Consider the following 54,636-nt stretch of genomic DNA (forward strand, 5'->3'; position numbering starts at 1 on the left):
CTCGCCCAGCTCGGCCTCGGCCCGCTCGACCTCGGTGCGGACGGCCGGCGCGGCGGCCCCGACTGTCCGATCGCCGACCGGCACGTTGATCAACACCTGGGGCAGCTTGGTGACCACGGCGGCCAGCTCGGCCAGGGAGGTGCCGGTGGCGGCCATCCGGGCCATCAGGTGCAGGCCGGTGAGCACGCCGTCGCCGGTGGTGGCGAACGCGGGCAGCACGATGTGGCCGCTCTGCTCGCCGCCCAGCGCCAGGCCGGAGGCGCGCAGCTCCTCCAGCACGTACCGGTCGCCGACCTTGGTCTCGACCAGCCGGATGCCGTGCGCGGACATGGCCAGCCGCAGGCCGAGGTTGCTCATCACGGTGGCGACGAGGGTGTCCTGGGTCAGCTCACCGGCGTCCCGCATGGCCAGCGCGAGGATCGCCATGACCTGGTCGCCGTCGACCTCCTCGCCGTCGGCGCTGACCGCGACGCACCGGTCGGCGTCGCCGTCGTGGGCGAGACCGAGGTGCGCGCCGTGCTCGACCACCGCGGCGCGCAGCGCGTCGATGTGGTTGGAGCCGCACCCGTCGTTGATGTTGAGCCCGTCCGGCTCGGCGTGGATGGCGATCACCTCGGCGCCGGCCTCCCGGTAGGCGACCGGGGCCACGTCGGCCGCCGCGCCGTTGGCGCAGTCGACCACCACCTTGATCCCGTCGAGCCGGTGCGGCACGGTGCCGACCAGGTGCTGGACGTAGTGGTCGGCGCCGTCGAGCAGGTCGTTCACCCGGCCGACACCGGCACCGACCGGCCGGTCCCAGGCGGTGGTGGCGTTCGCCTCGACGGCCGCCTCGATCCGCATCTCGATCTCGTCGGGCAGCTTGTGCCCGCCGGCGGCGAAGAGCTTGATGCCGTTGTCCGGCATCGGGTTGTGCGAGGCGGAGAGCATCACACCCAGGTCGGCCTTGATCTCGGCGGTGAGGAACGCCACCGCCGGGGTGGGCAGCACGCCGACCCGCACCACGTTGGCGCCGGCGCTGGTCAGGCCGGCGACCACGGCCGCCTCCAGCATCTCGCCGCTGGCCCGGGTGTCCCGGCCCACCACCGCGAGCGGCGGATGGCTCCGGTCGGTCTCGGCCAGTGTGTGGGCCGCGGCCACCGCGACCGCGAGCGCCAACTCCGGGGTGAGATCCGCGTTCGCCCGCCCGCGTACGCCGTCCGTGCCGAACAACCGGCCCATACCCGCCAACCTCCGTGGAACTGCCGTTGAGGAGAGAAACGCGGAACGGCCGGGCCGCCTCCCGCAGAGGGGAGGCGGACCCGGCCGTCCGTCAGAAGTACAAGACGCTGTTGGTGATCAGCGCTTCGAGTACTGGGGAGCCTTACGGGCCTTCTTGAGGCCGTACTTCTTGCTCTCCTTGACCCGGGCGTCACGGGTCAGGAAGCCGGCCTTCTTCAGGGCCGGGCGGTCGTCGGGCTCGCTGACGATCAGCGCCCGGGCGATGGCGAGCCGCAGCGCGCCGGCCTGGCCGGTGGTGCCGCCGCCCCGCAGGTTGGCGATCACGTCGAACGCCTCGGGCTTCTCGGCGGTGACCAGCGGGTCCTTGATGAGCTGCTGGTGCACCTTGCTCGGGAAGTAGGCCTCGAGGTCACGGCCGTTGCAGGTGATCTTGCCGCTGCCCGGGACGATCCGGACCCGCACGATGGCTTCCTTGCGACGGCCCACGGTCTGGATCGGGCGGTCACCGCGGGGCGCGCGCGCGACGGGCGCCGGCGCCTCGGTGGCCTCGGGGGCGACCTCGGTCTCGGTGATGTCGGTCATGCTGCTTCCTTCGCCCGCGCTCACTGCGCGATCTGCTTGATCTCGAACGGAGCCGGCTGCTGCGCGGCGTGCGGGTGCTCGGCACCGGCGTAGACCTTCAGCTTCTTGAGAATCTGACGGCCCAGCTTGTTGTGCGGGAGCATGCCCTTCACGGCCAGCTCGATGGCCCGCTCGGGGCGCTTGGTGAGCAGCTCGTCGTAGCCGACCCGCTTCAGGCCACCCGGGTAACCGGAGTGGCGGTAAGCGACCTTGGTCTGGCGCTTGTTGCCGGTCAGCGCGACCTTGCCCGCGTTCACGATGACGACGAAGTCGCCCGTGTCGACGTGCGGCGCGAAAGTCGGCTTGTGCTTGCCACGCAGTAGCGTGGCGGCGTGGGTCGCCAGGCGGCCCAGCACGACATCAGAGGCGTCGATGACGTGCCACTGACGCTCGATCTCACCCGGCTTCGGGCTGTACGTACGCACAGGTCTACCTTGTCTCGTCGTCGGTCTGGGGTCGCGCGCCGAGGTAACCGGGGCTTCCCAGTCGAACCAGCGCGCACGAACGACCAAGCGTACCTGATGCGGCACGCCTAAGAATGTCGTACAACAGCAGGCAACGATACCCGGCCGCCCGGCGGCAGGTCAAAACGGGGTCGCGCCGTGCGTGACCTGCGCGTTTTCCATGGCGCCCGTCACACGCCGGCCAGCGTACGCGGTCCCGGCCGCGGTGGTGGCGGTGAGGTCGTCACAGCTCCTGGAGGATCCGCAGCGCCCGGCCGACCCGCTGCATGGTCTCGGTGTCCGCCACGTCCACGCACTCGGTGAACCACTTCTTCATCGGCGCGGAGAGCCGGTCGGGCATCACCACGAAGCCGCCCATCCGCACCGCGAGCGGCGAGTCGCGCAGCAGCGACTCCTCGACCACCTCGGCCACGATCACGATCGGCACCTCGGTGGCGTTGTAGACGTCGGAGCTGATGACCAGGCCGTACCGTTCCCGGGCGCCGGAGATGCGCCAGACCTCGCCCCTACGCAGCACGCGGACGCCCGCCGCCGAACAGGGCGTCGTCGACCATCGCGGCCTCCTCGGCGTCGGCCAGGGCGGCGGATTCCAGGTCCAGCCCGGCCCGCGCGACGGCGGCGGCGTGCGCGGTGAAGACCTCGCGCAGCGCCTTCTCCCGGGCGGCCTGGTCCATCCAGGCGGAGAGGGAGAGCCCTTCCCGCTTGGCGTACCGGCGCGCCTCCTCGATCGTCTCGTCGGAGAACGACAGTGTCACCTTGGCGGTCATGCCGAGGAGACTACCCATCGGTATGACCATCAGTCATCCCCGCTCGCGCGGATCAGAAATTTCGACACGTCGGTGCGTGACGGCTCCCGGATGATGTGCACTTCTCCGCGATATACCTCAGGGTCATAAATATGACTCTGAGGTATATCGCTCTCGGGGCTCCTTCTTCTCTTGCGCGACACGCCCGCCGAAGACGGCGAAGCGCCACTCCTTGAAGAAGCAGTCCACGTCCGCCAGACCGGCCTCGCCGAGCCAGCGGCACTGGTCGGCCACCGTGGCCGGCCGGTCGTACCGCATCCGTTCCCGGGAGGCGGCGATCTCCTCGGCGTCCGAGCCCAGCTCGGTGATCCGCGCCGTCCACACCTCGTCGTAGCGCCGGTCGAGCGCCGGGGTGGGGCCGGCCACCTGCTCGGCGTTGACGAACACGCCGCCGGGCGCGAGCGCGTCCGCCGCCCGGCGGTAGAGCGCCCGCTTGCCGTCGTCGTCGAGGTGGTGGATGGCCAGCGCGGAGACCACCGCGTCGTAGCGGCCGGCGGGCAGCGGGTCGGCCAGGTCGGCGTGGACCGTGCGGTGCGGCACCCCGCGGGCGGCCAGGTGGTCGGTGGCGACCGCGAGCATGCCGGGTGCGCCGTCCACAAGCGTCAGCCGGACGCCGGGGACCGCCGCGGACAGCAGCAGGGAGAGCAGGCCGGTGCCCGCGCCCAGGTCCAGCACCTCGGGGGTACGCCCGGCGGCCAGCGCGGCCCGCAGCGGCGGCGCGGCCACCTCGATCGCCGCGCCGTAGAACGCGTCGAAGCAGGGCACCAGCCGGCGTCGAGCCTGGTCGTAGTGGCCGGCCACGGCGTCGAACGCCTCCGTCACGCTCACCTTTGCCTCCCGTAGTTTGGGACAAGTTTCTCACATTCTAGACCGAACGATCCGTTCCGTCAGCCCCGTGCGGTGTGAGGCGCTCTTGACAGGACCGAAACAGAAGGGACCCGGGCCGGAAACCGCCCGGCGGCACGCTTTTCCGACATGACAGACGGTGCACGCGTGGCGACACGATCGGGGGAGCACCCCCGGGAGACGGCGTGCGGCGCGTACGTGATGTCGCGGGGCCTGGTGGGCAGCCGGGGCGGCCTGTTCGGGGTGCGGCTGCGGCAGGAGGAGTGAATGCGTGACGAACTGGCGGGCTTCACCATCGGGGTCACCGCGGACCGGCGGCGCGACGAACTGGCCGCCCTGTTCCAGCGGCGCGGCGCCCGGGTGGTGCTCGCCCCGGCGCTGCGGATCGTGCCGCTGGCCGACGACAGCGACCTGCGCGAGGCGACCCGGGCCTGCCTGGCGCACCCGCCGGACGTGCTGATGGCCAACACCGGCATCGGGATGCGGGGCTGGCTGGAGGCGGCCGAGGGCTGGGGGCTGGCCGAACCGCTGCGGGACACGCTCACCCGCGCGTACGTGGTGTCGCGCGGGCCGAAGGCGACCGCGGCGATCCGCGCGGCCGGGCTGCGCGAGCACTGGTCCCCGGCCTCGGAGAGCTGCGACGAGGTGGTCGAGCACCTGGTCCGGCGCGGCGTGGCCGGCCAGGTGGTGGCGCTGCAACTGCACGGCGACCGGCAGCCGGAGTGCACCGAGGCGCTGGTCGCGGCCGGGGCCACGGTGATCGAGGTGCCGGTCTACCGGTGGGCGCCGCCGGCCGACCCGGCGCCGCTGCACCGGCTCATCGACCTGGTCGCCGGCCGGCTGGTGGACGCGGTCACGTTCACCTCCGCCCCGGCGGCCGAGGCGCTGCTGCGGGCCGCCGGGGACCGGACCGAGACGGTGCTGGCGGCGTTGCGCGGCGACGTGCTGGCCGGGTGCGTGGGCACGGTCACCGCCGAACCGCTGGTGCGGCGCGGGGTGCCGGTGAGCGCGCCGAGCCGGGCCCGGCTCGGCGCGCTGGTCCGGACGATCGTCGAGGAGCTGCCCCGCCGCACGGTCTCGGTGAAGGCAGCCGGGCACGTGCTCACGTTGCGCGGTCACGCCGCGGTGGTGGACGGGGAGCTGCGCCAGTTGGCGCCGGCCCCGATGGCCGTGCTGCGGGCGCTGGCGGCGTCGCCCGGGAAGGTGTTCTCCCGCACCGCGCTGCTGCGGACGCTGCCGCGCGGTGCGGACGAGCACGCGGTCGAGATGGCGGTGGCCCGGCTGCGGGTGGGGCTGCGGACGCCCCGCGTGGTGCAGACCGTGGTGAAGCGCGGTTACCGCCTCCGGGTGGACTGAGCCGGCTCAGCTCCGGCGGGCGTCGCGTTCCCCGCCCGAGCCGCCGAGTTCCAGGTCGACCAGGGCGAGCAGGAACGCCGACGCGTGCCCGGCCTCGTCGTGGGCGATCTCGGCGAACAGGTCGGCCGCCCCGTCCTCACCGACCGAGGCCGCCTGCCGGGAGAAGGACGGGTACATGGTGGTCGCCTCGTAGATCTCGCCGTCGATCGACTTGCGGAGGTTCTCCGCGTCGCTGCGGACCAGCCCGGCGAGCGTGGCCGCCTCGCTGAAGTGCTCGCCGAGTTCCTGACCGGCGGTGTTCTCCCAGAGCTGGGCCAGGCGCAGCCGGCCACCGTCGCGGGCGTGCCGGGCGTAGAGCGTGTACGACGCGTACGCGAACGCCTCGCCGTGGATCGTCGCCTCCAGGTTGGCCTGCGTCTCGCCCGAGCAGACCGGCTCGCCGGCGGTGATCGGCACCGGCGGGACGACCTCGCCGACCGGGACCCGCGCCCCGGAGCCCGGATGGGTGATCGCGAACAGGGCGAGGCGGAACTGCGAGGCGTGCCGCGCCTCGTCGGCCGCCAGCTCGTCGAAGAGCCGGGCGGCCCGAGGGCAGCGGTCGCGGCGGGCCTGCCGCGCGTACCCCGGGTAGACGACGGTGGCCTCGTGCCACTCGCCGGCGATCGACGTGCGCAGGTTGGCCGCGTTGGAGCCGACGAAGCCGATCAGCGCCGCCTCCTCGGTGAAGTGCTCGTTCAGCTCGGTGGCGGCGGTGTCGGTGAACAGCTCGGCGATGTCGCCGTGGCCGTTGCGGGCCGCCTCCGCCCCGTACGCCCGGTAGCTGGCGTACGCGAACGCCTCTCCCCGCATCGCCGTCAGCGTGTTGGCGCGGGTCGTGTCGTTCGTCACCGCCGCCTGGGCGGGCGTTGCCACCAGGCCGACGCCGAGCACGGCGCCGGCGGCCAACGCGGTGATGCCTCTGACTGTGCGCATCCGGATCCCCTCTCGTCTGCACACACTGTGAAAGATTCTTCACACTGCGTGAGAATGCTTGAGAGGATCCTAAGTTTTCCCAGCTCAGCGGCGCAGTAGCCGAGGGTCGACGCGCCGGGTCAGCCCACCGAGGCCGGATAGCCGTGCTCGGCCTGGAGCCGGAGCATGGCGTGCTCGACCACGGTCACCAGCACCTGCTTGACCGAGTCCCGCCGCCGCGCGTCGCACATCACCAGCGGCACGTCCGGCGAGATGGCCAGCGCCTCCCGGATCTCCTCCAGTTCGTAGTGCGGCGCGTCGTCGAACCGGTTCAGCGCCACCACGTACGGCAGCTTGCGGTTCTCGAAGTAGTCCAGCGGCGCGAACGCGTCGGTGATGCGGCGCGTGTCCACCAGCACCGCCGCGCCCACCGCGCCCCGGATGATCTCGTCCCACATGAACCAGAAGCGGGTCTGGCCCGGCGTCCCGAAGAGGTAGAGGATCAGGTCCTCGGCCATGGTGATCCGGCCGAAGTCCATGGCGACCGTGGTGGTCTCCTTGCCCGGCACCTTCGACGGGTCGTCGATGCCCACGCCGGCCGCGGTCATCAACGCCTCGGTGGTCAGCGGCTGGATCTCGGAGATCGCCCCGACCAGGGTGGTCTTGCCCACCCCGAAGCCACCCGCGATCACGATCTTCGCGGAGATGATCTCCCGGCCGCGGCTCGCCCCGTCGGGGTCATAGTTCGCGAAGTCCACTTAGCACCCTTCCAAGCAGGTTCATCCGCGCCGCGAACCCCGTCGCGGGAGCGGCACTGTGTAGCGTCAGCAGGCCCTCGGCCACCATGTCGGCGACCAGCACCCGGGTGACGCCCAGCGGCATCCGGGTGTAAGCGGCGATTTCCGCCAGCGACTGTGCCCGGCCTTCACAGACCGAGGAGATGCGGTACTTGTCGTGCCCGGCGAACCGCGCCTCGGCGGACTGGGTGGCCGTGCTCGACAGGACCGCCTCGAGCGCGATGTTCTGCAACGGCTCGGTGCGGCCGCGGGTGACCGCGTACGGTCGCACCAACGCGCCACGCGGATCACGTCGCGGTTCCATCTCGCGATCACCTCCCCTCGTACGGAGCCGGACCGGCTCTCAGTTCACCAGGTCACCACCGCCGGTCAGGACCGCACGGCATCCCTCGGCAGCGGCACCAGCGCCTGGCCGACGCGCTCCACCAGCAACGCCATCTCGTAGCCGACCTGACCGACGTCGCAGCTACGCGCCGCGAGCACGGCCATCGACGAGCCGTCGCTGATGGACATCAGGAAGAGGTAGCCGCTGTCCATCTCGATCACGGTCTGCAACACCCCGCCGGCGCTGAACATCCGCGCCGCGCCCTCGGTGAGGCTGACCACGCCGGAGGTGATCGCGGCGAGCTGATCGGCCCGGTCCTGGGGCAGGTCCCGGGAGGAGGCGAGCAGCAACCCGTCCGCGGACACCGCCACCACGTGGGCGATACCCGCCACGCTGTCGGCGAAGTTGGTGAGCAACCAACCCATGTCCTGCATGGCCGCCGGCCTGTTCATCGGTTCGTCTCCTTGGTCGAGGTGCTGTTCAGGTCGGTGCCGGCCGTGCGGCCCCGCTGGACGCCACGGTGGTACGCGGAGAGCAGACCCCGTACCTCGTCCGGCGTGCGCCGGCTGCGGTCCCGGCCGCTCTTCGGTTCGATCCCGCCCGGCACGAGCTGCGCCTGCGGCACCCGCTTGGGCAGGCCGGAGCGGGTCGTGCCGCCGGTGGTGGGCTCCGCGGCCTGGCTGGCCCGGGACCACCCGTCGTCGGCCGCCGTACGCCAGGCCTCCGGGTCGATCGCCGGGGTCGGCGTCGGCTCCGGCGCGGGCGGATCCACCACGGGCGGCGGCGCCGCCTCGGCGGGCGGTGTGGACGGGGCGGGCGGTGTCGGCGGGCTGTACGCGGGCGGCGTGCTCAGCCCCGACGCCTGGGCGCCCGGGGTACGGGTCGGCAGCGGCGGCCGCGTGGCCGCGGCGGGTTGCGCCGGGGCGGCTGGCGGCTCGTCGAACCGGGGTCGGGTGAAGATGGTGGTCTCGTCCTCTCCGTGCGAGCGGAACCAGACCGCCTCCATCTCCCGGAATATCGGCGCCTCGGCCGGCCGGTCCGGTCGGGCCACCACCGGCGCGGCCGGGGTGGTCTCCACCGACGGCGCGGCGGCGAGCGGCTGGTAGGCCGGCGGCGCAGGGGTGGTCGTCGTCGCCGTCTCACCGCCCGGCGTCCGCTTGGGCAGCGGGTCGAGCGCCGGGTACGCGACCGTCGGGCCCCCCGCCGACCAGCCCGTCTCCGGGGCCGGCGCGGCGGCGACCGGGGCGGCGGCGACCGGAGCGGCGGGCACCGGGGGCAGCGCGCCGGGCATCCCGCCGAACTGCACCGCCGGGGCGGTGTCCCGCGCCTCGGCGGGCGCCTGCCACCGCGCGGGCGGCGGGGTGACCGTGCTGCGCCACTGGTCGGCCAGGGTGGCGGTGCCGCCCCGGCCGGCGCCGGCGAACGCGTCGGCGGCACCGACCTGGCTGAGCGGCGACTGCTCGACGGCCAGCGGCTGGCGCGGCCGGGTCAGCGGGGCCTGGCCCCGGTTGGCCGGCAGCACCACCGTCGAGTTCGGCAGCGTGACCTGGGCGACCGTGCCGCCCTCGACGTTGCGGCGCAGCTCGACCCGGATCCCGTGGCGGGAGGCGAGCCGGCTGACCACGGCCAGACCCATCAGCCGGAACGCGGCCACGTCGACCGTCGGCGGCGCGGCCAGCCGCCGGTTGAGCGAGTCGAGCTGGTCGTCGGTGAGACCGAGACCCCGGTCCTCCACCTGGATCAGCACGTAGTCACGGATCCGCCGGCCGTCGGCCACCACCACCGTGTTCGGCGGCGAGAACCGGGTGGCGTTGTCGAGCAGCTCCGCGACCAGGCGGACGACGTCGTTGACGGCGTGCGCGGCCACCGAGATGTCGATGTCGACGGTGCCGAACTCGATCCGGTTGTAGAGCTCCACCTCGGACTGGGCGGCGCGCAGCACGTCGACCAGGAGCGCGTCGTCGCGACGCGGCACGGCCGAGTCGGCACCGGCCAGCACCAGCAGGTTCTCGTCGTTGCGGCGCATCCGGGTGGCCAGGTGGTCCAGCTCGAAGAGCTGGGCGAGCCGCTTCGGGTCCTCCTCGCCGCGCTCGATCGCGTCCAGCTCACCGATCATCCGGTCGACCAGGCTCTGCGACCGGCGGGCCAGGTTGAGGAACATCGCCGAGACGCTGGTCCGCAGTGCGGCCTGCTCGGCCGCCACCCGGACCGCCTCCCGGTGGACCACGTTGAAGGCCACCGCCACCTGGCCGACCTCGTCGCGGTTGGTCAGCTTGATCGGGTCCCGCACCTGCTGGACGATCTCGTCCACGCCGCCGTCACCGATGGCGTTGACGTTCTGCAGCCGGCTCACCGCGTCCGGCAGGTCGTGGTTGGCCACCGAGAGCGCGCCCTCACGCAGCCGGCGCAGCGAGTCGTTGAGCGAGCGGGCCAGCACCACGGCGAGCGTCACGGCGACGGCCAGCGTCAGCAGCACGAGCAGGCTCTCCACGAACGCCTGCCGGATCACGTCGGTGCGGACCGCGTCGGCGTCGGCGAGCAGGTCGTCGAGGAGCTGGATCTCGGCCCACCGCATCAGGTCGTCGACCGCGCCGATGGCGGCGGACGCCTCGTCGCGGGTGACCAGCGCGCGCTTGCCGACGGACCGGGAGAGGTCGGCGGCGACCCGGTCGGCGAGCTGGACGGCGTCGCCGGAGACGGTGCGGTCCACCAGGCCGCGCTGTGCCGGGGCGGCGGCCCGGGAGAACGAGAGCAGCGCCTCCTGCTGGCCGGTCAGCGTGGCCACGAACGAGGAGAACTGCTCCTCGTCGATCCGGTCGCCGACCGCGAGCGCGGTGAACGCGACCGCCTGCTCCTCCGCCACCTCGGCCTTGGCGTGGGCGAACGCGGCCACCGCGCGGCGGGCGTCGGCGAGGCTCTCCGCGCCGGGCTGCTGGGCCAGCGTGTCGCCGTACGCGACCAGGTCGTCGAGGACGATGCCGTAGCGCAGGCTCGCCTCGGCCACCGGCATCTGGAGGCGGTCGAGCACCTCCTGGCGGGTGCCGTTCAGCGTCTCCAGGTGGTCGTCGATCACCTTCAGCTGGTCCCGGACCGCGGCGGGCACGTCACCGAGCGTGCCGCGCTCCTCCCGGTACGCCGCGATGCGCTCGTCGGTGCGGCGGACCCGCAGGTTGTAGTCGTCCGGCTTCTGGTTCGTGTCGGCCAGGAAGGCCGCCGCCGCCATCCGTTCCTTGTGCAGGTCCTGGGTGAGCGCCGAGACGTCGACCGAGACCGCGGTCAGCGCACGGACCTGGTCCGCGTCGTACGCGCCCTGGCCCACCGAAATGAGTCGGATAGTTGCCAGTGCGATGACAGCCGCCACCGGGACGACCAGGATGAGGGCGAGTTTGGAGCGGATCCGCGCGTCACGCAGCCGAGGCAGGCGCCGTCGCCGATTCCGCTGTTCGGCGCTGGGGCTCCCGGGCAGGGTCGTAGGTCCGGTGCTCACGACATCGCCTCCGTCGTTTCTTCCACGCGTGACCCGCTGACCCGTGCCTGGTGCAGCGGCCAGCGCCACGCGCGGCACGGCCGAGATTTCATCAGACGAGATCCTTTTTGGGAAGCCGCGGTGAGGCAGGAAACGGTCGGTGTCGACTCAACCCGTGATCCGGTCACCTAATACCTTCTTTTCTCCAACCCCCTGAACAGGGGATGTCACTCCAGAGTGGCCAAGCGCATCTGCGCAGTTATTGTCAGTTAACGTTTCGTGTCCCCAGCATGTGGGATGACCGTCCCGAAACGGCATCCGGCATCCCCGCTTGACCACAGGGCCCGGCATTGGCATGGTTTTGCAAGCTTCGGCACACCGTACGGCACACCAATCCCGTTCCTCCACTGAGGACGGACAAGCGGCGGTGATCGGGCGCCGGCCCGCGCCGCACCCTGGAGGACTGAGTTGAGCCCCATCCGCTCCGCGAGCATCGCGGTGCTCGCATCGGCCGTGCTGGCCACCACGCTCACCGGCTGCGGGATCGGCGGGGAACCGCAGGACACCAGCCCCATCGTCATCGCCGCCGACCTCGAACTCTCCGGCGCTTCCGCGCCGATCGGCAAGGTGTACCAACGGGCGCTGGAACTGAAGCGGGACCAGCTGAACGCCTCCGGCGCGCTGGGCGGCCGGAAGATCGAGTTGAGGTTCAAGGACAACCGGTCCGACGCGGCCGAATCCTTGCGGAACATCAATGATTTCAGCGGCGACGCACAGGTGAGCGCCGTCATCATGGGCGGCTGCAACGAATGCGCGGTCGGCGCGGCGCGCACGATCAGCGACAAGCGCATTCCGACCATCGCGCTCGCTTCCGCCGGCGCGGTCACCGAGCCGGTGGACCAGCGCCGGTACGTCTTCAAGCTCGCCCCGAATGCGGTCGACAGCGCGGCGGCGCTCACCACCGAGCTGACCCGCCGCCAGATCCGCAAGGTCGCGGTGCTGCACAGCGCCGACGGGTACGGCCAGGAAGGGCTCGCCGCGCTGCGCCGCGAGTTCGGCAAGACCTCGGTGAAGCTGGTCGCCGCCGAGGCCGTGCGGATCACCGACACCGAGGTGAGCACCCAGATCGACGACCTGGTCGAGAAGAAGCCGCAGGCCCTGATCCTCTGGACGCCCCCGGAGCAGGCGTCGCTGGCCGCCACCACCGCCAGGCAGCGCAACTACCGCGGGTCGTTCTTCTTCGACGCCTCGGCCGCCGGCGAGCTGTTCCTCGGCCCGTCGGCCCGCTCCACCGAGCTGGCCACGCTCATCTTCACCCAGACCATGGTGATCGACGACGTCATCGCCACCACCCCGGCCAAGGCCGCCCGGCGGCAGTGGTTCCAGGACTACACCGCCCGGTTCGGCGGCTACAACGGCTTCTCCTCGTTCGCCGCCGACGCGGTCCAGCTCATCGCCGACGCCGAGCAGCGCGCCGGCGGCGAGCGCGGCGAGGTGGACCGGGACGCGCTGCGCGACGTGCTGGAGACCTCGCAGCTCGACGGCCTGTCCGGCCCGATCCGGATGACGCCCGACAACCACTCCGGGCTGATGCCGCAGGCGTTGACGACGTTGGTCGCGCGTGGGGGTCGGTGGCGGCTCGCGGGATAGTCACCGTGGGGTGTGGGCCCCGGCACAACCGGCTCCGGGCGGTCAGGCTTGATCCCTGCGCCGGTTGCGCCGGGGCCCACACCTGTCGTGGTCGGCCGCCGACCGTGGGTTGAGCATGCGTGTCCTCGGTCGAGGGTGGGTTCTCGGTCGACCTGTCAGCGGGCGGAGGTGGTGGCCCGCACCCACGGGAGGGCGAACCGCTCGATCGCGCTCAGGGCCGCGTAGAGCACGATGCTCATCAGCGCCACCAGCATGATGGCCGCCCACGCGGTCGCCGTGTCGCCCACGCCGTTGTACTGGAGGATCTGGTAGCCGAGACCGGGCCGGTCCGAGTAGAACTCCCCGATCACGGCGCCGATCGCGGCCAGCGGCATGGCCACCTTGAGGCCGACGAAGATCTGCGGCAGCGCAGCCGGCAGGCGCACCTTGCGGAACGACTGCCACCAGGAGGCGTTGAGCGACCGGCCCAGCTCCGCCAGGTCGGCCGGGGTGGTGGTCAACCCGGTGGCGGTGGAGAGCACGATCGGGAAGAAGCAGAGCAGGAACACCATGGTCAGGATGGGCTTCTGACCGAAGCCCACGGCCACCACGAGCAGCGGACCGAAGGCGATCTTCGGGACCGCGTTCACGGCCACCAGCAGCGGCGCGAACATCCGCTCCACCCGGCGGGACGCGGCCAACGCCATCCCGATCAGCACGCCGACGACCGACGAGAGCAGGAAGCCCGAGAGCGTCATCCAGGTGGTGATCCCCAGCGCGGGCAGCAGCACGTCCGTGGTCGTGGCGAGCGAGCGGGCCACCGCCTGCGGCGGCGGCAGCGCGACCGGGTGCACCAGGTGCAGCACCGACGTGACCAGCCACCAGGCGGCCACCGCGATGACCAGCCCGAGCACCGGCAGGCCGACCGCCGCCGGGGGTACGCCCCGACCGCGGCGGGCACGCGCCGCCGGGGCCGGCTCCCCCGACGCTCCCGGCCGGGCCTCGGTCAACTGCGTCAACGTGTCCTCCTTCTCCGGCCGGTCGGCTGGACCGGCACGCGAAGGGGGTGCGCCCACCGGGTGTCCCGGCGGGTCGCACCCCCGTGGCCCGAGCCGACCGGTCAGGCCTTCGGCGCGAGGTTGAAGTCGATGATCTGGTCGGGCGTGAGGTTCTGCTTGAGCGCGCCCGCGCCCTGCAGCAGCGCGATGCTCTTGGCCACCCGGCCGCTGTCCAGCGTGCCGATCGCGGTGCCGGAGTTGCTCGACCGGACGTACGCGGCCATCAGCTGAAGCTCGGCGGCGGACGCGGCCGGGTTGGCGGCCGGCACGTTCTTCTTCAGGATCTCGCCCGCCTCGTCCGGGTGCTCCAGCGAGTACTCCAGACCCTTGAGCAGCGCGGCGGTGAACTTCTTCACCATCTCCGGCTTCTCCTTGGCGATCTTGGTGGAGGTGATCAACGCGTTGCCGTAGAGGTCCTGCATCACGTTGCTGTAGGGCAGCACGACCGGCTTCTTCTTGGTCACCACCTCGACGGTGGGCTGGCCGACGACGAACTGGCCGATGCCGTCCACCGAGCCGGAGCCGAGCATGCCGATCAGGCCCTGGGCCTCACCGTTGACCCAGGTCACCTTGCTGTTGTCGATGCCGGCCAGCCGGGCGTACGTGGGGAAGAGGTTGCGCACGACGGAGGTCGGGGTGTCGGCGAGCTTCTTGCCCTCCAGGTCCTTCGGCGTGGCGATGTTCTTGCCCTCGACAGTGACGATGGCGGCCATGGTGCGCTGCTGGATCGCGGCCACCGCGACGAAGTCCTTGGCCTGCCCGTTGCCGAGCTGCAGGATGCCACCGGTCAGGTCGATCGGGCCGAAGTCGGCCTGACCGCCGGTGATTGTCTGGATGACGGAACCGGTGCCCTGACCGGGCTTGATGTCGACGTCGAAGCCGGCCTCCTTGAAGAAGCCCTTGTCCTTCGCCACCCAGGCGTAGGAGTCACGGCCGAAGTTGCCGAACGAGGTGAGGTAGGTCACCTTCTCCAGCGCCCCACCGTTGCCGCCGCTGCCGGCCTCGGACTTGTCCGAGTCGCTGCTGCAGCCGCCCACGAGGGCGAGGGCGGTCGCCAGCGCCGCTGCGGCGACCGTACGGGTCAACCTTCTCATCAGTACACCATGTCCTTTCCGACCAGGACATCTTCGCCGGTCGGGTCGTGGGTCCGACGGGGTCGGCAGGAGGGTCGGCCGACTGGACCGTCGCGAGGGGACTCTTCGCGCGCAACAGCGTACGAGAAGGCTGATGACGCGCCGCAACCGTCCGGGTTGCGGAAAGGAAACGAACTGGGGTGACGGAAAGCGGACTGACGTCCACCCCGGACGGTGCTATAAGCACGAGCCCGTTACGCTAGCCCGGCTCGCGTTCGCGACGATGTGGGAAGGGAGCCGGCAGGAGATGATCCGACTGTCCGGGGTGTCCCGCACCTTCGACGGCCGCTCGGGGCGGGTGGAGGCGCTGCGCGGCATCGACCTCGACGTCGCCGAGGGTGAGTTCGTCGCCGTCCTCGGCCGCTCCGGCTGCGGGAAGTCCACGCTGCTGCGCATGATCGCCGGCCTGCTGCCGGCCACCGCCGGTGAGATCACCGTGGCGGGCACGCCGATCACGAAGCCGCGCCAGGACGTCGCCATGCTGTTCCAGCGGCCGGCGCTGCTGCCCTGGCGCACGGTGCTCGACAACGTGCTGCTGCCGGTGGAGATCTTCGGCTGGAGCCGGGCGAAGCACCGCGACCGCGCCCGTGAGCTGCTGGAGATGGCCGGGCTGGCCGGCTTCGAGAAGCGCCTCCCGCACGAGCTGTCCGGCGGCATGCAGCAGCGCGTCTCGCTCTGCCGGTCGCTGATCGGCTCGCCCCGGGTGATGCTGATGGACGAGCCGTTCTCCGCGCTCGACGCGCTCACCCGGGAGGAACTCTCCGGGGAGCTGCAACGGGTGCACATGGACACGAGGGCGACCATCGTCTTCGTCACCCACTCGATCGACGAGGCGGTGCTGCTGGCCGACCGGGTGGTCGTGCTCAGCCCGCGTCCCGGCCGCATCCGCGAGGTGGTCGAGGTGGCCGTGCCCCGGCCCCGCACCCTGGGCCGGCACGCGCACCTGGCCGACGTCGCACGGATCAGCGCCGAGCTGCACGAACTACTGATGGAGCGGGACGCCCCCGGGGTGCCCGCGACGGGAGGACGGTGAGCATGCGGGTCTCGGTCTTCACCGAACCCCACCGCGGCGCGGACTACGAGGACCAACTCCGGTTCGCCCGGCTGGTCGAGGAGACCGGCTTCGAGGGCTTCTTCCGCGCCGACCACTACCGGTCGATGGGCGACGAACCGGCGCTGCCCGGCCCCACCGACGCCTGGCTGACGCTCGCCGCGCTGGCCCGCGAGACGTCCCGCATCCGGCTCGGCACGCTCGTCACCTCCGCCACCTTCCGGCTCCCCGGCCCGCTGGCCGTGATGGTCGCCCAGGTCGACCGGATGAGTGGCGGCCGGGTCGAGCTGGGCATCGGCGCCGGCTGGTTCGCGCGCGAACACACCGCGTACGGCATCCCGTTCCCGCCGGTCAGCGAGCGGTTCGACCGGCTGGCCGAGCAGTTGGAGATCGTCACCGGGCTGTGGCGCACCCCGGACGGGGAGACCTACAGCTACACCGGTGAGCACTACCGGCTGGTCGACGCGCCCGCGCTGCCCAAGCCGGTGCAGCAGCCCGGCCCGCCGGTGATCGTCGGCGGCAAGGGCCCCAAGCGCACCCCCGAGCTGGCCGCCCGGTACGCCGACGAGTTCAACATGCCGTTCAAGAACGTGGCCGAGACGGCCGCCGCCTACGAGCGGGTCCGCGAGGCGTGCGACCGCACCGGGCGCGAGGCGTCCGGGCGCGCGCCGCTGACACTCTCCGCCGGGATCGTGGTGGCGATCGGGCGGACCGACGCCGAGGCGCAGCGACGGGCCGCGCCGCTGCACGTCACCAGCGCACTCCCGCCGGAGGACCCGGTGGTCGGCTCGCCGGCACAGCTGGTCGACCGGCTCGGCGAGTTCGCCGCGGTCGGGACCACCCGGGTGCACCTGCGGCTGATCGACTTCGACGACCTCGACCACGTGGAGCTGATCGCCGCCGAGGTGCTCCCCCAACTGGACGGACCGCGATGACCGACCCGCACGCCCACCTCGAACTCGGCCCGGTGGGCCAGGAGATCGTCTACGAGAACGACCGGGTCCGGGTCTGGCACATCCGGCTGGAGCCGGGCGAGCGTCAACCGCTGCACCGCCACGACCACCCGTACCTGGTGGTGGCGATCCAGGGTGCGAAGAACGTGGTGCAGACGATCGACGGCGTCACGATCGACGCCGACGAGCCGACCGGCGGGGTGGTCTACCGCGACCCCGGGGCGGTGCACATGCTGACCAACGTCGGCGACACCACCTATCTCGCCCGGCTGGTCGAGCTGATGTAGCCACGCCGGCGCGGTTCGCCGCGCCGCGCGCGGGCAAGGTGGCGAACCACCCCACCGGGCCGTAACGTGCCCGACATGGCCTTTCGGACGTGGGGCAGGCTGCTGCTCACGGCGCTCGGGGTGAGTGTGCTGGCCGCTGCCGGCCAACTCGGCGTCGCGTACGGCTTCGGAGTCGTCCGCCTCGACGGCGCGTTCGTCGACGCCTCGGTCAACCGGTGGCCCGCCCAGCTCGCCTGGGTCGCCTGGTTCGCCGCGGTCGCCACCGTCGCCGGGGCCGTCCTCACCGAGCGTCTCGCCCGCTGGGACGACCTTCCCGGTGGCACCACCGAGCTGCTCTCGATCGCCGGCGTCAGCGCGCTCGGCGCGATCGTGGTCGCCCCGCTCTGCATGCAACCGGCCCGCGCCGCCGAGCTGGGCGGCTCCCTCGACCCGGTCTGGGCAGCCGGCATCTGTGCCGTCCTCGGCGCGGTGGTGGGCGCGGGCGCGGCGATCGCCGTGCTGCTCAAGCCGCCGTTCGGCTGGGGCGTCGCGCTCACCGCAGGAACGGTCTGGCTGCTGGCCCTGCTCTCCGTCGCACCCACGGTCGTCGGCAACCGGTCGCTGGCCACCGTACGCCTCGGTGTCCTCGAACCGTCCTGGCTGGGCGCCCCGACGGCGCAACGCCTGGCCATGCTGCTGCTGCCCACGCTGGCCCTGCTCGCGGGCGGCGCGATCGGCGTGCTGGCCCGCCGGGCCGGGCATCCGCCACTGGTCGGTGGCGCGGCCGGCGCGGCCGGGCCGGCGCTGGTGGCGTTCGCCTACCTGACCGCCGGTCCGGGCACGGCGACCGACCGCTACCAGCTCGCGCCCTACTACGGCGCGCTGGTCGCGGTCGCGGCCGGGGCGCTCGGCGCGACCGCAACCTCGATGCTGCCCCGGCCGGGCACCGGCGACGCCGTCGAGCCCACCGACATCCTCGCGCCGCTGCCGGCCGGGGCAAGCACCACCGCGGCCACCCCGGCCACCTCCGCCGTCACCGTGCCGACCCCGACCTCGGCCGGTGCGCCGGCCCCCGCGCACTGGGACTGGCCGGAGGCCGACGGGCCGAACGCGCCCCGGCAGGTCAGCCCCGCATCGCCGCTCGCCACCGAGCAGCCCGACCGGCCGACGCCCGACGCCCGGCCCGACCGACCGGCGCCGCCGACCGTCGGGCCGGACGACGAGGTCCCGATCCGTGATCTGCCGATGCCCGGTCTGTTGCCACCGGGCCGGCGGACCTCGGCCATCGACGTCCTGGCCGCCGGCCGCACCGGTCCGCAGCCGCCGCCTGATCCGACCCGATCGGATCCGACCGGCACCGACGCCCCGGCGACGGCGGGCCGCCCGGCCGGCGTCGAGTCACCGGCGACTGTCGAACCGGCCCGGCCCGGACCGGAGTTCCGGCCGGCGACGACCGACGCCGAGCCGGCCGCCGCCTCACCCGTCGACGTGTCGGCGCCGGCCGCCGCGCCGCGAGCCACCCGGCCGCGCCGGAGCCGCACCGTCGCCCGGTCCACGCCGCCGACGGACGAATCGACGCCGACGGAGCGTCCCGCGCAGCCGACGGTGGCGGAGACCACGCCGGCCGGCGGCCCTGCCCCGGCGCCGACCGGTAACGACGCCGCTCCGGCCGTCGCCCGGCGGCCCGCCGCCCGCCGCCCCGCCGGCCCGCCGGCCGCCACCCCGCAGCCCGTGACCCCGCCGCCCGCCGCCCCGCCACCATTGACCCCGCCACCGGCCGCCCCACAGCCCGTGGTTCCATCGGCCGCCGCCCGGCCGCCCGTGGTTCCACCGGCCGCCACCCGGCCGCCAGCCACCCGGCCGCCCGTCGGGACCGCCGCGGCCGGGGCGTCCGCCCCGCCGCCGGACGACGTCGCCGCGCCGGCCGAGCCGCCGGCCACGGAGCCGAAGCCGGCCCGTCGCCCGCGCAGTTTCTTCTTCGCGCCCGAGCCGGACAGCCCCGCCCCGCCCAGGTCGCCCCGGCCGCGGTTCCCCATCTTCGACGACGTGACCGAACGACCGGGCGACGTGCGGCCGGCGTGGCCGATCCCCCCGGCGGCGAGCCGCCCCACCCACCCGGCCGACGCCGAGGCGCCGGGCGAGCCGGCGGCCACATCGGGTAGGCCGGGCGGGCCGGCCATCGCAGCGGGTGAGTCGGCCATCGCACCGGGCCGGAAAGCCACCGGTCAAGACGGCGACGACGCGACGGGCCGAGCCGAGCCGACCCCCCGCCGCCGACGCCAGAGCCTGCCCGAGCCGGGCCGGAGCACGGGATGGGACGCCTTCGCCACCAGTGCCCGTCCCACCGATCCGACCACCCCCGGGACGAGCGTGCCGGCTCAGGGCGTCGCCGTGGCCGGCGACGCGGGGACGGACACGACCGCACCGGCCGGGTCCGGCACGGAGAAGGCCGCGGGCCGCCACGCCGGGACGGACGACGCCGAGGCCGCCGGCGGGAAGTCGAAGATCCGGCGCGGCCTGTTCCGGCGCAACCGGGACCGGAGCGGGTCGGACCCGGCCGACGACGCGACCGAACCGAACGCCACCCCGGACGAGGAGTACGTCGACTGGGTCGCCGGTCTCGCATCCGACGACAACGCCGACGACGCCCGCTCCCTGCGTACCGGCCGGCACCACCGCGACTGAGTCTCCGGGCCGGGCCGGGCCGACGCGCGCGGCCCGGCCCGGAGACTTCGCGGCTCGTCGCCCCGCCGCCGAGAAGGTGATCCGGAACGGCTCCCGGCAAGGCCGTTGCGCACAGGTCTACGGCCGTCGAAGGGACGAGCCCGGGTGCTCAGGCCAGCGGGAGGTAGACCCGCGAGCCGGCGGCGACGAACTCCTCGGACTTGCCGCGCATGCCCCGCGCCGCGTAGTCCGTCAACTCCTGAGTGATCTTCATGGAGCAGAACTTCGGACCGCACATGGAGCAGAAGTGCGCGGTCTTGGCCGGCTCGGCGGGGAGCGTCGCGTCGTGGTACGCCCGCGCGGTCTCCGGGTCGAGCGCCAGGTTGAACTGGTCCTCCCAGCGGAACTCGAACCGGGCCTTGGAGAGCGCGTCGTCCCACGCCTGCGCGCCGGGATGCCCCTTGGCCAGGTCGGCCGCGTGCGCCGCGATCTTGTACGCGATCACGCCCGCCTTCACGTCGTCCCGGTCCGGCAGCCCGAGGTGCTCCTTCGGCGTGACGTAGCAGAGCATCGCGGTGCCGAACATGCCGATCATGGCGGCGCCGATCGCGGACGTGATGTGGTCGTACGCGGGCGCGATGTCGGTGGTCAGCGGGCCGAGCGTGTAGAACGGCGCCTCGTGGCACCACTCCTGCTGGAGGTCCACGTTCTCCTTGATCTTGTGCATCGGCACGTGCCCGGGGCCTTCGATCATCACCTGCACGTCGTACTCCCAGGCGATCCTCGTCAGCTCGCCGAGCGTGCGCAGCTCGGCGAACTGCGCCTCGTCGTTGGCGTCCGCGATGGACCCGGGGCGCAGCCCGTCGCCGAGCGAGAACGTCACGTCGTACTTCGCGAGCAGCGAGCACAGCTCGCGGAAGTTGGTGTAGAGGAAGTTCTCCTCGTGGTGCGCCAGGCACCAGGCCGCCATGATCGAGCCGCCCCGGGACACGATGCCGGTCACCCGGTCCACGGCCAACGGCACGTACGGCAGCAGCACGCCGGCGTGCACCGTCATGTAGTCGACGCCCTGCTCGGCCTGCTCGATGACGGTCTCGGCGAACACCTCCCAGCTCAGCTTCACCGGGTCACCGCCGACCTTCTCCAGCGCCTGGTAGATCGGCACCGTGCCGATCGGCACCGGCGCGTTGCGCACGATCGCCTCGCGGGTCTCGTGGATCCGCTTGCCGGTGGACAGGTCCATCACGGTGTCCGCGCCCCACCGGGTGGCCCAGGTCAGCTTCTCCACCTCCTCGGCCACCGAGGACGTCACCGCCGAGGTGCCGATGTTGGCGTTCACCTTCACCAGGAACGCCTTGCCGATGATCGCCGGCTCGCACTCCGGGTGGTTGACGTTGAGCGGCAGCACGGCCCGGCCGGCCGCGATCTCGTCCCGGACGAACTCCGGCGCCACGCCCTCCCGGATCGCCACGAACTCCATCTCCGGCGTGACGGTCCCGGCCCGCGCGTACGCGAGCTGGGTCGGCCGGGTCCCGGCCAACGGCGTGCCGGCGCCCCGGACCGGCGCCACGTCGCCCCGCTCCGCGATCCACGGCCCACGCAGCGCGGGCAGCCCCACCTCCGGGTCCGAGCCCGGCCCCGAGGTGTCGTAGAGCCGCACCGGCGGGTTGTCCCCGGCCAGTGTCACCTCGGCGAACGGCACCCGGACGTCCGGCCGCGACCCTTCCACGTACACCTTGCGACGTGCCTGCATGACAGCCTCCCTGTCGCTCAAGCGGACCAGCCGAAGTGGTCCAGCGGGCCACGTCCCGCGCCCAGCTCCCAGTCCCGCGCACCGGTCAGCGCGCGGCTCACGTACTCCTTGGCGGCGGCCACCGCGACCGGCACCGCGTCGCCGGCCGCCAGCCGGACCGCGACGGCGGCCGCGAACGAACAGCCGGTGCCGTGGTTGTGCCGGGTCGCCACCCGGGGCGCACGCAGCAGCCGGGTCGTGCCGCCGCCGGCCAGCACGTCCACCGACTCGCCGGCCGCGTCGACGTCGCCGCCGGTCACCACCACGAACGCCGGGCCGCCGGCCGCCAGCGCCTCCGCCGCGGCGACCATCTCCTCGACCGTGCCCACCCGGCCTCCGGTGAGGGCCGCGGCCTCCGCGCAGTTCGGCGTCGCCACCTCGGCGTACGGGAGCAGCCGCTCGACCGCCTCCACCACGCCGAGCCGGTGCCCGCTGGTGGCGACCAGCACCGGGTCGACGACGAGCCGGGGCAGCCGGCCGTCCCGGGCCGCCTCGGCCACCACCTCGGCGACCGCCGGCGTGCCGAGCATGCCGGTCTTCACCGCCCGGACGTCGAAGTCGCCGAGCACGCTGTCGAGCTGGTCGCGCACGGTCTGCGGGGGCAGCGGCAGGACCGCGTCCACGCCCCGGGTGTTCTGCGCGGTGACCGCCGTGAGCACGCTCGTGCCGTACGCGCCGAGCGCGGCGAACGTCTTGAGGTCGGCCTGGACGCCGGCGCCGCCGCCGGAGTCGGAACCGGCGATGGTGAGGACTGTCCTCGGCGTCACTGTCTTTCCTCTGTGGTTGCGGTGGGGGGCTGCGGCCGACCGTGCCCACTCCGGGCGGTCAGGCTTGATCCCTGCGTGGGCACGGTCGGCCGCAGCCCTCTCGTGGGGATCTCCGCCGTCGGGTGGGGGGTGCGCGACATCGGGGTGGCCGCCTCCTCGAAGGCGCTGCCCAGCGTGGTGGCGGTCGCTGCTGGGTCGGGGGCGCGCATGATCGCACCGAGTACGGCGACCCCGGTGGCGCCCGCGTCGACGCAGGCTCGCACCTGGTCGGGGGTCTCGATGCCGCCGAGGGCGAGCACCGGCACCGGGCTGGCCGTGATCAGCTCGCGCAGTCCTTCCGGGCCCAGCGCGGGGCCGTAGCCGGGCTTCGTGCGGGTGGGAAAGGTCGGGGACAGCGTCGCGTAGTCCTCGGTGGTCAGTCGCGCCAGCTCGGCGGCGTCGTGGCAGGAGCGGCCGACCAGCCCGAGGCGCGGCGGCGGGTACGGGCCGGCGGCGGGCAGGTGCACGGCGTCCCCGTCGAGCGGGTCCGGTCCGGCCACGATCAGGGTGCCGCCGACGTCGGCGAGCACCGCGCGCAACTCGACCGCGAGGGCGAGTCGCTCGGCGCGCGGCAGGTCCTTCTCCCGCAGCACCACCCACCGCACTCCCCCGTCGACGGCTGCCGCCACGACCTCGACAAGCGGCCCCCGCGCGGCACGTCGATCGGTCAGCAGCACGACGCCCGCCGGGCAGCGTCCGATCCTGGTGCGGACCCGCCCCGGGAAGGGCGCGCGCGTACCACGATCGCCGGCAGCGGGACCGGCGATCACAGGTCGGGCCGGCCGTCGTCGGGGGTGGACGGGAGGGCGTGGGAGCGACGCGGGATGCGGCCCGCGCCGTACGCCAGGTGGCCGGCCGTCACCGCGTGGCGCATGGCGGTGGCCATCGCCACCGGGTCGGCGGCGCGGGTGACGGCGCTGGCCAGCAGCACCGCGTCGCAGCCCAGCTCCATGGCGAGTGCGGCGTCCGAGGCGGTGCCGATGCCGGCGTCCAGGATCACCGGCACGTCCACGGCCTGCCGGATCAGCCGGATGTGGTGCGGGTTGCCGATGCCCAGGCCGGAGCCGATCGGCGAGCCGGCCGGCATCACCGCCGCGCAGCCCACGTCGGCGAGCCGCCGGGCCAGCACCGGATCGTCCGACGTGTACGGCAGCACGGTGAACCCGTCGGCGACCAGCTCCTCGGCGGCGCGCAGCAGCTCCACCCCGTCGGGCAGCAGCGTGCGCTCGTCGCCGATCACCTCCAGCTTCACCCAGTCGGTGTCGAACGCCTCCCGGGCCAGGTGCGCCGTCTTCACCGCCTCCACCGAGGTCCGGCAGCCGGCCGTGTTCGGCAGCAGCCGTACGCCGCACCGCTCCAGCAGGTCGAGCAGCCCGCCCGTACCGCCCGGGGTGGTGTCCACCCGGCGCAGCGCCACCGTCACCAGCTCGGTGCCGGAGGCGTGGATGGCCGCCTCCAGCACGTCCAGGTTGGCCGCGCCGCCGGTGCCGAGCACCAGCCGGGAACCGAACGTCACACCGCCGATCTCCACTGACATCCCGGTCACCCGCCCTGCGCGGCGCTGAGCACCTCGACGCGGTCGCCGTCGCGCAGCACGCTCGCCGGCCAACCGCCGCGCGGCACCACCTCGCCGTTGACCGCGACCGCGAGGCCGCGCTGCTGCCCGGTGACCGCGCGGACCACCTCGGCCAGCGTGACGCCGTCGGGCAGCGTCCGTCCCGTGCCGTTGACGATCAGTTCCACCGGTGCTCCTTCGGAAACCGTGCCGGGGTGAAGGGGGCGAGCGCCGGATCCGGCTCGCCGGTGACGATCAGCTCGGTGACCAGGTCGGCGGTGACCGGGGTGAGCACGATGCCGTGCCGGTGGTGCCCGGTGGCGGCGAGCACGCCGGGCCGGCCGGGCAGCGCCCCGATCACCGGCGCGTTGTCGGGGGTGCCCGGGCGCAGCCCGGCGACGGCCTCCACCAGCGCGTACTCGGTCAGCTCGGGGACCAGCTCGACGGCGGCGCGGAGCAGCCTCAGCACACCGCCGGCGGTCACCTCGACGTCCGCGCGTTCCTCCACTGTCGCGCCGACGACCACCTCGCCGCCGGCCCGGGGCACCAGGTAGACCGGCTCGCCGTCGGCGTACCCCCGGATCACGTGCCGGAAGCCCGGCGGCCCGCCGGCGGGCGCGCGGAGCCGGAGCACCTGGCCCTTCACCGGCCGGACCGGCAACCCGGTCAGCGCCGCCGCGCCGCAGCCGGCCGCGACCACGGTGACCCGCGCGTCCACCTCGGACAACGCGCCGACCCGCGCCGGCCGGAACGCCACGCCGGCCCGCTCCGCCGCCGTGCGCAGCGCGGCGACGAGCGGGCGCGGGTCGACCTGGTGGTCGCCGGGCGCGACCGCGCCGCCGCGCACCCGGGTGGCCAACGCCGGCTCGCGGTCGCGCAGCGCCGACGGGCGCAGCGGCGTGATCGGCAACCCCAACCCCTGCTGGTACGACCACAGCCGCCCCGCCTCGGCCAGGTCGTCGGCGGTGAGCCCGACCACCAGCGTGCCCTCGGTGCGGTGGCCCAGGTCGACGCCGCTCGCCTCGGCCAGCTCGGCGGCGAAGCCGGGCCACCGGGCCGCGGACTCGACCAGCAGGCCGGTCAGCTCCCGCTCACCGAAGTACGCCTCGGCGACCGGGGAGAGCATGCCGGCGGCCACCCGCGACGCGCCCGACCCGGGCCGGTCGTCGTACACACTCACCCGCAGCCCGCGCTGCGCGCACCGCCACGCGATCGCCAGCCCCACCGGCCCGCCCCCCACCACCCCCACATCGGTAAGGCCGGGCCCCCGGTTAACGCTTTCGGTAGAGGAGGGGCCCCCGCTTAACACGTCAGCGCCCCGAGCAGCTCGGCGGTGGCGCGCGCCGGGTCGGCCGCCTCGGACAGCGCCCCGACCACCGCCACCCCGTACGCCCCGGCAGCCCGCAGCGCCGGCACCGACGCGGCGGTCACCCCACCGATGGCGATCACCGGAACCGTCACCGCGCCGGCGACCGCGCGTACCCCGTCCGGGCCGATCGGCGCGGGCAGGCCCGGCTTGGTGGTGGTGGCGTGGCAGGGGCCCACGCCCAGGTAGCTCGCTCCGGCGGCGACCGCCGCCCGCGCCGTCACCGGCTCCCGGGCGGTCGCGCCGAGCACGGCGTCGGCGCCGAGCACGCGGCGGGCAGCGTCCACCGGCAGGTCGTCCGCGCCGACGTGGCCACCGGCCGCGCCCACCGCGAGCGCCACGTGCAACCGGTCGTTGACCAGGCAGCACGCCCCGTACGGGCGGCACGCCTCGACCACTTGGCGAGCCAGCTCGTACGCCTCGCGGTCGGTGGCGTCGTCCTCCACCCGGACCTGGACGACGAGGTCGGCGCGAGCCACCGGCAGGGCGGCACGCAGCACGCCGAGCGGATCCCGCCCCGGTCGGGTGTCGGTGATGAGATGCAGTCGTCCCAGGGACGGCACGGCAACGCTCCTCCCTGCGCCGGCATTACCCGGATCAGGTTCGACGGTCGGGGGCTGTCAGCCCCCCTCTCAGCCCGGTCCGCACCGGGCTCCCGTGGGTCACTTGCGGCCTACCGTACGACGCCTCCCCGGCCGGACGGAAGACCGGCTGGTGTTTTTCCCAGAACCGCACCACTCGACGGACCGGGACGGCGAGTGACCGCCGGGTCACGACACGCTGTCCCGATGGTCGTATCCGCGCGTGTCCCGCCCTGCCTGTCGTCCCTGCCGTTCCGGGGCAGCCGGGCGGTCACCGACGGGCACCTGACCTGGACGATGCTGCGCGGCCCGACGTGGGTCCGCCTGCTGCCGGACGTGTACGTGCACCGCGACGCCCACCGTGTCGACGACCACCGGATGTGGTGCGAGGCGGTGGCGTTGCGCCTGCCGCCGGGTGCCGTGCTGGCGGGACGGAGCGCCGCCTGGTTGTTCGGCGCGTACGTGCTCACCCGCGACACGCCGGTGACCGTGCTGCTGCCGAGCCCGGCCCGGGTGCGTCCCCACCCACGGCTGCTGGTGACCCGGTCGCCGCTGCCCGGGCCGGACCGCACCCGGTTCGCCGGGCTGCCCGTCACCACCCCGCTGCGTACCGCGTTCGACCTGGGCCGCCACGGTCCCCGCGTCGAGGCGCTGGTCGCCGTCGACGCATTGCTGCGCCGCCGGATGGTGCGGCTGCCCGCCCTGCGCGACTACGCCGCGGAGCGCTTGGGCTGGCCGGGCGCTCCGCTGCTGCGCGAGGTGCTGGCGCTGGCTGAGCCGTTGAGCGAGTCCCCGATGGAGACGCGCCTGCGGCTGCTCCTCCTCGACGCCGGCCTCGGCCCGCTGACCGCCCAGCACGAGGTACGCGCCGGTGGGCGCTTCGTGGCCCGGGTGGACCTGGCCTGGCCGGCGCTGCGCATCGCGGTCGAGTACGACGGCGACCACCACCGCGAGCGGGCTCAGTTCCGGCGGGACGTGGCACGTCTCAACGCGCTCCGCGCGGCCGGCTGGGTCGTGCTCCGGTTCACCGCCGACGACGTGCTGCGCCGCCCCGAGGCCACCGTCGCCCTGGTCCGCCAGGCCCTCGCGGAACGCCGCCCCACCGCCACACCCCACTGACCCGTGCCCTCGGCACCGCACCGCACCGCACCGCACCGCACCGCACCGCACCGCGCCGCACCGGCCAGCCCACCACGAGCGGCGAACCTGCCCGCAGACACCCATGGCGTTCCACTCACGGTCAGGGTCGGCCGCGAGTGGAACGCCATGGGTGTCAGAGAGACGCTGAGGCACCCATGGCGTTCCACTCGTCGTGAGCACCGACTATGGGTGGAACACCATGGGTGCCTTGCGGTGGACGGCCATACCCGGGGCAGCCCCACCGGAGGGCGGTCACACCGGAGGGCGGTCACACCCACGCGGACAGCCGCACCCGCGGGCAAGCCAGCACCAGCGCGCGGAGCCAGCACCCGCGGGCAAGCCAGCAGCAGCGCGCGCAGCCAGCACCCGCGCGCAAGCCAGCACCAGCGCGGACAGCCAGCACCCGCGCGCAAGCCAGCACTAGCGTGCGCAGCCAGCACCCGCGGACAGCCACGTCAGCGCGCGGCCACACGGAAAGCGGCCAGGCCGGCTGGGCGGGCCGTCAGAGGAGGGCGTCGAGGGCGTCCAGGTCGTCGTCGGTGGGCTGCCAGGTGCCGGCGTCGGCGTTGGCGCGTACCTGCTCGGGACTGGTCGCGCCGGCGATCACCGAGGTCACCGCCGGCCGGGCGGCCAGCCCGCCGATGGCCACCTGGAGCATGCTGATCCCACGCTCGGCCGCGTACGCCTCGATCGCCTCGATGGTGTCCCAGCGCGCCGCGGCCAGCCGCTCGGCGTACCGGCCGCCGCCGGCCAGCCGGCTGCCCGCCGGGGGCGTCTCGCCGCGCTTGTACTTGCCGGTGAGCAGCCCGTTGGCGAGCGGGAAGAACGGCAGCATGCCGAGGCCGAACCGCTCGCAGGCCGGGATCACCTCGTCCTCCACGCCCCGTTCCAGCAGCGAGTAGTGGTTCTGCGCGGAGATGAACCGGGTGCGGCCCGCCGACGACGCGGTCCAGTCGGCGTCGGCGATCTGCCAGCCGGCGAAGTTGGAGTTGCCGAGGTAGCGCACCTTGCCGGCGGTCACCAGGTCGTCCAGCGCGGCGAGCGTCTCGTCGATCGGCGTGCCCGGGTCGGGCTCGTGCATCTGGTAGAGGTCGATGTGGTCGGTGCCGAGCCGACGCAGCGACGCCTCGACCGCCCGGGCGATGTAGCGGCGGCCACCCCGGGCGCCGTGGTCCGGCCCGTTCGCGCCGTGCATGTCCATGCCGAACTTGGTGGCGACCACCACGTCGTCCCGGCGCCCCTTGAGCGCCTGGCCGAGCAGCTCCTCGGAGCCGCCCTGCGGTTCGCCGTAGATGTCGGCGGTGTCGAAGAAGGTGATCCCGGCGTCGAGCGCGGCGTCGACCACCGCCCGGGTGCCGTCGCTGTCGAGTTTGCGGCCGAAGTTGTTGCAGCCGATGCCGACCACGGACACCACGAGCCCGGAGTCGCCCAGCCGGCGGTAGGTCATCTCACTCACGAGATCCACCCTATGCCCACCGGACGCGGGCGACGCCTCAGCCGAGCACGTCGGCGGCCAGCGACCGGGCGGCATCGACCGTCGCCACCAGCTCCCCCGGGGTACGCCCCACCGCGCCGAGCAGCCCGTGCGCGCGCTCGGCGAACTCCGGCGGCGTGCCCGGCAGCCGCCCGGCCGAGGCGAGCATGCCCTTCTCGTTGACCAGCCATCGCCCGGCCCGGCCGTGCAGTGCCTGCGCGAGCACGCCGACCACCCGGAACAGGCACCCGGCCACGTACCCGGCGTCGCCGCCGGCCGCGCCCTTGGCCGCGCCGTCGAGCAGCAGGCCGGTCTCCCAGCCGCCGGCCACCAGTGCCGCGCCGAGCGCGGGCGGGTAGTGGGCGGTCTCGGCCCGCAGCGCGGTCAGCTCGCCGGTCGGGTCGCCGAGCACCCGGCCCAGCGCCACCTCCCCGGCGTACGCGTGCGAGTAGAACCCGAGCGGGTGCCCGGCCTGCGTCGCGACCGTGTAGCGACCGGCGCGGCAGTCCGCCCACACCCGGTGCACCCGGTCCAGGTCCCGGTAGATCCAGTCCACCGCGACCCCGCCGACGCGCAGCCAGCCGCCGCCGTCGACCCAGGGGCCCCAGCCACCCGGCGCGGTGAGGTCCACCGGGCCGTCGGCGACCGAGGCGGCGACCGCGCGCAGCCCGGCCACGTCCGGCGTACCCCGGTAGTAGAGGCCGACGTCCCAGTCGGAGTCGGGCCGGTGCTCGCCGCGGGCCCGGCTGCCGCCGAGCGCCACCGCGACCACGCCGTCGACCGCGCAGAGCCGGTCGACGAGCTCCGGGTCGATCATCCGACGTCCCAGACCGGCTCCGGCGTCTCCACCACGTCCCCGTCGCCGCGGAACAGCACGAAGCGGTCGAAGGTGCGGGTGAACCACCTGTCGTGCGTCACCGCGATGACCGTGCCGTCGAACGCGGTCAGACCGGCCTCCAGTGCCTCGGCGGAGGCCAGGTCGAGGTTGTCGGTCGGCTCGTCGAGCAGCAGCAGGGTGGCCCCGGACAGTTCCAGCAGCAGCACCAGGAAGCGGGCCTGCTGGCCGCCGCTGAGCGTGCCGAAGCGCTGGTCGCCCTGGCCGGCCAGCTCGTAGCGGGACAGCGCCGCCATGGCCGCGTGCCGGTCCATGCCGGCCCGGTGCTCGTCGCCCCGCCACAGCACCTCGACCAGCGTCCTGGCCATCAGCTCCGGCCGGTCGTGGGTCTGCGAGAAGTGCCCCGGCCGGACCCGCGCGCCGAGCCGCACCATGCCGCCGTGCGCGACCGGTGCGAGCGCCTCGGCGCCGTCGACCGGGGTGTTGCCCGGTTCCGGGTCGGTGCCGCCGCGGGCCAGCAGGCGCAGGAAGTGCGACTTGCCGGTGCCGTTCGCGCCGAGCACCGCGACCCGGTCGCCGTACCAGAGTTCCAGGTCGAACGGGTAGGTCAGGCCGTCCAGCTCCAACTGCTCGGCGATCACCGCGCGCTTGCCGGTCCGCCCGCCCGTCAGCCGCATCCGGATGTCCTGGTCCTTCGGGGGTACGGGCGGCGGCCCGGCCTCCTCGAACCGGCGCAACCGGGTCTGCGCCGACTGGTAGCGCGACGCCATGTCGGAGTTGTACGCGGCCTTCTGCTTGTACATCAGCATCAGCTCACGCAGCTTCTGGTGTTCCTCGTCCCACCGCTTGCGCAACTCGTCGAGGCGGGCGTGCCGGGCCACCCGTGCCTCGTGCCAGCTCGCGAAGCCGCCCGGGTGCACCCAGGCGCTGCCGCCCTCCACGGCCACCACCCGGTCGGCGGTCTGCGCCAGCAGCTCCCGGTCGTGCGAGACGTAGAGCACCGACTTGGCGGACTCCCGCATTCGCGCCTCCAGCCACCGCTTGCCGGGCACGTCGAGGAAGTTGTCCGGCTCGTCGAGCAGCAGCACCTCGTCCGGGCCGCGCAGCAGCAGCTCCAGGGCGAAGCGCTTCTGCTGGCCGCCGGAGAGCGTCCGCACCGGCCGGTCCCGGGCGGCGTCCCACGGCAGGTCCAGCACGATGGTGGTGACGGTGTCGAAGAGCACCTCGGCGTCGTACCCGCCGGCTTCGCCCCAGGCGGCCAGCGCGTCGGCGTACGCGAGCTGGGCCTTGCCGGCGGCGGAGCTGAACCTGCCGCGGACCTCGGCCGTCCGCATGGCCGCCTCGGTCTCGACCAGCCGGCGCCCGGCGTCGCGCAGCACCGGTGGGGCGAGGGACAGGGCCAGGTCGGCGAGCGTCGACTCGTCACCGATCATGCCGATGAACTGCCGCATCACGCCCAGCCCGCCGGAGCGGGCGATCACGCCGGTGGGCACCGGCAGGTCGCCGGCGACCATCCGGAGCAGCGTCGTCTTGCCGGCGCCGTTGGGCCCGACGAGCGCCACCTTGGCACCCTCACCGACCCGGAACGACACCTCGCGGAACAGCTCCCGCCCGTCCGGGAGGATGTGCCCCACCCCTGCCACGTCCACGTATCCCACCCGGGCATCCTGCCCGAGCCGGCGGTGCGGACGACACCGGATTACCGGGTGACGCGGAGCACCCGGTACCCCTTCTGGCTGGCGTGCCGCTGCACCTGCCAGCCCTGCTCGACCAGCCACCGGTGCAGCGAGTCGCCGCCGAGGTGGCGGGCGACGACCAGCCAGGCCGTGCCGTCCGGGGTGAGCCGGGGCAGCCAGCGCAGCAGCAGGTCGTGCAGGTCCGCCTTGCCGATGTGGATCGGCGGGTTCGACCAGATCTGCGCGAACGAGACGTCGGGCGGAAGCTCGTCGGGGGCGACGGCGTGGATCCGGTCGGCCGCGCCGATGCGGGCGGCGTTGGCGGTGGTGAGCGCGCGGGCCCGTTCGTTGACGTCCACCGCCCAGACGGTCGCGGCCGGCGCGACAGTGGCCAGGACGCAGGTGATCGGTCCGAACCCGCAGCCGATGTCGAGCATCGGGCCGGCGGCGTCGGCGGCCGGCAGGTCGGCCTTGCGCAGCAGTACCGCGGTGCCGGGGTCGAGCCGGTCGGCGGAGAAGACCCCGCCGGCCGAGGTGAGCGTGAAGTCGCGCCCGGCGACGGAGAACTCGACCTCCCGCGGGCGGGCCGGGGTGGTGGGCTCAGCGGTGAAGTAGTGGTCGCCGGTCACGCGGGCATTCTCGCACCGGCCGGCGGAGCGCCTTGCGACGGTAGGGCACGCAGGGCGGGACGCCACCCTGCCGTAATTTCCCAATATTCCCCCTGAAAGGGATAATCGGCCCTACTCTATCCCACATGGTGTACCGGTACGAGTCCGATGAGGACGCCTTCCTCGAGTATCCGGAGCCCGGGCCGGCCCCGGTCGGGCCCGTGTCCGCGACGCCGCCACCGGCGGGTCCGTCGCCTTCCCGCTTTCCCACGCCGTCGCTGCCGCCGGCCCGGGCCACCCGACCGGCCCCCGACGACGCCCGGGCGCCCGCCCCCGCGCCGCCCGTCCCGGCGCCCATGCCGCCCCGGGAGCCCGCCCCGGTGCCCCAGCCCGCACCACCGGTGCCGCAGCCGGTGCCGGCCGCGACGGCACGCCCGACCGTGCCGATCCCGGCCAGCCCGACGTTCCGCACCACTGACGGCCCCGACCAGTCGCGGAACCGGCGGGCCGGCCGCCGCGGTGGCGGCCGGGTCTGGCAGGCGCTGATCGGCGGGGCCGCCGTGCTGCTCCTGCTCTCCCTCACCGGCCTGGCCGTCGCGGCGCTGCTCGACGAACGGGCCGACACGCCCCCGACGAGTGAGCAGACCCCACTGCCGGCGGCGCCGGAGCCGACCGCACCCGGCCGGTCCGACCTGGACTCCCGGGACACCGACCAGGCGACGCTCACCGCGAAGGAGCTGTTCCCGGGCAAGCAACTGGTGGTCACCGACGGCAAACCGGCCTACCGGGTGCTCAAGACCCAGGCCAGTGCCGACTGCGCGGTCTCGGCCACCGGCGAGATCGCCGACCTGCTGGTCCGGCTCGGGTGCAACCAGGTCGTCCGGGGCACGCTCCGCTCCCCCGACGGCGACCACCTGCTCACCGCCGGCCTGTTCAACCTCACCGACCTGGCCAGCGCCCAGCGGGTACGGGACCGGATCCGGCCGCTGCTGGACGACCGCCAGGGACGGTTCCGGGGCCTGCCGGCGGGTAAGGGCACCGAGGCGGTGGAGAAGGCCGCCGCCCGGGTCGGCTGGCAGGTACGCGGCCACTACCTGGCCTTCTGCCTGGTCACCCGCGCGGACGGGGAACGCATCCCGACCGACGACGCAGTCGCCCGCGAGATCATGTACGACCTGATCGAGCTGCACCTGAACCGGAACGTGCTGGACCACCGTGCTGCCGGCGGAACGGCCGGCCAGCCCACCGGCGGCGCGACCGAGGACAGCGCCGGCCAGCGCGGCACGGACGACTGAACCGGCGCTCCCCGGCCCGCCATCCACCTCCGGTGGCGGGCCGGTCGCCGTCTCCCGGCCGCTTCCGCGCGCCGGCACCGCCTTCGCGACCCGGGCGGGCTCAGCCCTCGGCGACCGGGACCCGCAGCCGGCGGGTGAGGTCGGCGCGGCGGGCGTACTCCGCCGGGTCGGCCGGGTAGCCGACCTCGACCAGGGCGAGGCCGTGCGCGGGCGCCACGGTGACCTCGCTGGACCGTTCCCGGCGGACCAGCAGGCCGGCCGGCCACTCCACCGGCCGTCGGCCGTCGCCGGCGACCAGCATGGCGCCGACCAGGCTGCGCACCATGTTCTGGCAGAACGCGTCGGCCCGCACGGTGGCGACCAGGATCCCGTCCGGGTCACGCCGCCAGTCCAGCCGGGTCACCTCACGCAACGTGGTGGCGTTCTCCTTGCGCCGGCAGTACGCGGCGAAGTCGTGCTCGCCCACCAGGCCGGCCGCGGCGGCGTTCAGCGCCGCCAGGTCGAGCGGCTTCGGCCAGGCCAGCGTGTCCCGCCGGCGCAACGGCTCGGCACCCCAGGCGGCGTCGGTGACCCGGTACTCGTAGCGCCGGAAGGTGGCCGAGAACCGGGCGTCGAAGTCGGCCGGCACCTCGGCCATCGCGCGGACCCGGGCGTCCGGCGGGAGGAGTCGGGCCAGCCGGCGCAGCAACCGCCCCTCGTGCGCACGCCACACCTCGGTCGGCAGGTCCAGGTGGCAGACCTGCCCGGTGGCGTGCACCCCGGCGTCGGTCCGGCCGGCCACTGTCAGGCCGGTGACCGTGCCCGCGCCGAGCACCAGGTCCAGCGTCTGCATGAGCACGCCGGCGACCGTGCGCCGGGTGGGCTGGGGGGCCCATCCGGAGAAGTCGGTGCCGTCGTACGAGACGTCCAGCCGCAGCCGGGTCCGCTCGTCCACCTCGTACCTCCGTTGACGGCGACGGGCCCGGCACCCCCGTGGGGATGCCGGGCCCGTCGATGCTGCCGGCGATCAGGCCTTGTCGTTCTCGGTGGCCTCGTCGCTGTCCTCGCGGGCGGCGGCGGTGTCCCCGGTGGCGGAGACCGGAGCCTCGGCGTCCTGGTCACCGGCGCTGGCCTTGGGGGCCTCCTCGGCCGGGGCCAGGGCCTCGACCTTGTCCTGCTGGGCGGCCTTGCGGGCGGCGGTCTTCCGGTTCGCCTTCGGCTCGGCGACCTGAAGCTCCTCGACCAGCTCGATGATCGCCATCGGAGCGGCGTCACCCTTGCGCGGACCGGTCTTCACGATCCGGGTGTAGCCACCGTTGCGGTTGGCGTACCGGGGCGCGATCTGGTCGAACAGGGAGTAGACCACGTCCTTGTCCTTGACGACGCCCGCCACCCGCCGACGCGAGGCGAGGTCGCCGCGCTTGGCCTTGGTGATGAGCTGCTCGGCCAGCGGGCGGAGCCGCCGGGCCTTCGTCTCGGTGGTCTGGATCTTGCCGTGCTGGAACAGCGCGGTGGCCAGGTTGGCCAGCATCAGCCGCTCGTGCGCGGGGCTGCCGCCGAGGCGGGGGCCCTTGGTGGGCGTGGGCATGCTTGGTGCTCCTCAGGTGTGGCGGCAGCGCGGACTAGAGCTGCTCGGTCTCGCGGTAGTCGTCGGTGTCGTAGTCGGCCTCGCCGAAGGCGTCCACGACGTGCGCCGGGTCGAAGTTCGGAGCCGAGTCCTTCAGCCCCAGGCCCATCCCGGCGAGCTTCATCTTGACCTCGTCGATCGACTTCTGACCGAAGTTGCGGATGTCGAGAAGGTCGGCCTCGGTACGCCCGATCAGCTCACCAACGGAGTTGATGCCCTCGCGCTTGAGGCAGTTGTAGGAGCGGACGGTCAGGTCCAGCTCCTCGATCGGCAGAGCCAGGTCCGCCGCCAGCTGGGCGTCCTGCGGGGACGGCCCGATGTCGATGCCCTCGGCGGTCTCGTCCAGCTCGCGGGCGAGCCCGAACAGCTCCACCAGCGTCGAGCCGGCCGAGGCCAGCGCGGTACGCGGGCCCATCGACGGCTTGCTCTCGACGTCGATGATGAGCCGGTCGAAGTCGGTCCGCTGCTCGACCCGGGTCGCCTCGACGCGGTAGGTCACCTTGAGCACCGGCGAGTAGATCGAGTCGACCGGGATCCGGCCGATCTCGGCGCCCGCCTGCTTGTTCTGCGCGGCGGTGACGTAGCCCCGGCCCCGCTCGACGGTCAGCTCCATGTCGAGCCGGCCCTTGCCGTTCAGGGTGGCGAGCTTCAGGTCCGGGTTGTGCACGGAGACACCGGCCGGGGGCTGGATGTCGCCGGCGGTCACGTCGCCCGGGCCCTGCTTGCGCAGGTACATGCTGACCGGCTCGTCGTGCTCGGAGCTGACGCACAGCTCCTTGATGTTCATGACGAGCTCGACCACGTCCTCCTTGACACCGGGGATGGTGGTGAACTCGTGCAGGACACCGTCGATCTTGATCGAGGTGACCGCCGCGCCCGGGATGGACGACAGCAGCGTACGCCGGAGCGAGTTGCCGAGCGTGTAGCCGAAGCCGGGCTCCAGCGGCTCGATGGTGAACTTGGACCGGGTCTCGTTGATCGACTCTTCGGAGAGAGACGGTCGCTGGCTGATGAGCATCTTTTCTCTTCTCTTCCGGGGCGCCCGCTATTTGACGCCCACGACACAACTGTTCCGGTGGCCCGCCCCGCAGGACGGGCCACCGCAACGAGCCCCTACTTGGAGTAGAGCTCGACGATCAGCTGCTCCTGGACCTGGGTGTCGATCACCTGACGGGCCGGGAGCGAGTGCACGAGGACCTTCATCTGGCTGGGGATGGCCTCGAGCCACGCCGGAACGGTCTTGGAGCCGGCCTCGGCCTGCGCGACGATGAACGGGGTGAGCTCCTTGCTCTTGCCCCGGACCTCGATGATGTCGTGCTCCTTGACGCGGAACGACGGGATGTCGACCTTCTTGCCGTTCACCGTGAAGTGACCGTGCTTGACCAGCTGACGGGCCATGTCCCGGGACTTGGCGTAGCCGGCCCGGTAGACCACGTTGTCCAGCCGCGACTCGAGGATCTGGAGCAGAACCTCACCGGTCTTGGCCTTCTTGCCCACGGCCTCTTCGTAGTAGCCGCGGAACTGCTTCTCCAGCACGCCGTAGACACGGCGGGCCTTCTGCTTCTCACGGAGCTGGAGCAGGTACTCCGTCTCCTTCGTGCGGCCGCGGCCGTGCTGCCCGGGCGGGAACGGCCGGGACTCGAACGGGCACTTCGGACCATCGCACTTGCTGCCCTTGAGGAACAGCTTCATCTTCTCCCGCCGGCAACGGCGGCAGTCAGCACCGGTGTAACGAGCCATCTCTCTCTAACCTCTCAGACCCGGCGACGCTTCGGCGGACGGCACCCGTTGTGCGGCTGCGGCGTGACGTCGGAAATCTGCCCGACCTCGAGACCGGCGGCCTGCAGCGAACGGATGGCGGTCTCCCGGCCGGAGCCGGGGCCCTTGACGAACACGTCGACCTTGCGCATGCCGTGCTCCATGGCCCGACGCGCGGCGGCCTCGGCGGCCAGCTGCGCGGCGAACGGGGTCGACTTGCGGGAGCCCTTGAAGCCCACCTGGCCGGAGGAGGCCCAGGAGATGACCGCACCGGTCGGGTCCGTGATGGACACGATGGTGTTGTTGAAGGTGCTCTTGATGTGCGCCTGCCCGTGGGCGACGTTCTTGCGTTCCTTGCGCCGGACCTTCTTGACGGCGGCTCCGGCACGAGCCTTCGGTGGCATAAGTCTGTGCGCTCCTAGTTACTTCTTGCCGGGCTTCTTCTTGCCGGCCACGGTCCGCTTCGGGCCCTTCCGGGTCCGCGCGTTGGTCTTGGTGCGCTGACCGCGCACGGGCAGACCGCGGCGGTGCCGGATGCCGGCGTAGCAGCCGATCTCGACCTTGCGGCGGATGTCAGCGGCGACCTCGCGGCGCAGGTCGCCTTCAACCTTGTAGTTGCCCTCGATGTGGTTCCGGAGCTCGACGAGCTCCTCGTCCGTGAGGTCCCGAACGCGCTTGTCCGGCGAGATGCCGGTCGCGGCGAGGGTCTCCAGGGCGCGGGTACGACCGACCCCGAAGATGTAGGTGAGCGCGATCTCCATCCGCTTCTCGCGGGGGAGATCCACGCCGACTAGACGTGCCATGTGCGGGCGTACTCCTCATGGTTTGTGGCGGAGGTGTGGACCCGTCCCACCCCGCTGCCCGAGCGGGCCCCGGCCTCCGACCGGGGGTCAACCACGAGAGGGATACGCGTGACGCGCACCGTCCGCGGCTGGGACGAGCTGGTGGTGTGGGGCGTCAGCCCTGGCGCTGCTTGTGACGCGGGTCGCTGCAGATGACCATGACCCGGCCGTGCCGACGGATCACCCGGCACTTGTTGCAGATCCTCTTGACGCTCGGCTTGACCTTCACGGTTGCCTTACTTCCCATCTGGCCCGGAGCGCGACGGATCGCGACCCGGACGTCGAAGACGGATACGGGGACGTCCCGGCCGTCGTCAGGCTTACTTGTAGCGGTAGACGATGCGCCCGCGGGTCAGGTCGTACGGCGAGAGTTCGACGACGACCCGGTCCTCCGGCAGGATGCGGATGTAGTGCTGCCGCATCTTGCCGCTGATGTGAGCCAGCACCTTGTGGCCGTTCGCGAGCTCCACCCGGAACATGGCGTTCGGCAGGGGCTCGATGACCCGACCCTCGATCTCGATGGCTCCGTCTTTTTTCGGCATGTACTCCGCTGTCCTGACGTCGGTTGCTCCGGACGGCCCACAACGTCTTACACGGGTGAACTGACCAAGATCAGTGAACCCGCGCCAGCCGCGGCTCCGACTCCCACCGAAGCGCAGGGTGGGCATGGCGGAGTGGACGCTGTGCGCCGATCTGAAAGTGTACGCCCGCCCGCGCGCCGCCGCCAAACCGGCCGGCCGCCAGATCCCTCGAACGGCGGATTTCCGGCCCGGTTGTGACCAGCGGCACAGCTATCGGCGGCGGTCGCGCCGCTTCCGGCCGTGATCCACGCCGATCAGCCCGACCGACTGCATCAGCACCAGGCCGCCCCACGGCCCCAGCACCCAGAGCGGCCAGACGCCGGCGACGTGCCCGGAGGCCACCGCGCTGATCAGCCAGATCGGCACCAGTATCGCGGCCACCCGCAGCCAGGGCAGCCAGAGCCCGAGCAGCCGCGAGCGGGCCTCCGGCTCGACCGGCGTCGTCGATCCGGCGGGCACCGCCGGCGCCCCCGTCGCGCCAGGCTCGGTAGCTGTCGCCGGCGCGGGCGGCGGAGCCGGGGTGGCGGGCACCACGGCCGACCGCTCGGCCGGCGCCGGGCCCGGCAGGTCGGCGACCACCTCGTCCAGGTCGCCGTAGGTCCGGGCGCCGTACGTGCGGGCCAGCCGCTCGTCGTACTCGTGCAGGCCGAGCCGGCCCTCCTCCAGCGCCACCCGGAGTCGTTCCGCCACGGCTTCCCGATCGCGGTCGGCCGCCCGCATCTCCCGCTGCCCGTCCATGCCGGCAAGGATGCCACCGCTCAACCACCACCCGCCATGCCGCAGCCGGTCGGCCTCGGCCGCGGGCCGTAACGCCGGGTGAGGTCCGTCGGCGAACAGTCGCCTCTTGGGCGATATACCCCTCAGTCATAAATCTGACCAGAAGGTATATCGCAAAAAGAGAGCGAGGCCGTCGGCCCTACCGGATCGCCGAGACGACCGCGGGCCGCCAGGTCGGTCATGGCCGAGGAGCCGCCGGCAATCCGGCCGGTGGCGGACGGGTCAGCGGGCCGGGGAGTTCGCGGGCTGGCGGGAGGTGACCAGGTCGCCGAGGCGGGCCCGGCCGCCGTCCTCGGCGGTCAGCACCCACACCCCGTCCGCCAGCAGCGCCATCGAGTGCTCCACGTGCACCGCCATCGAGCGGTCCCGCGTCACCACCGTCCAGCCGTCGGCCAGTTCGACGGTACGCGGGGAACCCGCCGTGATCATCGGCTCGATCGCGAGCGCCAGGCCGGGCACCAGCCGCGGCCCCTTGCCGGGGCGACCGTGGTTGAGCACGTGCGGGTCCTGGTGCATCTCCGTGCCGATACCGTGGCCGCCGTAGCCGTCGACGATGCCGTACCGGCCGCCCTTGCGGACCGCGGTCTCCACCGCGTGCGAGATGTCGGTCAGCCGGCCCTTGCCGGAGGCCGCGCCCCGGGCCGCGGCGGCGATCCCGGCCCACATGGCGTCCTCGGCCACCTCGGCCATCCGCAGCAGGGCCGGAGCGACCTCCCCCACCGGCACCGTGATCGCCGCGTCACCGTGCCACCCGTCCAGCACCGCTCCGCAGTCGATCGAGATCAGGTCGCCCTCGCGCAGCACCTGCTCCGGCGACGGGATGGCATGCACCACCTGCTCGTTGACCGAGGAGCAGATCGACGCCGGGAAGCCGTGGTAGCCCTTGAACGACGGGACCGCGCCGGCCTCCCGGATCGTGGCCTCGGCGATCGCGTCGAGGTCGGCGGTCGACACGCCGGGCGCGACCGCCTCCCGCATCCGGCCGAGGGCACGGGCCACCACCAGACCGGCGGCCCGCATCAGCTCGATCTGCTCGGGGGTCTTCAGCTGGATGTCCAGCTGGGGACGGCGCATGACGGCGACACCTTTCGTTACACGGAACAGCGGGGCACGTCGCGCGTACCCCGCTGTTCGTACTCTATCCGCCGGGTGGGAGGTCAGCCGCCGTACGACCGCAGGGCGTCGATGGCGCGGACGGTGACGTCCTCCACCGGCCCGGTCGCGTCGATGCCCACCAGCTTGCCCTGGGCGCCGTAGTAGTCGACCAGCGGCGCGGTCTTCTCGGCGTACTCCCGGAGCCGGGCGGCGATGGTCTCCGGCTTGTCGTCGTCGCGCTGGAACAGATCCGCGCCGCAGCGGTCGCAGACGCCGTCCCGGGTGGTCGCGTCGAACTCGACGTGCCAGATCTTGCCGCAGCCCCGGCAGGTGCGCCGGCCGGAGAGCCGCCGGATCACCTCGTCGTCGTCGACGACCAGCTCCAGCACCAGATCCAGCGCGCTGCCCAGGTCGGCGAGGAGCTTGTCCAGCTCGGCGGCCTGCGGCGTGGTGCGCGGGAAACCGTCGAGCAGGAAGCCCTCGCCGGCGTCCGGCTCGGCGAGCCGGTCCCGGACCATGTTGATGGTGACGTCGTCCGGGACCAGCTTGCCGGCGTCCATGTACCGCTTGGCCTCGACGCCCAGCGGGGTGCCCTGGGTGACGTTGGCCCGGAAGATGTCACCGGTGGAGATCTTCGGCACCGACAGGTGCGCGGCGATGAACTCCGCCTGTGTGCCCTTGCCCGCGCCCGGCGGGCCAACCAGAACGAGTCGCATCTACCGCAGGAACCCTTCGTAGTTCCGCTGCATGAGTTGGCTCTCGATCTGCTTCACGGTCTCCAGACCGACGCCGACCATGATGAGCACAGCGGTGCCGCCGAACGGGAAGTTCTGGAACTGCTGGTTGTCCAACCAGATGAAGAAGAAGTTCGGCAGGATCGCGACGATGCCGAGGTAGAGCGCACCCGGCAGGGTGATCCGGCTGAGGATGAAGTCGAGGTACTCGGCGGTCGGCTTGCCGGGGCGGATGCCCGGCACGAAGCCGCCGTACTTCTTCATGTTGTCCGCGACCTCGGTCGGGTTGAACGTGATCGACACGTAGAAGTACGTGAAGAAGATGATCAGCAGGAAGTAGATCGCGATGTGCTCCGGCGCGCTCGCCTTCACGATGTGGTTCTGGATCCAGGCCTGGACCTTGCCCGGGTCGTTCTGGTCGAAGAACTGGAGCGCGAGCGTCGGCAGGTAGAGCAGCGACGAGGCGAAGATGACCGGGATGACGCCGGCCTGGTTCACCTTGAGCGGGATGTAGGTGGACGTGCCGCCGTACATCCGCCGGCCGATCATGCGCTTCGCGTACTGCACCGGGATCCGGCGCTGGGCCTGCTCGATGAACGTGACAGCGGTGATGACCAGCAGCACCAGGGCGATGACGAGGAGGAACATCCCCCAGCCCTTGGTGGTCTTGATCTTCCAGCCCTCGCTGGGGAGCCGGGCCGCGATCGAGGTGAAGATCAGCACCGACATGCCGTTGCCGACGCCCCGGTCGGTGATCAGCTCGCCGAGCCACATCACCACGCCGGTGCCGGCGGTCATGGTCATGACCAGGATGACCAGGGTCAGCCAGTCCGGGATGCCGGTGCCCTTGGGCACGACCGGGAACTGGTCGCACTGGTTGTTGAACAGCTGCCCGGAGCGGGCCAGCGCCACGAACGCCGAGGACTGGAGGATGCCCAGGCCCAGCGTGAGGTAGCGGGTGTACTGGGTGATCTTCGCCTGACCGGCCTGGCCCTCCTTGCGGAGCTGCTCCAGGCGCGGGATCACCACCGTCAGCAGCTGCAGGATGATCGACGCGGTGATGTAGGGCATGATGCCCAGCGCGAAGACCGACAGCTGGAGCAGCGCGCCGCCGGAGAAGAGGTCCAGCAGGTTCAGCGGGCTCGTGCCGCCGCCCTGGATGGTGTCGAGGCACTTCTGCACGTTGCCGTACGAGACGCCCGGGCTGGGCAGCGTGGCGCCCAACCGGTAGACCGCGATGATGCCTACTGTGAACAGCAGCTTCTTGCGCAGGTCAGGCGTACGGAACGCACTGAGAAAGGCGGACAGCAACTTCTTCCTCCTGCGCGACGCGGGCCGCCGGTGACGATCCCTGGCGGGGCGGGGTGGGTGCCGGGCGGAGTGCCCGGAATCCATGGCTGGCAACGGACTCTAACAGTCCGATCCCGGTCCGGGCAGATGTGCCCGGCTACATAAACCGAATCCGATGTTACCCGGCGCACACGCGACCGGTAGACCATGACGCCCGCCCAGTTGCGAACAACTGAGCGGGCGCCACGAACATGCCCTTACAGCTCGGTGACCGAGCCGCCGGCCGCGGTGATCTTCTCCTTGGCCGACGCGCTGAACGCGTGCGCCGACACCTGGAGGGACACACCGCCGAGGTCGCCGGTGCCGAGCACCTTGACCGGGTGGCCCTTGCGGACCGCGCCGGACTCGACCAGCTCGACGGGGCCGACCTGGCCGCCGTTCGGGAAGAGCTCCGCCAGCCGGTCCAGGTTGACCACCTGGAACACGACCTTGAACTTGTTCTTGAAGCCCTTCATCTTCGGCAGGCGCATGTGGATGGGCATCTGCCCACCCTCGAACGCCGGCGAGATGTTCTTCCGGGCCTTCGAACCCTTGGTACCGCGTCCGGCGGTCTTGCCCTTCGAGCCCTCACCGCGACCCACACGGGTCTTGTCGGTCTTGGCCCCCGGGGCGGGACGCAGGTGGTGCACCTTGATCGTCATTACTCGACCTCCTCGACCTTCACGAGGTGGTTGACCGTGAAGATCATGCCTCGGATCTCCGGCCGGTCCTCCTTGACCACCACGTCGTTGATCCGCTTGAGACCGAGCGAACGCAGCGAGTCACGCTGGTTCTGCTTCCGCCCGATGCCGGACCGGACCTGGGTGACCTTCAGACGTGCCATCAGGACGCCACCCCCGCACGCGACGCCAGCATGGCGGCCGGCGCGACGTCCTCCACCGGCAGGCCACGACGCGCCGCGACCTGCTCGGGGGACTCCAGCCCCTTCAGGGCCGCCACGGTGGCGTGCACGATGTTGATCGGGTTCGACGAGCCGAGGCTCTTGGAGAGCACGTCGTGGATGCCCGCGCACTCCAGCACGGCACGCACCGGCCCACCGGCGATGACACCCGTACCGGCGGAGGCCGGCTTGAGCAGCACCACACCGGCGGCGTCCTCGCCCGTGACCGGGTGCGGGATCGACTGGCCGATCCGCGGCACCTTGAAGAAGTGCTTCTTGGCCTCCTCGACGCCCTTGGCGATCGCCGCGGGCACCTCCTTGGCCTTTCCGTAGCCCACGCCGACGGTGCCGTCGCCGTCGCCCACGATCACCAGGGCGGTGAAGCTGAAGCGACGACCACCCTTCACGACCTTGGCGACGCGGTTGATCGCGACGACCCGCTCGAGGTGCGGGGTCTTCTCGACGGGCGCGTTTCCGCGGCCGCCCTCACGGCGGTTGTCGCGGCGACCACCCTCGTTGCCACCGGACCCGCCGCCACGGCGCTGTTGACCTGGCATCAGCAGCCTTCCTTCTCTCTCGTGACGGGGTTTCTAGAACTCGAGCCCGGCTTCGCGGGCGGCCTTGGCAAGCGCGGCGACCCGCCCCGCGTACCGGTTGCCACCGCGGTCGAAGACGACCTTCGAGACGCCGGCGGCCTTGGCACGCTCGGCGAGCAGCTCGCCGACCTTGCCGGCCAGGGCGCTCTTGTCGCCCTCGGCGCCGCGCAGCGAGGCGTCCATGGTCGACGCCGACGCCAGGGTGTGACCCTTGGTGTCGTCGACGACCTGGGCCACCATGTGCCGCAGGGAACGGGTGACGACGAGGCGAGGACGCTCGGCGGTGCCGCTGACGTTCTTGCGGACCCGGAAGTGCCGACGCGCACGCCCGACGGCACGCTTGGCGGCAACGCCGCGGCGGCGCTTGAGCAGCGTGGCGCTCACTTCTTACCTGCCTTTCCAGCCTTACGGCGGATGACCTCGCCCTGGTACTTCACGCCCTTGCCCTTGTAGGGCTCCGGCGGGCGGATCTTCCGGATGTTGGCGGCGACCTCGCCGACCTGCTGCTTGTCGATGCCGGCCACGTGGAACAGCGTCGGCCGCTCGACCGTGAAGGTGATGCCGTCCGGCGCCTGCACCACGACCGGGTGCGAGAACCCGAGCGCGAACTCCAGGTCCTTGCCCTTGGCGGTCACCCGGTAACCGGTGCCGGCGATCTCCAGGCTCTTGCGGTAGCCCTCGGTCACCCCGACAATCATGTTGGCCACCAGCGTACGGCTCAGGCCGTGCAGCTCCTTGGCCTTGCGCTCGTCGTTGGGCCGGTTGACGTGCAGCTCGCCGCTCTCGTCCCGCTCCGCCGTGATCGGCTCGGCCAGCACGTGGCTCAGCTCGCCCTTGGGGCCCTTGACCTTGACGGTCTGGCCGTCGATCGTGATGTCGACGCCGGATGGCACCGGGATCGACTTACGTCCAATACGCGACATTTCTACCTGTCTCCCGTTACCAGACGAAGGCGAGGACTTCCCCGCCAACGCTCCGCTTGCGGGCCTGCCGGTCGGTGAGCAGCCCCTGGGACGTCGAAATGATCGCCACACCAAGCCCGCCGAGCACCCGCGGGAGCCCTTCCGACTTGGCGTACACCCGGAGACCGGGCTTGGACACGCGCTTGATGCCGGCCAGGCTCCGCTCGCGGTTCTGGCCGTACTTCAGCTCGACGACCAGTCGCTTGCCGACGGCACCCTCCTCGGGGTCCTCGACCGACCAGGTGGCGATGTAACCCTCGGCCTTGAGGACCTCGGCGATGTTCGCCTTGATCTTCGAGTAGGGCATCGTCACCCGGTCGTGGTACGCCTGGTTGGCGTTACGCAGACGCGTGAGCATGTCTGCGATCGGGTCGGTCATCGTCATGAAAACTCGTCAACCTTTCTCGCCGGGGTTCCCCGGGCCAGGCCCGGGGCCTACGGCGAAGAGACAGTTCAGCTGACGCGCCGGAGCGCGCCGGGCTATTACCAGGAAGCCTTGGACACGCCGGGCAGCTCACCGCGGTGGGCCATCTCCCGGATGCACACCCGGCAGAGACCGAACTTGCGGTAGACCGCCTTCGGACGCCCGCACCGCTGGCAGCGGGTGTACGCGCGAACCGAGAACTTCGGCTTCGCGGCCGCCTTGAGGATCAGCGCCTTCTTGGCCATCTCAGTTCTCCTTGAACGGGAAGCCCAGGAGCTTGAGCAGCGCCCGGCCCTCGTCGTCGGTCGTGGCGGTCGTGACCACCGTGATGTCCATGCCCCGCTGGCGATCGATCTTGTCCTGGTCGATCTCGTGGAACACCGACTGCTCGGTCAGACCGAACGTGTAGTTGCCGTGCCCGTCGAGCTTGCGCCCGTCCAGACCGCGGAAGTCACGGATACGCGGCAGCGCGATGGAGAGCAGCCGGTCCAGGAACTCCCACATCCGGTCGCCCCGGAGGGTGACCTTCGCGCCGATCGGCATGCCCTCGCGGAGCTTGAACTGCGCGATGGACTTGGTCGCCCGCCGGACCAGCGGCTTCTGGCCGGTGATGGTGGCCAGATCGCGGACGGCGCCGTCGATCAGCTTGGCGTCGCGAGCGGCCTCGCCGACACCCATGTTGACGACGATCTTGACCATCCGCGGCACCTGCATCGGGTTGCCGTAGCTGTACTGCTTCTGCAGCTCGGCCACGATCTCGTTGCGGTACCGCTCCTTGAGGCGCGGCTGGGTCTTGGTTTCGGTAGCCGTGGTCATCAGAGGTCCTTACCGGTGCTACGCGCGATGCGGACCTTCTGGCCGTTGTCGTCGATCCGGTAGCCGACGCGGGTCGGCTTGCCGTCGGAGTCCATGACCATCACGTTCGAGACGTGGATCGGGGCTTCCTGGGTGACGATGCCGCCGGTCTTGGCGCCACGCTGGGTGGTGCTGATGCGAGTGTGCTTCTTGACCCGGTTCACGCCCTCGACCAGGACCTTGTCCTGCCGCGGGTAGGCCGCGATGACCTTGCCCTTGGCACCCTTGTCCTTGCCGGCGATGACGACGACCGTGTCGCCCTTCTTGACCTTCACGGTCACAACACCTCCGGCGCGAGAGAGATGATCTTCATGAACCGCTTGTCCCGCAGCTCGCGGCCCACCGGGCCGAAGATACGGGTACCGCGCGGGTCCCCGCCGTCCTTGATGATGACGGCGGCGTTCTCGTCGAAGCGGATGTACGACCCGTCCGGCCGCCGCCTCTCCTTGGCGGTCCGAACGACGACGGCCTTGACGACGTCGCCCTTCTTCACACCGGCACCGGGGATCGCGTCCTTGACCGTGGCCACGATGACGTCGCCGATGCTCGCGTAGCGCCGACCGGAGCCACCGAGAACCCGGATGCACAGGATCTCCCGGGCACCCGTGTTGTCGGCGACGCGCAGTCGCGACTCCTGCTGAATCACGTCTATCTCCTATGTCTGCCGGTTCTCCGGCCGCCGGGGGCGGCCGGAGCCTGGCGGAACCTGCGCCCGACCGATCCCGGCCGAGCTCGAGCCTTCGCTACTTGGCCTTCTCGAGGATCTCCACGAGCCGCCACCGCTTGGTGGCGGAGAGCGGCCGGGTCTCCATGATCAGGACCCGGTCGCCGATGCCGGCCGAGTTCTGCTCGTCGTGCACCTTCAGCTTGCGGGTACGGCGCATGATCTTGCCGTACAGCGCGTGCTTGACCCGGTCCTCGACCTCGACCACGACGGTCTTGTCCATCTTGTCGCTGACCACGAGGCCCTCGCGAACCTTACGGCGGGACCGCGTGTCGGCGGTGGTGGTGGTGTTCTCACTCATGATGCAGTCACCTCAGTCGGCGCGGTCGAGAGACCCAACTCACGCTCACGCATGATCGTGTAGATCCGGGCGATCTCCCGACGGATGACCTGCAGCCGCCGGTTGTTGTCCAGCTGCCCGGTTGCGCCCTGCACGCGGAGGTTGAACAGCTCCGCCTTCGCCTCGCGCAGCTTCGTGACCAGCTCCTCGTCGGAGTGCTCACGCAGCTCGGAGGCCTTGACGCCCGCTGCCATCAGGATTCACCCACTTCGCGCGTAACAATGCGGCACTTCATCGGGAGCTTGTGGATCGCGCGACGCATCGCCTCTCGCGCGATCTGCTCGTTGGGGAAGGACATCTCGAAGAGGACCCGCCCCGGCTTGACGTTGGCGACCCACCACTCGGGCGAACCCTTACCGGAACCCATCCGGGTCTCGGCCGGCTTCTTGGTGAGGGCCTGGTCCGGGAAGATCGTGATCCAGACCTTGCCACCACGCTTGATGTGGCGGGTCATCGCGATACGTGCCGACTCGATCTGACGGTTGGTCACGTACGCCGGCTCAAGAGCCTGGATCCCGAACTCGCCGAACACCACCCGGTTACCACCCTTGGACGCGCCACTGCGGTCCGGGTGGTGCGGCTTGCGGAAGCCCTTCGGGGGCTTGCGCGGCATCAGCATCTGTCAGCCCTCCTGCTGCGTTTCTGCCGGCTGGGTCGGAGCCGAGGCGGCTGCGGCGACAGCGCTGCTGTCGACCGGCTCACCGGCCGGCGTCTCCGCCTGCTGCGCGATGGTGGTCGCGGCAGCGCGGCCGGCCTCGGTGCCACCGGCGGTCGTACCCGACGAGCCCGACCGGCCACGGCGCGGCCGGTCCGGCCGGTCGCCACGGTCGCGGCGCGGGCCACGCGACGGGGCGGCCTCGGCCGGGGCCTCACGGCCCGGCACGGCGTCGCCCTTGTAGATCCAGACCTTCACGCCGATCCGGCCGAAGGTGGTACGGGCCTCGAAGAAGCCGTACTCGATGTTGGCCCGCAGCGTGTGCAGCGGGACGCGGCCCTCGCGGTAGAACTCGGTCCGGCTCATCTCGGCGCCGCCGAGACGGCCCGAGACCTGGACCCGGATGCCCTTGCAGGCCGGGTTCTTCATCGCGGACTGCATGGACTTGCGCATGGCCCGACGGAAGCTGACCCGGCTGGACAGCTGCTCGGCGACACCCTGGGCGACCAGCTGCGCGTCCGACTCGGGGTTCTTCACCTCGATGATGTTCAGCTGGACCTGCTTGCCGGTGAGCTTCTCCAGCTCGCCGCGGATCCGGTCGGCCTCCGCACCCTTACGGCCGATGACGATGCCCGGCCGGGCGGTGTGGATGTCGACGCGGACCCGGTCCCGGGTGCGCTCGATGTCGACCTTGGAGATGCCGGCACGCTCGAGGCCCTTGGACATCATCCGGCGGATCTTGACATCCTCGCCGATGTAGTCCTTGTAGAGCTTGTCCGCGAACCAGCGGGACTTCCAGTCGGTCGAGATGCCGAGCCGGAACCCAGTGGGGTGAACCTTCTGACCCATTACTCGGCACCCTCCGTCGTGGTCTGCGCCTGCGCCGGCTCGGCCTGGTTGGCCGGAGCGGCCTTCTTGGCCGACTTCTTCGGCGCGGCCGGAGCCACGGCCTCGACCGCCACCGTGATGTGGCAGGTCCGCTTGCGGATCCGGTAGGCCCGGCCCTGCGCCCGCGGCCGGAACCGCTTCATCGTCGGGCCCTCGTCGACGAACGCCTCGCTGACGAGCAGCGCGTCGGGGTCCAGCCGCTCGTTGTTCTCCGCGTTGGCGATCGCGCTCGCGAGCACCTTGTACACCTGCTCGCTCGCAGCCTGCGGCGCGAACTGCAGCACCGTGAGAGCCTCCTTCGCGGGCAGGCCGCGGACGAGGTTGACCACCCGGCGCGCCTTCATCGGCGAGATGCGCACGTGCCGCGCAACCGCCCGCGCGCCCGGAAGCACCGGAGCGTCGCCCTTTCCTGGCATCGCTGTAACCCCTTGTTCCTCTATCCGTATGCCCGCGGCGTCAGCGCCGGCGGCTCTTCCGGTCGTCCTTCTCGTGACCCTTGAACGTGCGGGTCAGCGCGAACTCGCCGAGCTTGTGCCCGACCATGGCCTCGGTCACGAAGACCGGGACGTGCTTGCGTCCGTCGTGCACGGCGATCGTGTGTCCCAGCATCTCCGGGATGATCGTCGAGCGCCGCGACCAGGTCTTGATCACGTTCTTCGAGCCCTTGTCGTTCTGCGTCTCCACCTTCTTGAGCAGGTGGTCGTCGACGAACGGGCCCTTCTTCAGGCTGCGAGGCATGTCTTATCTCCCTCAGCCGCGCTTACGCGTGGCGTAGCGGCGGCGGACGATCAGCCGGTCGCTCGGCTGGCCCTTACGACGGGTGCGGCCCTCGGGCTTACCCTGCGGGTTGACCGGGTGGCGACCACCGGAGGTCTTACCCTCACCACCACCGTGCGGGTGGTCGACCGGGTTCATGGCGACACCACGGACGGTCGGGCGCTTGCCCTTCCACCGCATCCGGCCGGCCTTGCCCCAGTTGATGTTCGACTGGTCGGCGTTGCCGATCTCGCCGACGCTGGCGCGGCAGCGCACGTCGACCCGCCGGATCTCACCGGACGGCATACGCAGGGTCGCGTACGCGCCCTCGCGGCCGAGCAGCTGGATGCCGACGCCGGCCGAGCGGGCCAGCTTGGCGCCGCCGCCCGGGCGCAGCTCCACGTTGTGGATGGTGGTACCGACCGGGATGTTGCGCAGCGGCAGGTTGTTACCCGGCTTGATGTCGGCGCCCGGGCCGGACTCGACACGGTCGCCCTGCTTCAGGTCCTTCGGCGCGAGGATGTAGCGCTTCTCGCCGTCGGCGTAGTGCAGCAGCGCGATGCGCGCGGTGCGGTTCGGGTCGTACTCGATGTGGGCGACCTTCGCCGGCACGCCGTCCTTGTCGACCCGCTTGAAGTCGATCAGACGGTACTGGCGCTTGTGGCCGCCACCGTGGTGCCGCGTGGTGATCCGGCCGTGGGCGTTACGCCCGCCCTTCTTCGGCAGCGGAGCCAGCAGCGACTTCTCCGGCGTGGACCGGGTGATCTCGGCGAAGTCGGCGACGCTGGAGCCTCGCCGGCCCGGCGTCGTCGGCTTGTACTTACGGATAGCCATTGTCTACACCCCTCAGCTGACCGGGCCGCCGAAGGCCTCGATACGGTCACCGTCAGCCAGCTTCACCATCGCGCGCTTGGTGTCCTTGCGCTTGCCGAACCCGGTACGGGTCCGCTTGCGCTTGCCCTCGCGGTTGAGCGTGTTGACCGTCAGGACGCGGACGTTGAAGATCTGCTGGATAGCGATCTTGATCTCGGTCTTGTTCGCGTCCGGGTGCACCAGGAAGGTGTACCAGTTCCGGTTCAGCTCGCTGTAGCTCTTCTCCGAGACGACCGGCGCGACGATGACGTCACGCGGATCGGCGATCGTGCTCACTTGCCATCCTCCTCGGTGGTCTCGGCGGGCACGCCCAGGAACTCGTCCAGGGCCTCCTTGGTGAAGACCACGTCGTCGGCCACCAGCACGTCGTACGTGTTGAGCTGGCCGGCCTCGATCAGGTGCACCCGGCTGTCCCGCGTGTTGCGCAGGTTCCGCAGCGACACCCAGTTCAGCTCGTCGGTGCTGCTCAGCACGACCAGCACCCGGCGGGCGGCGGTCAGCTTCGTCAGCGTGGCCAGGGCGGCCTTGGTCGACGGCTTCTCGCCCGAGACGAACGCCTCGACGACGTGCACCTGGCCGGCGCGGGCCCGGTCGGAGAGGGCGCCACGCAGGGCGGCGGCCTTCATCTTCTTCGGGGTGCGCTGGCTGTAGTCGCGCGGCGTCGGGCCGTGGACCACGCCACCGCCGGCGAACTGCGGCGCGCGGGTCGAACCCTGACGGGCACGACCGGTGCCCTTCTGCTTGTAAGGCTTCCGGCCACCGCCGGAGACCTCACCGCGGGTCTTGGTCTTGTGCGTGCCCTGCCGGGCCGCCGCGAGCTGAGCCACCACGACCTGGTGCATCAGCGCGACGTTGGCCTGGACGTCGAAGATGTCGGCCGGCAGCTCGACGGAGCCGCTCTTGCCGCCTTCGACGTTGAGGACGTCAACGGTGGTCACTTGGCCACACCGCCCTTCTTCACCTTCGCCTTGGCCGCGGTACGGACCAGGACGAGCGCGCCCTTCGGGCCCGGGATGGCGCCACGGACGAGCAGGAGGTTGTTCTCGGTGTCGACCGCCTGGACGGTCAGGTTCTGGACGGTGTAGCGCACGCCACCCATCCGGCCCGCCATCCGGGTGCCCTTGAAGACGCGACCCGGGGTCGCGCAGGCGCCGATCGAACCGGGCGAGCGGTGCTTGCGCTCGACACCGTGGCTGGCGCGCAGACCGTGGAAGCCGTGCCGCTTCATCGGGCCGGCGTAGCCCTTGCCCTTGGTCTTGCCGGTCACGTCGATCACGGCCCCGACCGGGAACTCCTCGACCGTGACCTCCTGGCCCGGCGCGTAGTCCGCGGCGTCGGCGGTGCGCAGCTCGACGATGTGCCGGCGCGGCGCGACGTCCGCCTTGGCGTAGTGGCCGGCGACCGGCTTCTTGACCTTGCGCGGGTCGATGGCCCCGTAGGCGAGCTGAACGGCGGAGTAGCCGTCCTTGTCGGCGCTACGAACCTGGCTCACGACGCACGGGCCGGCCTCGACCACGGTCACGGGGACGACCTTGTTGTTGTCCCAGACCTGGGTCATGCCGAGCTTGGCGCCCAGGATCCCCTTGACTTGCCTGTCCATTTGATCGATCCCTACAGCTTGATCTCGATGTCGACGCCAGCCGGCAGGTCGAGGCGCATGAGCGAGTCGACCGTCTTCGGGGTCGGGTCGATGATGTCGATCAGACGCTTGTGCGTGCGCATCTCGAAGTGCTCGCGCGAGTCCTTGTACTTGTGCGGCGAGCGGATGACGCAGAAACGGTTGATCTCCGTGGGCAGCGGCACCGGGCCAGCGACCTGCGCCCCGGTACGCGTCACCGTCTCGACGATCTTCCGAGCCGAGGAGTCGACGACCTCGTGGTCATAGGCCTTGAGCCGGATGCGGATCTTCTGTCCCGCCATGGTGGCTTCTGTTCCTTCTCTCGATGCCGCTGTGTCGCGGGCACCTGTACCGGCTGGTACAGGCCCACTTCCGCCGACCCCCGCGGTCGGGCGTGTCGCGCCCGTGGACCAGGCTCCGCCCCGAGGCTCCGGAGCGATTCTCTGACCGCGCGGTGGGTCATGGCGCCGATCGCGGTGACCGCGACCTGGACGCCGCGCGAGGGTGGTTGACCACCGATGGCGATCAACCACCCCACGCGAAACGATCTGACTCCCGGAGGTCCAGCCTCAACCGGACGCAGGTGACCGACCGTCGTTATGCAACCTGACTAGTATGCCGCACGACCGGCGGCGACGCTAATCGGGGTTACCCAGCTCACTTGATGATCTTGGTGACGCGACCCGCGCCGACCGTACGACCGCCCTCGCGGATCGCGAACTTCAGGTTGTCCTCCATGGCGATGGGCTGGATCAGCTTCACCGACATCGAGGTGTTGTCGCCCGGCATGACCATCTCGGTGCCCTCGGGCAGCGTGACGACGCCGGTGACGTCCGTGGTCCGGAAGTAGAACTGCGGGCGGTAGTTCTGGAAGAACGGGGTGTGGCGGCCACCCTCCTCCTTGGAGAGGATGTAGACCGTCGCCTCGAACTCCGTGTGCGGGGTCGTGGTGCCCGGCTTGATGACGACCATGCCGCGCTCGACGTCCTCGCGCTTGGTGCCACGCAGCAGTAGGCCGACGTTCTCACCTGCGCGGGCGTCGTCCAGGGTCTTCCGGAACATCTCGATCGCGGTGACCTTGGTCTTGAAGCCCTTCTCGCGGATGCCGACGACCTCGACGTCCTCGTTCGGGAGCAGCACGCCACGCTCGACACGACCGGTGACGACGGTGCCACGACCGGTGATCGTGAACACGTCCTCGACGGGCATGAGGAACGGCTTCTCGGTCTCGCGCTCCGGCTGCGGGATCGCGGTGTCGACCGCGCTCATCAGCTCGAGCAGCTTCTCGGTCCAGACCGGGTCGCCCTCGAGCGCCTTCAGCGCGGAGACCTGGACGACCGGCAGGTCGTCACCCGGGTACTCCTGCGAGGAGAGCAGCTCGCGGACCTCGAGCTCGACGAGCTCCAGGAGCTCCTCGTCGTCGACCATGTCGCTCTTGTTGAGCGCCACGACGATGTACGGCACACCGACCTGACGGGCCAGCAGCACGTGCTCGCGGGTCTGCGGCATCGGGCCGTCGGTCGCCGCCACCACCAGGATCGCGCCGTCCATCTGCGCGGCACCGGTGATCATGTTCTTGATGTAGTCGGCGTGACCGGGGCAGTCGACGTGCGCGTAGTGACGCGACTCGGTCTGGTACTCGACGTGCGCGATCGAGATCGTGATGCCGCGGGCCTTCTCCTCCGGCGCCTTGTCGATCTCGTCGAACGGCGTGTACGGGTTGAGGTCCGGGTACTGGTCGTGCAGGACCTTCGTGATGGCCGCCGTCAGCGTCGTCTTACCGTGGTCGATGTGACCAATGGTGCCGATGTTGACGTGCGGCTTAGTCCGCTCGAACTTCGCCTTCGCCACTGGTGTCCTCCTGGTGGACTTTCTTGGTTCGTTCGCCCCGGTGCGCCGGTCGGCGCGTAGGACTCTGTCGACAGCCTTTCCGGCCAGACGGCCGGATAGCCTTTGTGGGTTCTGCGGCGATGAAGCCTACAGGCCCGGATTCACACAACCCGACCGAGGTGGCCGCGGGCGGGAGAACCCTCCCGCGACCAACCCCGGATCACCGGGTCAGCTCGGGGTGAGCGTCACTCACCCGTCGCCTTGGCGATGATCTCCTTCGCCACGCTCTGCGGCACTTCGGCGTAGGAGTCGAACTGCATGCTGTAGCTAGCCCGGCCCTGGGTCTTCGACCGCAGGTCGCCGACGTAGCCGAACATCTCCGACAGCGGCACCAGAGCCCGGACGACGCGAGCGCCGCTGCGCTCCTCCATCGCCTGGATGATGCCCCGCCGGGAGTTGAGGTCGCCGATGACGTCACCCATGTTCTCCTCGGGAGTGGTGACTTCAACGGCCATCATCGGCTCGAGCAGTGCGGGGTCGGCCTTGCGGGCCGCCTCCTTCATCACCATCGAGCCGGCGATCTTGAACGCCATCTCGGACGAGTCGACCTCGTGGTACTGGCCGTCCAGCAGCGTCAGCTTGAGACCCACCAGCGGGAAGCCGGCGAGAATGCCGTACTGCATGGCGTCCTGGGCGCCGGCGTCCACCGACGGGATGAACTCCCGCGGGATGCGGCCACCGGTCACGGCGTTCGCGAACTCGTAGGTCGGCGAGTCGTTGCCCATGGGCAGCGGCTCGAGGCTCACGATCACGCGGGCGTACTGGCCGGACCCACCGGTCTGCTTCTTGTGGGTGTACTCGACCTTGTCCACCTTGCGGCGGATGGTCTCGCGGTAGGCCACCTGCGGCTTGCCGATGTTCGCCTCGACGTTGAACTCGCGGCGCATCCGGTCGACCAGGATGTCCAGGTGCAGCTCGCCCATGCCGGAGATGACCGTCTGACCGGTCTGGTCGTCCAGCTTGACGCGGAAGGTCGGGTCCTCCTCGGCCAGCCGCTGGATGGCGGTGCTGAGCTTCTCCTGGTCGGCCTTGGTCTTCGGCTCGATGGCCACCTCGATGACCGGCTCCGGGAACGTCATCGACTCGAGGATGACCGGGTTCGCCGGGTCGCACAGGGTGTCACCGGTGGTGGTCTGCTTCAGACCCTGGACCGCGATGATGTCGCCAGCCTTGGCGGAGCCGCGCTCCTCCCGCTTGTTGGCGTGCATCTGGTAGATCTTGCCGATCCGCTCCTTGCGGTCCTTGGTGGAGTTGACCACCTGGGACCCGGACTCGACCACGCCGGAGTAGACCCGGACGTAGGTGAGCTTACCGAGGTGCTTGTCGGTCTGGATCTTGAACGCCAGGCCGGAGAACGGCTCGGAGGGGGACGGCTTCCGCAGCATCGGCGTCTCGCCGTCGGTGGCCGTACCCTCGATCGCCGGGACGTCCAGCGGCGACGGCAGGAAGTCGATGACGGCGTCGAGCATGGGCTGGACGCCCTTGTTCTTGAACGCCGAACCGCAGAGCACGGGGTTGGCCTTGCCGGCGATGGTGGCCCGGCGGATGGCGGCCTTGGTCTCCTCGGCGGAGATCTCCTCGCCCTCCAGGTACTTCTCCATCACCGAGTCGTCGACGTCGGCGAGGGTCTCCATCAGCTTCTCGCGCCACTCGGCCGCGGAGTCGGCCAGCTCGGCCGGGATCTCCTCGATCGCGTAGTC

General features: G+C 71.8%; 67 protein-coding genes and 1 riboswitch (2 of these 68 running past the window's edge). Of the genes, 8 read left to right on the plus strand and 59 right to left on the minus strand.

Annotated elements, in window-relative coordinates; translation table 11 throughout:
• From glmM to ACH495_RS07160, 6 genes are all read right to left on the minus strand, one after another.
• A protein-coding gene (gene glmM, locus ACH495_RS07135; RefSeq protein WP_396856847.1) for a phosphoglucosamine mutase crosses the window boundary here: on the minus strand, positions 1-1,218 show its 5' portion. Its footprint begins 138 nt before the window's first position; only the first 1,218 of its 1,356 coding nucleotides appear in the window; its start codon is at positions 1,216-1,218; its stop codon lies beyond the left edge, outside the window.
• A 117-nt stretch (positions 1,219-1,335) separates the two neighbouring features.
• A complete protein-coding gene (gene rpsI / locus ACH495_RS07140; RefSeq protein ID WP_088647409.1) occupies positions 1,336-1,800 on the minus strand; it encodes a 30S ribosomal protein S9 in 465 nt (154 codons plus the stop codon).
• Positions 1,801-1,820: 20 nt separating this feature from the next.
• Complete coding sequence (gene rplM / locus ACH495_RS07145) at positions 1,821-2,264, minus strand: 50S ribosomal protein L13 (protein WP_343445120.1); 444 nt, start codon at positions 2,262-2,264, stop codon at positions 1,821-1,823.
• A 262-nt stretch (positions 2,265-2,526) separates the two neighbouring features.
• Positions 2,527-2,820, minus strand: a complete 294-nt coding sequence (locus ACH495_RS07150) for a hypothetical protein (RefSeq protein WP_396856848.1) — start codon at positions 2,818-2,820, stop codon at positions 2,527-2,529.
• A complete protein-coding gene (locus ACH495_RS07155) occupies positions 2,810-3,100 on the minus strand; it encodes a DUF6364 family protein (protein ID WP_396856849.1) in 291 nt (96 codons plus the stop codon). Before ACH495_RS07155 ends, ACH495_RS07150 begins: the two co-directional genes overlap by 11 nt.
• A 93-nt stretch (positions 3,101-3,193) precedes the next feature.
• Positions 3,194-3,937: a class I SAM-dependent methyltransferase gene (locus ACH495_RS07160; RefSeq protein ID WP_396856850.1), complete on the minus strand. Its 744-nt coding sequence runs from the start codon at positions 3,935-3,937 to the stop codon at positions 3,194-3,196.
• A gap of 285 nt (positions 3,938-4,222) precedes the next feature.
• Between ACH495_RS07160 and ACH495_RS07165 the strand changes: the two genes are divergently transcribed.
• A complete protein-coding gene (locus ACH495_RS07165; protein ID WP_396856851.1) occupies positions 4,223-5,311 on the plus strand; it encodes a uroporphyrinogen-III synthase in 1,089 nt (362 codons plus the stop codon).
• A 6-nt stretch (positions 5,312-5,317) separates the two neighbouring features.
• Here the strand turns inward: ACH495_RS07165 and ACH495_RS07170 are convergent, their stop codons facing one another.
• The 5 genes from ACH495_RS07170 to ACH495_RS07190 all read right to left on the minus strand — a co-directional run bounded on the left by ACH495_RS07170 (position 5,318) and on the right by ACH495_RS07190 (position 10,871).
• Positions 5,318-6,283: a ferritin family protein gene (locus ACH495_RS07170; protein WP_396856852.1), complete on the minus strand. Its 966-nt coding sequence runs from the start codon at positions 6,281-6,283 to the stop codon at positions 5,318-5,320.
• A 119-nt stretch (positions 6,284-6,402) separates the two neighbouring features.
• A complete protein-coding gene (locus ACH495_RS07175) occupies positions 6,403-7,020 on the minus strand; it encodes an ATP/GTP-binding protein (protein WP_091065903.1) in 618 nt (205 codons plus the stop codon).
• The gene (locus ACH495_RS07180) at positions 7,001-7,363 is read right to left on the minus strand and encodes a DUF742 domain-containing protein (RefSeq protein WP_091065900.1); all 363 of its coding nucleotides are present in this window, start codon (positions 7,361-7,363) and stop codon (positions 7,001-7,003) included. The genes ACH495_RS07175 and ACH495_RS07180 overlap by 20 nt, the downstream gene beginning before the upstream one ends.
• Before the next feature lie 65 nt (positions 7,364-7,428).
• Positions 7,429-7,836: a roadblock/LC7 domain-containing protein gene (locus tag ACH495_RS07185; protein WP_089155226.1), complete on the minus strand. Its 408-nt coding sequence runs from the start codon at positions 7,834-7,836 to the stop codon at positions 7,429-7,431.
• Entirely contained in the window at positions 7,833-10,871 is a 3,039-nt protein-coding gene (locus ACH495_RS07190; RefSeq protein WP_396856853.1) for a nitrate- and nitrite sensing domain-containing protein, read from the minus strand. Before ACH495_RS07190 ends, ACH495_RS07185 begins: the two co-directional genes overlap by 4 nt.
• A gap of 447 nt (positions 10,872-11,318) precedes the next feature.
• Here ACH495_RS07190 and ACH495_RS07195 point away from each other — a divergent pair, with 447 nt between their 5' ends.
• Positions 11,319-12,500 (plus strand): ABC transporter substrate-binding protein, encoded by a 1,182-nt coding sequence (locus ACH495_RS07195; protein ID WP_396856854.1) that lies wholly within the window; start codon positions 11,319-11,321, stop codon positions 12,498-12,500.
• Between the two features lie 155 nt (positions 12,501-12,655).
• Here the strand turns inward: ACH495_RS07195 and ACH495_RS07200 are convergent, their stop codons facing one another.
• Positions 12,656-13,498 (minus strand): ABC transporter permease, encoded by an 843-nt coding sequence (locus tag ACH495_RS07200; protein ID WP_396856855.1) that lies wholly within the window; start codon positions 13,496-13,498, stop codon positions 12,656-12,658.
• Between the two features lie 101 nt (positions 13,499-13,599).
• Positions 13,600-14,631, minus strand: coding sequence for an ABC transporter substrate-binding protein (locus ACH495_RS07205; protein WP_396856856.1), 1,032 nt, complete (start codon positions 14,629-14,631; stop codon positions 13,600-13,602).
• Between the two features lie 286 nt (positions 14,632-14,917).
• On the opposite strand from ACH495_RS07205, the gene ACH495_RS07210 reads away from it, so the two are divergent.
• The 4 genes from ACH495_RS07210 to ACH495_RS07225 all read left to right on the plus strand — a co-directional run bounded on the left by ACH495_RS07210 (position 14,918) and on the right by ACH495_RS07225 (position 19,625).
• Positions 14,918-15,703 carry an ABC transporter ATP-binding protein gene (locus ACH495_RS07210; RefSeq protein WP_396856857.1) on the plus strand — a complete coding sequence of 262 codons (786 nt, stop codon included), beginning with the start codon at positions 14,918-14,920 and terminating at the stop codon, positions 15,701-15,703.
• A 2-nt stretch (positions 15,704-15,705) separates the two neighbouring features.
• Positions 15,706-16,656 carry an LLM class F420-dependent oxidoreductase gene (locus ACH495_RS07215; RefSeq protein WP_396856858.1) on the plus strand — a complete coding sequence of 317 codons (951 nt, stop codon included), beginning with the start codon at positions 15,706-15,708 and terminating at the stop codon, positions 16,654-16,656.
• A complete protein-coding gene (locus tag ACH495_RS07220; protein ID WP_396856859.1) occupies positions 16,653-16,961 on the plus strand; it encodes a cupin in 309 nt (102 codons plus the stop codon). Before ACH495_RS07215 ends, ACH495_RS07220 begins: the two co-directional genes overlap by 4 nt.
• A gap of 75 nt (positions 16,962-17,036) precedes the next feature.
• Positions 17,037-19,625, plus strand: a complete 2,589-nt coding sequence (locus tag ACH495_RS07225; RefSeq protein WP_396856860.1) for a hypothetical protein — start codon at positions 17,037-17,039, stop codon at positions 19,623-19,625.
• A gap of 148 nt (positions 19,626-19,773) precedes the next feature.
• Here the strand turns inward: ACH495_RS07225 and thiC are convergent, their stop codons facing one another.
• The 7 genes from thiC to thiE form a co-directional block, all read right to left on the minus strand.
• Positions 19,774-21,357 (minus strand): phosphomethylpyrimidine synthase ThiC, encoded by a 1,584-nt coding sequence (thiC, locus tag ACH495_RS07230; protein WP_396856861.1) that lies wholly within the window; start codon positions 21,355-21,357, stop codon positions 19,774-19,776.
• A gap of 17 nt (positions 21,358-21,374) precedes the next feature.
• Positions 21,375-22,163 (minus strand): bifunctional hydroxymethylpyrimidine kinase/phosphomethylpyrimidine kinase, encoded by a 789-nt coding sequence (gene thiD / locus ACH495_RS07235; RefSeq protein ID WP_396856862.1) that lies wholly within the window; start codon positions 22,161-22,163, stop codon positions 21,375-21,377.
• Positions 22,160-22,903 carry a thiamine phosphate synthase gene (locus ACH495_RS07240; RefSeq protein ID WP_396857330.1) on the minus strand — a complete coding sequence of 248 codons (744 nt, stop codon included), beginning with the start codon at positions 22,901-22,903 and terminating at the stop codon, positions 22,160-22,162. The genes thiD and ACH495_RS07240 overlap by 4 nt, the downstream gene beginning before the upstream one ends.
• Before the next feature lie 65 nt (positions 22,904-22,968).
• Positions 22,969-23,739 carry a thiazole synthase gene (locus ACH495_RS07245; protein WP_396856863.1) on the minus strand — a complete coding sequence of 257 codons (771 nt, stop codon included), beginning with the start codon at positions 23,737-23,739 and terminating at the stop codon, positions 22,969-22,971.
• Positions 23,740-23,744: 5 nt separating this feature from the next.
• Positions 23,745-23,945 (minus strand): sulfur carrier protein ThiS, encoded by a 201-nt coding sequence (gene thiS, locus ACH495_RS07250; protein ID WP_357297993.1) that lies wholly within the window; start codon positions 23,943-23,945, stop codon positions 23,745-23,747.
• On the minus strand, positions 23,936-25,066 hold the full coding sequence (thiO, locus tag ACH495_RS07255) for a glycine oxidase ThiO (protein WP_396856864.1): 1,131 nt from the start codon (positions 25,064-25,066) through the stop codon (positions 23,936-23,938). The genes thiS and thiO overlap by 10 nt, the downstream gene beginning before the upstream one ends.
• Positions 25,060-25,686: a thiamine phosphate synthase gene (thiE, locus tag ACH495_RS07260; protein ID WP_396856865.1), complete on the minus strand. Its 627-nt coding sequence runs from the start codon at positions 25,684-25,686 to the stop codon at positions 25,060-25,062. Before thiE ends, thiO begins: the two co-directional genes overlap by 7 nt.
• A riboswitch (TPP riboswitch) is annotated at positions 25,681-25,792 on the minus strand. Its footprint overlaps the gene before it by 6 nt.
• 119 nt (positions 25,793-25,911) lie before the next feature.
• Between thiE and ACH495_RS07265 the strand changes: the two genes are divergently transcribed.
• Positions 25,912-26,823 (plus strand): DUF559 domain-containing protein, encoded by a 912-nt coding sequence (locus ACH495_RS07265; RefSeq protein ID WP_396856866.1) that lies wholly within the window; start codon positions 25,912-25,914, stop codon positions 26,821-26,823.
• A gap of 523 nt (positions 26,824-27,346) precedes the next feature.
• Here ACH495_RS07265 and ACH495_RS07270 read toward each other — a convergent pair.
• Genes ACH495_RS07270 through ACH495_RS07285 form a run of 4 tightly spaced genes read right to left on the minus strand, consistent with a single transcriptional unit; the run spans position 27,347 to position 31,458 of the window.
• Positions 27,347-28,309, minus strand: coding sequence for an aldo/keto reductase (locus ACH495_RS07270; RefSeq protein WP_396856867.1), 963 nt, complete (start codon positions 28,307-28,309; stop codon positions 27,347-27,349).
• Positions 28,310-28,337: 28 nt separating this feature from the next.
• Entirely contained in the window at positions 28,338-29,135 is a 798-nt protein-coding gene (locus tag ACH495_RS07275) for a nucleotidyltransferase domain-containing protein (protein ID WP_396856868.1), read from the minus strand.
• Positions 29,132-30,811 (minus strand): ABC-F family ATP-binding cassette domain-containing protein, encoded by a 1,680-nt coding sequence (locus ACH495_RS07280; protein ID WP_396856869.1) that lies wholly within the window; start codon positions 30,809-30,811, stop codon positions 29,132-29,134. Before ACH495_RS07280 ends, ACH495_RS07275 begins: the two co-directional genes overlap by 4 nt.
• Before the next feature lie 41 nt (positions 30,812-30,852).
• Positions 30,853-31,458 (minus strand): class I SAM-dependent methyltransferase, encoded by a 606-nt coding sequence (locus ACH495_RS07285; protein ID WP_396856870.1) that lies wholly within the window; start codon positions 31,456-31,458, stop codon positions 30,853-30,855.
• A gap of 359 nt (positions 31,459-31,817) precedes the next feature.
• Here ACH495_RS07285 and ACH495_RS07290 point away from each other — a divergent pair, with 359 nt between their 5' ends.
• Complete coding sequence (locus ACH495_RS07290) at positions 31,818-32,732, plus strand: hypothetical protein (RefSeq protein ID WP_396856871.1); 915 nt, start codon at positions 31,818-31,820, stop codon at positions 32,730-32,732.
• A gap of 100 nt (positions 32,733-32,832) precedes the next feature.
• On the opposite strand, the gene truA is transcribed toward ACH495_RS07290, so the two are convergent.
• The 35 genes from truA to fusA form a co-directional block, all read right to left on the minus strand.
• Positions 32,833-33,666 carry a tRNA pseudouridine(38-40) synthase TruA gene (truA, locus tag ACH495_RS07295; protein WP_396856872.1) on the minus strand — a complete coding sequence of 278 codons (834 nt, stop codon included), beginning with the start codon at positions 33,664-33,666 and terminating at the stop codon, positions 32,833-32,835.
• Between the two features lie 72 nt (positions 33,667-33,738).
• A complete protein-coding gene (gene rplQ, locus ACH495_RS07300; protein WP_396856873.1) occupies positions 33,739-34,299 on the minus strand; it encodes a 50S ribosomal protein L17 in 561 nt (186 codons plus the stop codon).
• Between the two features lie 34 nt (positions 34,300-34,333).
• A complete protein-coding gene (locus ACH495_RS07305) occupies positions 34,334-35,356 on the minus strand; it encodes a DNA-directed RNA polymerase subunit alpha (RefSeq protein ID WP_343445075.1) in 1,023 nt (340 codons plus the stop codon).
• Positions 35,357-35,451: 95 nt separating this feature from the next.
• Positions 35,452-36,078 carry a 30S ribosomal protein S4 gene (gene rpsD, locus ACH495_RS07310; RefSeq protein WP_089155247.1) on the minus strand — a complete coding sequence of 209 codons (627 nt, stop codon included), beginning with the start codon at positions 36,076-36,078 and terminating at the stop codon, positions 35,452-35,454.
• Positions 36,079-36,092: 14 nt separating this feature from the next.
• Positions 36,093-36,500, minus strand: coding sequence for a 30S ribosomal protein S11 (gene rpsK / locus ACH495_RS07315; RefSeq protein WP_014440747.1), 408 nt, complete (start codon positions 36,498-36,500; stop codon positions 36,093-36,095).
• An 18-nt stretch (positions 36,501-36,518) separates the two neighbouring features.
• A complete protein-coding gene (rpsM, locus tag ACH495_RS07320) occupies positions 36,519-36,899 on the minus strand; it encodes a 30S ribosomal protein S13 (protein ID WP_013288614.1) in 381 nt (126 codons plus the stop codon).
• A gap of 154 nt (positions 36,900-37,053) precedes the next feature.
• Positions 37,054-37,167: a 50S ribosomal protein L36 gene (gene rpmJ / locus ACH495_RS07325; protein WP_043965539.1), complete on the minus strand. Its 114-nt coding sequence runs from the start codon at positions 37,165-37,167 to the stop codon at positions 37,054-37,056.
• Between the two features lie 91 nt (positions 37,168-37,258).
• Positions 37,259-37,480 carry a translation initiation factor IF-1 gene (gene infA / locus ACH495_RS07330; RefSeq protein WP_007073013.1) on the minus strand — a complete coding sequence of 74 codons (222 nt, stop codon included), beginning with the start codon at positions 37,478-37,480 and terminating at the stop codon, positions 37,259-37,261.
• 249 nt (positions 37,481-37,729) lie between these two features.
• Positions 37,730-38,257, minus strand: coding sequence for a DUF1707 domain-containing protein (locus ACH495_RS07335; protein ID WP_396856874.1), 528 nt, complete (start codon positions 38,255-38,257; stop codon positions 37,730-37,732).
• A 261-nt stretch (positions 38,258-38,518) separates the two neighbouring features.
• Positions 38,519-39,370, minus strand: coding sequence for a type I methionyl aminopeptidase (map, locus tag ACH495_RS07340; protein WP_396856875.1), 852 nt, complete (start codon positions 39,368-39,370; stop codon positions 38,519-38,521).
• 83 nt (positions 39,371-39,453) lie between these two features.
• Complete coding sequence (locus ACH495_RS07345; RefSeq protein ID WP_396856876.1) at positions 39,454-40,107, minus strand: adenylate kinase; 654 nt, start codon at positions 40,105-40,107, stop codon at positions 39,454-39,456.
• Positions 40,108-41,436, minus strand: coding sequence for a preprotein translocase subunit SecY (gene secY / locus ACH495_RS07350; RefSeq protein ID WP_396856877.1), 1,329 nt, complete (start codon positions 41,434-41,436; stop codon positions 40,108-40,110).
• Positions 41,437-41,672: 236 nt separating this feature from the next.
• Complete coding sequence (rplO, locus tag ACH495_RS07355; RefSeq protein WP_181570330.1) at positions 41,673-42,116, minus strand: 50S ribosomal protein L15; 444 nt, start codon at positions 42,114-42,116, stop codon at positions 41,673-41,675.
• On the minus strand, positions 42,116-42,298 hold the full coding sequence (gene rpmD, locus ACH495_RS07360) for a 50S ribosomal protein L30 (RefSeq protein WP_091065818.1): 183 nt from the start codon (positions 42,296-42,298) through the stop codon (positions 42,116-42,118). The genes rplO and rpmD overlap by 1 nt, the downstream gene beginning before the upstream one ends.
• A complete protein-coding gene (gene rpsE, locus ACH495_RS07365) occupies positions 42,298-42,912 on the minus strand; it encodes a 30S ribosomal protein S5 (protein ID WP_013288621.1) in 615 nt (204 codons plus the stop codon). Before rpsE ends, rpmD begins: the two co-directional genes overlap by 1 nt.
• Before the next feature lie 33 nt (positions 42,913-42,945).
• Positions 42,946-43,335, minus strand: coding sequence for a 50S ribosomal protein L18 (rplR, locus tag ACH495_RS07370; RefSeq protein ID WP_396856878.1), 390 nt, complete (start codon positions 43,333-43,335; stop codon positions 42,946-42,948).
• On the minus strand, positions 43,332-43,874 hold the full coding sequence (gene rplF / locus ACH495_RS07375; protein ID WP_107157445.1) for a 50S ribosomal protein L6: 543 nt from the start codon (positions 43,872-43,874) through the stop codon (positions 43,332-43,334). Before rplF ends, rplR begins: the two co-directional genes overlap by 4 nt.
• Positions 43,875-43,890: 16 nt before the next feature.
• Complete coding sequence (rpsH, locus tag ACH495_RS07380; RefSeq protein WP_107157444.1) at positions 43,891-44,298, minus strand: 30S ribosomal protein S8; 408 nt, start codon at positions 44,296-44,298, stop codon at positions 43,891-43,893.
• A gap of 98 nt (positions 44,299-44,396) precedes the next feature.
• Positions 44,397-44,582, minus strand: a complete 186-nt coding sequence (locus tag ACH495_RS07385; protein ID WP_007073023.1) for a type Z 30S ribosomal protein S14 — start codon at positions 44,580-44,582, stop codon at positions 44,397-44,399.
• A gap of 1 nt (position 44,583) precedes the next feature.
• On the minus strand, positions 44,584-45,153 hold the full coding sequence (rplE, locus tag ACH495_RS07390; RefSeq protein WP_107157443.1) for a 50S ribosomal protein L5: 570 nt from the start codon (positions 45,151-45,153) through the stop codon (positions 44,584-44,586).
• Positions 45,153-45,473, minus strand: coding sequence for a 50S ribosomal protein L24 (gene rplX, locus ACH495_RS07395; RefSeq protein WP_181570334.1), 321 nt, complete (start codon positions 45,471-45,473; stop codon positions 45,153-45,155). Before rplX ends, rplE begins: the two co-directional genes overlap by 1 nt.
• Entirely contained in the window at positions 45,470-45,838 is a 369-nt protein-coding gene (rplN, locus tag ACH495_RS07400; RefSeq protein ID WP_007465279.1) for a 50S ribosomal protein L14, read from the minus strand. Before rplN ends, rplX begins: the two co-directional genes overlap by 4 nt.
• 97 nt (positions 45,839-45,935) lie before the next feature.
• Positions 45,936-46,217, minus strand: a complete 282-nt coding sequence (gene rpsQ / locus ACH495_RS07405; RefSeq protein WP_396856879.1) for a 30S ribosomal protein S17 — start codon at positions 46,215-46,217, stop codon at positions 45,936-45,938.
• Positions 46,214-46,450, minus strand: coding sequence for a 50S ribosomal protein L29 (gene rpmC / locus ACH495_RS07410; RefSeq protein ID WP_343445064.1), 237 nt, complete (start codon positions 46,448-46,450; stop codon positions 46,214-46,216). Before rpmC ends, rpsQ begins: the two co-directional genes overlap by 4 nt.
• Positions 46,450-46,875: a 50S ribosomal protein L16 gene (gene rplP / locus ACH495_RS07415; RefSeq protein ID WP_007465292.1), complete on the minus strand. Its 426-nt coding sequence runs from the start codon at positions 46,873-46,875 to the stop codon at positions 46,450-46,452. Before rplP ends, rpmC begins: the two co-directional genes overlap by 1 nt.
• A gap of 3 nt (positions 46,876-46,878) precedes the next feature.
• Positions 46,879-47,760 (minus strand): 30S ribosomal protein S3, encoded by an 882-nt coding sequence (rpsC, locus tag ACH495_RS07420; RefSeq protein ID WP_396856880.1) that lies wholly within the window; start codon positions 47,758-47,760, stop codon positions 46,879-46,881.
• Entirely contained in the window at positions 47,760-48,215 is a 456-nt protein-coding gene (rplV, locus tag ACH495_RS07425; protein ID WP_396856881.1) for a 50S ribosomal protein L22, read from the minus strand. The genes rpsC and rplV overlap by 1 nt, the downstream gene beginning before the upstream one ends.
• Positions 48,216-48,255: 40 nt before the next feature.
• Entirely contained in the window at positions 48,256-48,537 is a 282-nt protein-coding gene (rpsS, locus tag ACH495_RS07430) for a 30S ribosomal protein S19 (RefSeq protein WP_007073032.1), read from the minus strand.
• Between the two features lie 12 nt (positions 48,538-48,549).
• Positions 48,550-49,389 (minus strand): 50S ribosomal protein L2, encoded by an 840-nt coding sequence (rplB, locus tag ACH495_RS07435; RefSeq protein ID WP_091065788.1) that lies wholly within the window; start codon positions 49,387-49,389, stop codon positions 48,550-48,552.
• A gap of 12 nt (positions 49,390-49,401) precedes the next feature.
• A complete protein-coding gene (gene rplW / locus ACH495_RS07440) occupies positions 49,402-49,704 on the minus strand; it encodes a 50S ribosomal protein L23 (RefSeq protein ID WP_013288632.1) in 303 nt (100 codons plus the stop codon).
• Positions 49,701-50,366: a 50S ribosomal protein L4 gene (rplD, locus tag ACH495_RS07445; RefSeq protein ID WP_107157438.1), complete on the minus strand. Its 666-nt coding sequence runs from the start codon at positions 50,364-50,366 to the stop codon at positions 49,701-49,703. Before rplD ends, rplW begins: the two co-directional genes overlap by 4 nt.
• A complete protein-coding gene (gene rplC, locus ACH495_RS07450) occupies positions 50,363-51,028 on the minus strand; it encodes a 50S ribosomal protein L3 (protein ID WP_396856882.1) in 666 nt (221 codons plus the stop codon). The genes rplD and rplC overlap by 4 nt, the downstream gene beginning before the upstream one ends.
• Before the next feature lie 11 nt (positions 51,029-51,039).
• Entirely contained in the window at positions 51,040-51,348 is a 309-nt protein-coding gene (rpsJ, locus tag ACH495_RS07455) for a 30S ribosomal protein S10 (protein ID WP_007073037.1), read from the minus strand.
• Between the two features lie 355 nt (positions 51,349-51,703).
• The gene (gene tuf, locus ACH495_RS07460) at positions 51,704-52,897 is read right to left on the minus strand and encodes an elongation factor Tu (RefSeq protein ID WP_396856883.1); all 1,194 of its coding nucleotides are present in this window, start codon (positions 52,895-52,897) and stop codon (positions 51,704-51,706) included.
• A gap of 224 nt (positions 52,898-53,121) precedes the next feature.
• Positions 53,122-54,636, minus strand: partial view of an elongation factor G gene (fusA, locus tag ACH495_RS07465; protein WP_107157436.1) — the 3' portion only. It continues 582 nt past the right edge of the window; the window shows 1,515 of its 2,097 coding nt (coding positions 583-2,097); the start codon falls outside the window, past its right edge; it ends in the stop codon at positions 53,122-53,124.

It is taken from the genome of Micromonospora sp. NPDC018662 (assembly GCF_044391475.1).
Lineage (GTDB): Bacteria > Actinomycetota > Actinomycetes > Mycobacteriales > Micromonosporaceae > Micromonospora.

Bases quoted from the DNA above. Each gene is read 5' to 3' on its own strand.
- rpsH (WP_107157444.1), bottom strand. From the start codon at position 44,298: ATGACGATGACCGACCCGATCGCAGACATGCTCACGCGTCTGCGTAAC.
- thiC (WP_396856861.1), bottom strand. From the start codon at position 21,357: ATGCAGGCACGTCGCAAGGTGTACGTGGAAGGGTCGCGGCCGGACGTC.
- ACH495_RS07205 (WP_396856856.1), bottom strand. From the start codon at position 14,631: ATGAGAAGGTTGACCCGTACGGTCGCCGCAGCGGCGCTGGCGACCGCC.
- rplB (WP_091065788.1), bottom strand. From the start codon at position 49,389: ATGGCTATCCGTAAGTACAAGCCGACGACGCCGGGCCGGCGAGGCTCC.
- rplE (WP_107157443.1), bottom strand. From the start codon at position 45,153: ATGACCACGGCTACCGAAACCAAGACCCAGCCGCGCCTCAAGGAGCGG.
- rpmD (WP_091065818.1), bottom strand. From the start codon at position 42,298: ATGGCACGTCTGAAGGTCACCCAGGTCCGGTCCGGCATCGGGCGGAAG.
- map (WP_396856875.1), bottom strand. From the start codon at position 39,370: ATGCGCCGTCCCCAGCTGGACATCCAGCTGAAGACCCCCGAGCAGATC.
- ACH495_RS07165 (WP_396856851.1), top strand. From the start codon at position 4,223: ATGCGTGACGAACTGGCGGGCTTCACCATCGGGGTCACCGCGGACCGG.
- infA (WP_007073013.1), bottom strand. From the start codon at position 37,480: ATGCCGAAAAAAGACGGAGCCATCGAGATCGAGGGTCGGGTCATCGAG.
- rpsC (WP_396856880.1), bottom strand. From the start codon at position 47,760: ATGGGTCAGAAGGTTCACCCCACTGGGTTCCGGCTCGGCATCTCGACC.
- rplV (WP_396856881.1), bottom strand. From the start codon at position 48,215: ATGCCAGGAAAGGGCGACGCTCCGGTGCTTCCGGGCGCGCGGGCGGTT.
- rpsD (WP_089155247.1), bottom strand. From the start codon at position 36,078: ATGGCTCGTTACACCGGTGCTGACTGCCGCCGTTGCCGGCGGGAGAAG.
- rpsQ (WP_396856879.1), bottom strand. From the start codon at position 46,217: ATGAGTGAGAACACCACCACCACCGCCGACACGCGGTCCCGCCGTAAG.
- rpsM (WP_013288614.1), bottom strand. From the start codon at position 36,899: ATGGCACGTCTAGTCGGCGTGGATCTCCCCCGCGAGAAGCGGATGGAG.
- ACH495_RS07225 (WP_396856860.1), top strand. From the start codon at position 17,037: ATGGCCTTTCGGACGTGGGGCAGGCTGCTGCTCACGGCGCTCGGGGTG.
- ACH495_RS07345 (WP_396856876.1), bottom strand. From the start codon at position 40,107: ATGCGACTCGTTCTGGTTGGCCCGCCGGGCGCGGGCAAGGGCACACAG.
- rplF (WP_107157445.1), bottom strand. From the start codon at position 43,874: ATGTCGCGTATTGGACGTAAGTCGATCCCGGTGCCATCCGGCGTCGAC.
- ACH495_RS07215 (WP_396856858.1), top strand. From the start codon at position 15,706: ATGCGGGTCTCGGTCTTCACCGAACCCCACCGCGGCGCGGACTACGAG.
- ACH495_RS07210 (WP_396856857.1), top strand. From the start codon at position 14,918: ATGATCCGACTGTCCGGGGTGTCCCGCACCTTCGACGGCCGCTCGGGG.
- rpmC (WP_343445064.1), bottom strand. From the start codon at position 46,450: ATGGCAGCGGGCGTCAAGGCCTCCGAGCTGCGTGAGCACTCCGACGAG.
- rplC (WP_396856882.1), bottom strand. From the start codon at position 51,028: ATGGACAGGCAAGTCAAGGGGATCCTGGGCGCCAAGCTCGGCATGACC.
- ACH495_RS07275 (WP_396856868.1), bottom strand. From the start codon at position 29,135: ATGATCGACCCGGAGCTCGTCGACCGGCTCTGCGCGGTCGACGGCGTG.
- rplO (WP_181570330.1), bottom strand. From the start codon at position 42,116: ATGACGATCAAGGTGCACCACCTGCGTCCCGCCCCGGGGGCCAAGACC.
- ACH495_RS07335 (WP_396856874.1), bottom strand. From the start codon at position 38,257: ATGGACGGGCAGCGGGAGATGCGGGCGGCCGACCGCGATCGGGAAGCC.
- rplQ (WP_396856873.1), bottom strand. From the start codon at position 34,299: ATGCCCACGCCCACCAAGGGCCCCCGCCTCGGCGGCAGCCCCGCGCAC.
- ACH495_RS07265 (WP_396856866.1), top strand. From the start codon at position 25,912: ATGGTCGTATCCGCGCGTGTCCCGCCCTGCCTGTCGTCCCTGCCGTTC.
- ACH495_RS07245 (WP_396856863.1), bottom strand. From the start codon at position 23,739: ATGTCAGTGGAGATCGGCGGTGTGACGTTCGGTTCCCGGCTGGTGCTC.
- rpsE (WP_013288621.1), bottom strand. From the start codon at position 42,912: ATGCCAGGTCAACAGCGCCGTGGCGGCGGGTCCGGTGGCAACGAGGGT.
- rpsK (WP_014440747.1), bottom strand. From the start codon at position 36,500: ATGCCACCGAAGGCTCGTGCCGGAGCCGCCGTCAAGAAGGTCCGGCGC.
- ACH495_RS07305 (WP_343445075.1), bottom strand. From the start codon at position 35,356: ATGCTCATCAGCCAGCGACCGTCTCTCTCCGAAGAGTCGATCAACGAG.
- ACH495_RS07185 (WP_089155226.1), bottom strand. From the start codon at position 7,836: ATGAACAGGCCGGCGGCCATGCAGGACATGGGTTGGTTGCTCACCAAC.
- ACH495_RS07180 (WP_091065900.1), bottom strand. From the start codon at position 7,363: ATGGAACCGCGACGTGATCCGCGTGGCGCGTTGGTGCGACCGTACGCG.
- ACH495_RS07220 (WP_396856859.1), top strand. From the start codon at position 16,653: ATGACCGACCCGCACGCCCACCTCGAACTCGGCCCGGTGGGCCAGGAG.
- ACH495_RS07170 (WP_396856852.1), bottom strand. From the start codon at position 6,283: ATGCGCACAGTCAGAGGCATCACCGCGTTGGCCGCCGGCGCCGTGCTC.
- rpsJ (WP_007073037.1), bottom strand. From the start codon at position 51,348: ATGGCGGGACAGAAGATCCGCATCCGGCTCAAGGCCTATGACCACGAG.
- rplP (WP_007465292.1), bottom strand. From the start codon at position 46,875: ATGCTGATGCCGCGCAAGCCCCCGAAGGGCTTCCGCAAGCCGCACCAC.
- rpsI (WP_088647409.1), bottom strand. From the start codon at position 1,800: ATGACCGACATCACCGAGACCGAGGTCGCCCCCGAGGCCACCGAGGCG.
- ACH495_RS07385 (WP_007073023.1), bottom strand. From the start codon at position 44,582: ATGGCCAAGAAGGCGCTGATCCTCAAGGCGGCCGCGAAGCCGAAGTTC.
- ACH495_RS07155 (WP_396856849.1), bottom strand. From the start codon at position 3,100: ATGGTCATACCGATGGGTAGTCTCCTCGGCATGACCGCCAAGGTGACA.
- rpsS (WP_007073032.1), bottom strand. From the start codon at position 48,537: ATGCCTCGCAGCCTGAAGAAGGGCCCGTTCGTCGACGACCACCTGCTC.